The following is a 57,105-nucleotide window of genomic DNA, read 5'->3' on the forward strand; positions in this document are numbered from 1 at the left end:
CCGGAACGTTGGGAGAGCAGGCGGGCAAAAGGCCCATCCGCCTGACTCAATTGTTGGAAGCTGCCTTGCTCCACCAGCTGGCCGCGGGCCAGCACCATTATCTTGTCCATCTTGGTAAGCTGGTCGAGACGGTGGGTGATCATCAGCAGGGTCTGGCCAGCCATCGCCTGCTCGAGGGTGGTCATGATGGCGCGTTCGGAGTGGCGATCCAGACTGGCGGTCGGTTCGTCGAGCACCATCAGCTGGGTCGATTTGAGCAGGGTGCGCGCCAGTGCGAGGCGCTGGGCCTGACCGACCGAGAGGCCGCCCGCCTGATCGCCGACCGGATAGTCGAGCCCCTTCTCCATGGCAAATTCCCACGCTTGTGCCCGTTTCAGGGCATCTTCCAGCTCGGCATCGCTGGCCGTTGGCTTGGCCAGCAGCAGGTTGTCGCGCAAGGAGGCGTGGAACAGCTGCGGGTTTTGCGAGAGCCAGCCCAGTTGCAGGCGCCACTGGCTCATGTCGAGGGTGGCAAGCTCCTGACCATTTACCTTGAGCTCGCCACGATAGGGGGCAAAGCCGAGCAGGGCGTTGACCAGCGAGCTCTTGCCTGCGCCGCTGACGCCGATGAGGGCGGTGCGCGAACCGGCTTCCAGGGTGAAGTCGATGGGGCCGACCAGCACCTTGCCTTCGGCGCTCAGCACTTCAAGGGCTTTAGCTTCTACCTTGACCGGGCTGTCGGCATGGAACGGCGCTGTGCCTGCGGCCGGCTCGCTCACCTCGGCTTCTAGGAATTCCAGCAACTGCTCGGCAGCGCCGATAGCCTGCGCCTTGGCGTGGTAGTGGGCACCCAGTTCCCGCAGCGGGGCGTAGAACTCGGGGGCGAGAAACAGCACGAACAGGCCGGTAAAGAGGGTGACCTTGACCCCATAGCTACCAAAGTTCAGATGGTCGATATAAGAGAAGCCGAAGTAGACGGCGACTAGTGCCACTGAAATGGCGGCGAAGAACTCCAGCACGGCGGTGCTCAAAAACGCCAGGCGCAGCACTTCCATGGTGCGCTCGCGAAAATCTTCCGAGGCGTCGCGAATGGCGTCACCTTCTGCCTGGGTACGCATAAAGAGTTGCAGGGTGCGCAGCCCCTTCAGCCGATCGAGGAAGTGGCCGGAGAGACGGGCCAGCGCCTGAAAGTTGCGGCGGTTGGCATCGGCGGCGCCCACACCTACCAGGATCATAAAGATGGGGATGAGGGGCGCAGTGCCCAGCAGGATCAGGCCCGCCGCCCAGTTGACCGGGAACACGGCCACCAGAATGACCACCGGAATAAAGACGGCGATGGCCATCTGCGGCAGATAGCGGGAGAAGAAATCCTGCATATTTTCAATCTGTTCCAGCAGCAGGCTGGCCCAGCTACCGGCCGGACGGCGCTGGATATAGGCAGGGCCGAGACGACTCAAGCGAGTGAGCACCAGCTGGCGGATGGTCTGGCGCACCGCGCTGCCCGCCTTGAAACTGGCCACTTCCCGGCCATAGGCCAGCGCCGCTTTGCCAAGCGTCACCAGCAGCAGGGTAATAAAGAGCGTGATGGATTGCTCAGGCGTTGAGCCTTCGATGATAAAGCTGTGCAACAGGGTCGCCAGCAGCCAGGCTTGCGCCACCATCAGAATGCCCTGGCCAAGGCCAAAAGCGATGGATATCGTGATCCAGCGGCGACCGTGACTCGATTGCTTGCGCAACCAGCCATAGAGACGTTTTTGCGTTTTTTTATCCATTACCACCATCCTCGCGTCGAGTGGCGCAAGACTATCCTTGCCGTTTGGCCTTGGCAACCTTGTAAATTATCTGTGTTGAAAATGTTTGATTGAAAAAGCAACCGTCTGTTCAATCCTTGTCCGAACAGATTGATTTATTGAAAAAAGTGGCAGAGGCGCCATTGCGCTCGGCGGCAAAATGCATATAGTAGGAGCCCTGACGCGGGTGTAGTTCAATGGTAGAACGGTAGCTTCCCAAGCTGCATACGTGGGTTCGATTCCCATCACCCGCTCCAAATTTCAGATGCCAGGCGGGCATCGTATAATGGCTATTACCTCAGCCTTCCAAGCTGATGATGCGGGTTCGATTCCCGCTGCCCGCTCCAGCTTAAAAACAAAAAGCCCACTCGCAGGAGTGGGCTTTTTGTTTCTCATCTATCTTGTACGCCGTGTGATGTCAGGCTCATCGTTTCTCAGCTTTTAAGGCAAATCGCAGAGACAGAAAAGGCGCCCGAGGCGCCTTTTCAGATCAACAGCGTCGCGGGAGCTTATTCCTGCTCCAGCTCACCACAGAAACGATAGCCTTCGCCGTGGATGGTGGCGATGATCTCCGGAGTATCGTTGACGCTTTCGAAGTGCTTGCGAATGCGACGGATGGTCACATCGACGGTACGGTCGTGGGGCTTGAGCTCGCGGCCGGTCATCTTCTTCAGCAGCTCTGCACGGGTCTGGATCTGGCCCGGGTTTTCGCAGAAGTGCAGCATGGCGCGGAACTCGGAGCGCGGCAGCTTGAACATGTCGCCAGTGGGGCTGACCAGCGCGCGGCTGTTGATATCCAGCGCCCAGCCGTTGAACAGGTAGCGCTCAACCAGCTTCTTCTCTTCGCCACCGGCAGCCACGTTCATGGTGCGGCTCAGCAGGTTGCGTGCACGGATAGTCAGCTCGCGCGGGTTGAACGGCTTGGTGATGTAATCATCGGCGCCGATCTCCAGACCCAGGATCTTGTCCACTTCGTTGTCACGACCGGTCAGGAACATCAGGGCGATGTTGTCGTTCTCACGCAGCTCACGGGCCAGCAGCAGGCCGTTCTTGCCCGGCAGGTTGATGTCCATGATCACCAGATTGATGGTGTGGGAAGTGAGGGCCTGGTGCATTTCGTCGCCGTTATTGGCTTCGAGCACGATGTAGCCTTCGGCTTCAAAAATGCTTTTCAGGGTATTGCGTGTGACCAGCTCGTCTTCGACGATCAGAATGTGTGGTGTTTGCATGAGTATTCCCAGATTCTTATCAGTTAATTATCTTAAATTTAACACTCTTTGGCGTTTCAAACCGATTTCCTGACTGATCCTGAAAATTAATTACGTCATCCTGGGTATGAGAGTCAGGTCGGAGTATCGCGAATTAGGCATCAGTACCGGCAAATATCCCTGTGCCACTTATAGGTTCCCGACAAGTCTGGTCGAGCAGCGCTTGGAAAGGTCATCCATTACGAAAGTGGCCGCATTTTATCAGTTAACAGGAGCATAACAACACTCTTTGCCGTCAGATAGCAACTTTTTAACTCTGTTTTGATATAGGTCAAACCCAGATACAGCTGCATCATACTTGGCCTGCCCCCCTTTTTATTCACTGAAAAATGTAATGGAATGTAACATGTGATTGACATGAATTTGTGGGAAAACTACAAGAAAATCTGCTTTCTCGCGCCATTTGAGCCACCAATTTGGCCCGAGTTTGCCATTATTACGGCTTGGAACCCGACCAGTCAGCAGGTCTCGGCGCGGCGCAATTCGCGGCGGGAACGTGCGATGTGGCGCCACCTGACCGTTGATTTGCAGGTGCCCGTGGTGGGGCCGTTTTGGGGATCTGACCCGGACGAACGCTGGCAGGAGTCATCGCTGGCGGTGGCGCTATCTCTGCCACAAGCCCGTCAGCTGGCTGCCCGTTTTGGCCAGAACGCCATCTACTGGGTGGAGGATGGCCAGCTCTGGCTGACACCAGTATTGACGGATAAATCAGCCGTTTGCTTGGGCAATATTGAATCCTTCTGGATTGCCAGAAACCTTGCATGATGAAAGAATGAACACCTTCATGTATCTGAAAGGAATCAAATCATGCTGGATCTCCTGCCCGACCTCTGCGATCAACATGGCGACTTGCTGCAAGTGGCCGACCCGGTGTTTCAGGATTTTGGCGGCAAGGCCCTCTTTTATGGTCGCGCCGTAACGCTTTCCTGTTATGAAGACAACAGTCTGGTGCGGGATCTGGTGACCCGCCCCGGTCACGGCAAGGTGATGGTGATCGACGGCGGCGGCTCGCTGCGCCGTGCGCTGCTGGGCGATCAACTGGCGGTCAAGGCGGTGGAGCAGGGGTGGGAGGGTATCCTTATACACGGCGCGGCGCGGGATGTGGGCACTCTGGCGACACTGGCGCTCGGGGTCAAGGCGCTGGCGGCCTGTCCGGTCAAGACCGAGAAGCGAGGATTGGGAGAGCTGGGGGCCGTGGTCAGCTTTGCCGGGGTGACCATCCACGAAGGGGATTATGTCTATGCGGATCGCAACGGCGTGGTGGTGAGCGCCACGCCGCTGTTGTGATCATCAGAAATTGAAGCCGACCCCCAGACTCAGTGCCTGATCGGCAGTGATGGCGCTGACGCCGTAGTTGGCGGTGAGGGAGAGTCTGGGGGTCAGCAGCAGGCTGGAGTTGAGCTCCAGCAGGGTGCTGGCCTTGTTGAGATCGAGATGCTTGATCTGGCTGCCGATATTGAATGCTGGAGAGAGCTGGTAGCGCACCCCCGAACTCATATTGAAACCGGATGTGCGATTCTGATCCGCTACCGCCGGGCCCGCTTCCATAAAGAGGGTCACATCATCCACCACCGGATACTGATAGCCGCTATTGACCAGCCAGAGATCAAAACTGTCGCTGTGATGGCTATGGCCATTGAGCAGCACACCCGAGTAACTTTTGACATAGAGAGACGGGTTGGATTGCGGCTGAACCACTGCCCAGTCGGCGGCCTGTGCGGCCATGCTGGCGCAGGTTGCAAGCAGTGTGATGATGAGCGATTTGACCATTCGTTTCCCCTCCCTGGGTCCGGAACTGAGCCTAAGCATGGCACATGCCAGCTGGTAGTAAAGTGAAGCGAGATCACAATAAAATCCTTTGGCATGGGCGTCAGCCATGTTAAACAGGCTGCCGTATTGATGGCTCTAATCATTAAGAGGTGAATCCATGAACAAGAAACTGACTCTGCTGGCCGCGCTGGCACTGGGAGGCTGCGCAATGGCAACGGGTTCCAGCATGGCTCAACTGCAAGCATCCAGCTGGCAGCTGCAAGGCGCCACCGGCGATACCTTCACCCTGCAAGTGGTCGACGGCAAGGTGGCGGGCAAGGGCGGCTGCAACCGCTATTTTGGCGGTATCACCAAGCAGGGTGACGGTGTCTTGACGCTGGGCGCCATGGGCTCCACTCGCATGATGTGCATCGGCGACGCCATGAACAAAGAGACCGAGTTCCTGCAAAAGCTGGAGAAGGTGGCAACCTACTCCATCAATGGCAACCAGCTGACTCTGAGCGATGCCAACAAGGCAGCCCTGCTCACCTTTAACGCTGTGCCTGCTGCCAAATAAGGCACGCGTTTGTCTGATTGCCCCGACAGCTCTGACTGTCTGATACGCCCTCCGTCTGGAGGGCGTCTGTTTATCTGCGACGAGCCCTGTGTGCTCGTCCGCAACGGTTGTTCACTCGTCGATTCCCCTTTCTGCCCGGTTTGATGTCAGAACCTCGAATTTTTGCTTCGGTACGCATTTTGATCATTTCAATAATTCTTGTATAGTTGAAATGAAAGGTCGCACCAAGGGGAATGAAGATGAACAAAGAGATGGCCACCAAGGTCTTTGAATCGCTGGCATCCGGCATCCGGCTCGATGTATGGCGGCTGCTGGTGAAGGCCGGGCTGGAGGGGCGGGTCGCTGGTGAACTGGCCAGCGAGATCGATATTGCCCCCAATACCCTCTCGTTTCACCTCAAGGCGATGCTCAATGCCGGTCTGCTGTCGGTGGAGCAGGAGGGGCGCTTTCTGCGCTACCGCGCCAATATTCCCCTGATGCTGGATGTGATCGCCTACCTCACCGAGGAGTGCTGTGCCGGTCATCCCGAGGCGTGCGGCGTGATGCGTGCCGAGTCAGCCTGCTCCCCCCATGTTCTGCCTGCGCAGCCCTGCTGCAACAAGGAGTAATGCCATGTCCTCCATTCAGATTTTTGATCCCGCCCTCTGCTGCTCCAGCGGTGTCTGCGGTACCGAGGTTGATCAGGCACTGGTCACCTTCGCAGCCGACCTTGCCTGGGCCAAGGAGCAGGGAGTAGCCATCGAGCGTTTCAATCTGGCCCAGCAGCCGATGCAATTTGCCGAGACACCTGCCGTCAGCGCTTTTCTGACCCACGCCGGGGAGGAGGGGTTGCCGCTGGTGCTGGTGGAGGGGCAGGTGGTGTTGACCGGTCGTTATCCGAGCCGCAGTGAGCTGGCCCGTTATGCCGGGCTGCCTGCGCCGCAAGCGGCCATCAAGGGGATCGTCAAGGGCGGTTGCTGCTCCGGCAGCGGTTGCTGCTGAGTCGTGACGCACCATTCGGGAGAGGCTATGTACCATTTTCTGACCAATCCACCGCCGTTTCTCTTTTTCACCGGCAAGGGCGGGGTGGGCAAGACCTCGCTGGCCTGCGCCAGTGCGGTGGCTCTCTGTGATATTGGCAAGCGGGTGCTGCTGGTGAGCACCGACCCTGCCTCCAACGTGGGGCAGGTGTTTGCCACCGAGATCGGCAATCGCGTCACCACCATCGCCGCTGTGCCCGGTTTGTCGGCGCTGGAGATAGATCCCCCCGCGGCGGCCAAAGCTTATCGGGAGCGGATTGTCGGGCCGGTGCGCGGCAAGTTGCCCGAGAGCGTGGTGCGCAGCATCGAGGAGCAGCTCTCCGGCGCCTGTACCACCGAGATCGCCGCCTTTGACGAATTCACCACCCTGCTGACCGACCAAACGCTGCTGGCCGAGTATGACCACATCGTCTTTGATACGGCGCCAACCGGCCACACCATCCGGCTGCTGCAACTGCCGGGAGCCTGGAGCGAATTTCTGGAGCAGGGCAAGGGGGATGCCTCCTGCCTCGGCCCGCTGGCGGGGCTGGAGAAACAGCGCAGCCAGTATGGCGAGGCGGTCGCCGCCCTGGCAGATGCTGCCCGCACCCGCTTGGTGCTGGTGGCGCGCGCCCAGCAATCCACTCTGCGGGAAGTGGCTCGCACCCACGAGGAGCTGGCCGCCATCGGCTTGTTGAATCAGCAACTGGTGATCAATGGCCTCTTCCCCGAAGGCGCCATTGCCGGAGATCCGCTGGCAATGGCGCTCTGGCAGCGCGAGCAACAGGCTCTCGCCCAGAAGCCGCAGGGGATAAAGGGGCTGGCGCAGGATCATATCCCGCTGCTGGCCACCAATCTGGTGGGGCTCGACAGTTTGCGGCTGTTGCTGCAAGCAGAGGGAACAGCCGCCGAATCCCCGACAGTACAGTCCACTGTCAAGCAAGCCCAGCCCGAGTTGAGTTCGCTGGTAGACGAGCTGGCCGCCGACGGTCACGGCCTTATCATGCTGATGGGCAAGGGCGGGGTGGGCAAAACCACGCTGGCGGCCGCCGTGGCGGTGGAGCTGGCGAGCCGCGGCCTGCCGGTGCACCTCACCACCTCGGATCCCGCCGCGCATCTGAGCGAGACCCTGGCAGCTAGTCTGCCCCATCTGGAGGTGAGCCGCATCGATCCCCACGCCGAGACCGAGCGTTACCGCGCCCAGGTGCTGGCCACCAAGGGGGCAGCGCTGGACGAGCAGGGGCGGGCACTGCTGGAGGAGGACTTGCGCTCCCCCTGTACCGAGGAGATCGCCGTGTTTCAGGCCTTCTCGCGCATCATTCGCGAGGCGGGCAAGCGCTTCGTGGTGATGGACACTGCCCCCACCGGCCACACCCTGCTGCTGCTCGACGCTACCGGCGCCTACCACAGGGAGATCGCTCGCCAGATGGGAAACAAGGGGCTGCACTTCACCACCCCCATGATGCAGTTGCAGGATCCCAAGCAGACTAAGGTGCTGATTGTGACGCTGCCCGAGCCGACGCCAGTGCAGGAGGCGGCGAATCTGCAGGCCGATCTGCGCCGGGCCGGTATCGAGCCCTGGGGCTGGCTCATCAACCACAGCTTGCAGCAAGCCGCGGTCAGCTCACCGCTGCTGCAACTGCGGGCCGAGCGCCAGTTGCCCCATATCGAGGCGGTCGAGCAGCAACATGCCAGCCGCTACGCCGTGGTGCCGCTGCTCGCCGAGGAGCCGGTGGGGCCCGATGCCCTGCGCCGCCTCTGCCAGTACCATTGAGTCGCCGCCCCGGTCTGCTGCCGGGCGGCTTGAATATGCCGTTACTTGTTATAAACCCGTGTTTTGAACCAATAGAAGATGCGAAATTGCGCCGCATCGGGAGCTGTGATGTCTGCAACATGTGATGCCAAGGCCGTGCCTGCCATCGGCTTTTTTGAACGTTATCTGACCGCCTGGGTCGCCCTCTGCATTCTGGTGGGGATTGGGCTCGGGCAGGGTTTGCCGGATCTCTTCAAGGCCATCGGCGCCATGGAGGTGGCCAAGGTCAACCTGCCGGTGGGGCTGCTGATCTGGGTGATGATCATCCCCATGCTGCTCAAGATCGATTTTGGCGCCCTGCATCAGGTGAAGGGGCACATGAAGGGCATTGGGGTCACTCTCTTTATCAACTGGCTGGTCAAACCCTTCTCCATGGCCTTCCTTGGCTGGCTCTTTATCCGCGTGCTGTTTGCCGACTGGCTGCCGGCGGATCAGCTCGACAGCTATGTGGCGGGGCTGATCCTGCTGGCGGCGGCCCCCTGCACCGCCATGGTGTTTGTCTGGAGTCGCCTCACCAACGGTGATCCCTACTTCACCCTGTCGCAGGTAGCGGTGAACGACCTCATCATGGTGTTTGCCTTCGCTCCGCTGGTGGCGCTGCTGCTCGGGGTCTCCAGCATCATAGTGCCGTGGGATACCCTGCTCACCTCTGTGGTGCTCTACATTGTCATTCCGGTCATCATCGCCCAGCTGCTGCGCAAGGCCTTGCTGAAAAAGGGGGAGGCCCATTTTGACGGCGTTATGACCCGCATCCAGCCCTGGTCGGTGGCGGCCCTGCTGCTCACTCTGGTGCTACTGTTCGCCTTCCAGGGCAACGCCATTATCGAGCAGCCGCTGGTTATCGCCCTGTTGGCGGTGCCGATCCTGATCCAGGTGCTGTTCAACTCGGGATTGGCTTACTGGCTCAACCGCAAGGTGGGGGAGAAGCACTCGGTTGCCTGTCCTTCCGCCCTGATCGGTGCCTCCAACTTCTTCGAGCTGGCGGTGGCTGCCGCCATCAGCCTGTTCGGCTTTCACTCCGGCGCGGCGCTCGCCACCGTGGTCGGGGTGCTGATCGAGGTGCCGGTCATGCTGCTGGTGGTGCGGGTGGTTAACGCCAGCAAACCCTGGTACGAAGCGGGGCTGAGCCGTTAACTGATGGCCGCTAACAGCTGGCCGCGAACTGATGCTATCCATTTTCTATTCACTTGATTAATGAGAGACACGCAAATGAGTGCAATCACCATCTATCACAACCCGGAATGTGGTACTTCCCGCAACACCCTGGAGCTGATCCGCAACAGCGGCGTGGAGCCCACTGTCATCCACTATCTGGAGACGCCCCCCTCCCGTGACCAGCTGGTGGCGCTGATCGCCGCTATGGGTATGCCGGTGCGCGATCTGCTACGCAAGAACGTGCCGCCTTACGAGGCGCTCGGGCTGGCGGAAGATCGTTTCAGCGATGATGAACTGATCGATGCCATGCTGGCCCACCCCATCCTCATCAACCGGCCTATCGTGGTCACCCCCCTCGGCACCAAACTGTGCCGCCCATCCGAGGTGGTGCTCGATATACTGCCCGATCAGCAAAAAGGGGCCTTCGCCAAGGAGGATGGCGAGCAGGTGGTGGATGCGAGCGGCAAGCGCCTCAAGTAATCGTCTGAACGCTCAAGTACGGATTGAAACAGGGCCAGCTTCACGCTGGCCCTGTTTCGTTGTGTGAACAAGTTGAAAAAGTTATTCCGGCCAATCGTTTTACCGCTTTTTCTGTGACGATGATCACTGTACCATCGCCGCCCGACCTGCCACCCGGCCGCATCTCCCCCTGCGACGGCGCTGGCGTCACCCGATACATGCTGTCACCCGGAACGTGAATGACCCCAGGATGGGACCCGCCACTAACCTGTAGGTTTGTGGTCTGCGTGTCGCGTGGGTCGGCACTTCTCCCGCCGGATCGCCCGCGACGCCTGTCTGCAGACTTGCCATATGAAACTCCTCTCTTCATAGGTGCAAGATGACACTGTTATTGAGTCTGGTCGGTATGCTGGCCCTGATGTTTATCGCCTGGCTGGCGAGTGAAAACCGCCGAGCCATCCGCTGGCGAACCGTGCTGGGTGCGCTCGCCCTGCAAACCGGTTTTGCTGCCCTGGTGCTCTATTTCCCCCCCGGACAAATCATGCTCGGTGCCATGAGCAATGGCGTCTCCGCCCTGCTCGGCTTTGCCGACAGCGGCATCCGCTTCGTGTTTGGCGATCTGGCCAGCAACGGCTTTATCTTTGCCGTGCGGGTGCTGCCGCTGGTGATCTTTATCAGCGCGCTGATCGCCGTGCTCTACCACTTTGGCATCATGCAGTGGGTGATCCGGGTATTGGGCGGCGCCATTCACCGTCTGCTCGGCACCAGCCGCGCCGAGTCACTGGTGGCCACCGGCAATATCTTCCTGTCGCAAGGGGAGTCGCCGCTGCTTATTCGCCCCTTCCTCGCCGGTATGACCCGCTCCGAACTCTTTGCGGTGATGACCTGCGGCATGGCCTCGGTGGCGGGCTCGGTGCTGGGCGGTTACGCCGGTCTGGGTGTGGATTTGAAATACCTGATTGCCGCCTCCTTTATGGCGGCGCCGGGTGGCCTGCTGATGGCCAAACTCTTGGTACCGGAACAGCAACAGGTGAGCGATCAGACCGAGATCACCCTCGACAAGAGTGACTACAGCAACGCCATTGACGCGCTGGCGGGCGGTGCCATGGGCGGCATGAAGATCGCCGTGGCCATCGGCACCATCTTGCTCGCCTTTGTCAGCGTGATCACCATGATCAACGCCGGTCTCACCACTGTCGGCGAGTGGTTCGGCTGGGCCGATCTCTCCCTGCAACAGCTGCTGGGTTATCTGTTTGCCCCGGTGGCCTGGCTGATTGGCGTGCCCACCAGTGAGATGATGGCGGCAGGCTCCCTGATTGGTCAGAAGGTGATCATGAACGAGTTCGTCGCCTATCTGGACTTTGCCAATATCAAGGCAGATCTGAGCGCCCACACCCAGATCATCATCACTTTCGCCCTCTGTGGTTTCGCCAATCTGGGCTCTATTGCGGTGCAGCTCGGCTCCATCGGCACCATGGCACCGGAGCGCCGCCACGATGTGGCCAATATGGGCTTCAAGGCGGTACTGGCGGCGACCCTCGCCAACCTGATGAGTGCCACCCTGGCCGGGATCTTTGTCTCGCTGGCCTGATAGCGTGAGGCAATAGCCGGCTAGCCGGCGGCTCAAACAAAAGACCCCCTCTTACCGCTGGGCAATAGGGGGTCTTTTTATTGGTTTCGCCGGTTGGGCAACTGCGCTGCCTGCCTTTGAAAATGGTAGTAGCACTGCTTAACGCCATTTCGGCGCAGTGCCAGATAATCCGGTTCGGCGATGAGATCTGCTCCAGCATGGGACTACGCCAAACCGGGTTACTGCGTATGCCTTTATCACCTTTTTGGCGGGGGACGTGGGCCTCGTTGCGTTTCGCGTAACGGGGCGGCAGCCGCTGCTACAGCGTGTCACCGTGCAGAATGAATAGTTTTTTAGATTGAATGTTGCATATTCAATCGATTATTTAGTTGGGCGTTTGGGGGATGAGTGGTGTCTGAATAGGGGAGCAGGTTGGCCAATGCGCCGTCAGCCAGTCTTTAAGCGGTCATACAAAGGAGACACTCTGATGGAAACACTTGACCTTAACATCGACACCATGCGCGAAGAGTTCCAGCTTCAGGAGCGCAAAAAAGCCCAAGAGAAGTGGCAAGCCCGAGTCGATGAGCTGCAACAGTTGCGGGGTGGGGAGAGACAACCGGAGGAGCAGGAAGAGTAGTGCTCGTTCCCGGGCGAAAGTTGAGGTAGCGAACGCTTTGTATCGGCTACCCGTGATCTGCCACCGATAAAAAAACCACCGACCTTTTGCAGGTAGGTGGTTTTTTTATGGATTGCGGTCGATTGGATGGCCTGACTTCCGGGCCGATCAATGGGAGCAAATCCAGGGGCGTAGGGATGCGACTAATTCGAATGGGTGACGGGCTTTTCGGAGAGCAACTCGTTAACGAGTCCTGCAGCCAGATGAATATTCGACTCCATCTTGTCGCCGTCCACCGCGTTCTCTTTCCACGATTCAGGGGCTTCGGGATGTGGCCCGGAAACGGCCACCTTGCCTTTCCCGTATGAGCTGATCAGCGCGGCAATCTGATGGTTTTGAAAATGGGCGATGACCTTGACCTGCTCGGGGCTTGGCACCGGCGTAAATTGCGGGCCGGCCTGGTAATACATCTGGCGCGCTTCACCAAGCCAGCTGATCGGGAAGATCCTGGCGCTAAAGTCGCCGTCATAATCATCGGATGTCGCAGGGACAAGGCCCAGCGCCGGCACAAAGCCTTCATCCTCAGACCAGCCGATAGATGCCACAAAGGCACCCCCACAGATCCCGAGGTAGCGGCCACCGCTTAGCAAATAGGTTTTTAATGCCGAGCGCGCGTCTGCGGTGAAGGCATTGAGGAGCGGCTCCACATCGTCCTCAGTGCCGCCAACGATAAATACCCTGGCATTATTGAGCTCTGCAGGCAGCTCCCCGATATTGGAGAGATACCTGACCGGCAAGCCCACCTGCCTGACCACATCCGCAATCGCCTTCGTGCTATCCCCATCAGAAACCGGCCCGTTATAGATCAGCGCGTACGGCTCTTTTTCGGGCTGCTCAGAGGCGGCCTCTGCCATGCATCCAGTCACTAACCAAAGGCTGATAACGCTCGCAATCAGCCTGATGCTTTTTGATACATTCATCGCTGCCACTATCCCTGTGATGTGAACCGAAGAGACTACTTATCACGATCCCGTTCTGCATGTCAGCCGCAGTTAAATGAACATTTCAAGTTAGCGCGCCAAAGCTGATTGGCGCTGCGTTTAGCTAACAGCGAACCAATACAGTGGGCACACTTCACCTTCACTTCACCGAGCGGGGATAAGGTAAGCTCACGTTTTCAGTTGGAGCTTTATCCTATGCCCACCATAGTTACCCACGCCGCCGTACCTCTCTGCCTTGGACTGGGGCTTGGCAGCCGGATTATCCCTCCACGCCTGCTGCTGGCCGGTGTCGCCATCGCCATGCTGCCCGATGCCGATGTGCTCGCCTTTAAACTGGGGGTCGCCTACGGCCATGTCTTTGGCCACCGCGGCTTTACCCACTCCCTGTTGTTCGCCTTTGCCCTGCCCACGCTGGCTGTGTTGTTTCACCGCCAATTTCGGGCGAGCGCCGCTACCGTCTGGTCATTTCTGCTGGTCTCTCTGCTCTCCCATAGCCTGCTCGATTCCCTCACCACCGGCGGCAAGGGGGTTGGCTGGCTCTGGCCGTGGCGTGACGAGCGTTTCTTCGCTCCCTGGCAGGTGATCCGGGTTGCCCCCTTCAAGCTGGAAGCCTATCTGACCGCCCGGGGTGAAGCGGTGATCCTCTCCGAGCTCTACTGGGTCTGGCTGCCGGGGGTTGTATTGATGCTGGCGCTGATGGGATGGCGGGTATTGGACAGGGGGAGGTAGTGGTGGGGTTGGCAAGGGTTGTTAGAAATATCGTGGCTGAGTAAAAATCAAACCTCGGTTACCCTTTATTTATGCTCTGGCGATGTAACTTGTTTTATAGAATGATGGGTGTCCCAAATTTATTGTTGCAATAGGTGTTTAATCTTCTGAGGCATAACGCCCGCTTAAGGCGGTTACAAAACTAAACCTAAACACAACAACTGTAATAGCCATGGTCTAATCGAACTGCTGAAAAAGCTATGCATTGGAAGTCACTCTTAAAGCATTTTTTATGCGGCTTTAATTCACTTTCCAAGCACCCATGTCACTATTTTTTCTTGGTATTCATTGTGTGAAAATTGAAACAAAGGGGCATTGTTACCTAGTGATAAAACAGAAGAAATAAAATAATCACCAGCAGCTACATCTTGAATGAGTTGAGTTAAGTGAGATTTAAATTCGCTTTCATTTATTTTTGTATCCAAGCATCCAGTTAGACCACTGGCTAAACTGTGAGCTATTTCATTTCTAGCCTTTTTCGCAGCAATGAGTATGTTTTTTACGTCATCATTAATTGGTAATGACTCTATGCTTTGATGTAGGGGTTGGTATTTATGCATTAACTCTATCACGTAACCCTCGAATTTCTGAAGATCAACCGCAGCCTGTACATTCGAATGTTTTAGTTTAAAGAATTTCGATGTATGGTCACATAAGAGATCAAAATGAGTTGCAACTATCAAGCAACGTCCGAGTATTGCATGTAGTTCTTGAGTGTTTTCTGTAATTTCAAAATCATCTAAAAAGATATCTGGATTCATAAATTATCTCTGACGCATAACGTTTTAATTAAGGGGGCCGTTAAGCGTCCCGTTTGAATGATGAGTTAGCCATTATGTTTTACTTTTCATCACTATTTTTAGAATCACGCCTCCTGATTCGAAGTGCAGTAATTGTAACCTGAAGTGCAACCACAACTGCTAGAAGTGCCCCCATAAGCGGGAAAAGCTTACTGAACATTGAAGTTATTGGTGAAGTTGTGACTGAATCGAAAATTTTACTGCCGATTAATGATGTTGCTAGAGCTGTAGACACACCAAGAAGAGTTGTAGCCATTATCATGGTAAGCTCTTTGCTCTTTTCATTCTTCAATGAGATCTCGCTTTTTCTTTCAACAATGCTTGCTAGTGAATCAAGAATTTTTCTCGCATCTTCTCTCCGCTCAGGTATCAACATTGCTTCAAGAGCGGTAATGATTTCATCTGGTTCTGTGTTCAATTCATTGAGACGAGTAGGCTCTCGATGCTCGCGTGTCTCACGTATTAGCTCTTCAATTTTTTCGGAATATTCCGACTTTTGCGGTATATCCAAATGTCTGCTTCGTTGTAAACGCAGGGCTACATCTTGAAGAAGTGAAATTGCAGTGCATGTTGGTCGTAATGCAACTGAGTGATCACGTTCAGACGCATGTATCAAATTTTCAATCACATGTTCCGATAGTCGCTGCTTATTAATTATATAACTTTCAACAACATCCAATAGCTCATATGTAGCGTGCTTCTTACGTTCAGCAGATGCAGATGCAGTATCTTTTTTCTGTAGTCGGTAAAAGATATATGCTACGACGATACCTATAAGGATAGACAGAATTGACAGCCAGTTACTTTCTAAGAATTGTTGCATTTCGTTCTCTCTTGCTTGTGGCTAATGTTTGGTTAAAGGGCGGCCAAAAGCGAATCTTGTATGTTGGGCTATAAATCGTAGGTTGGTGCTGAACGAAGTGAAGCCCAACGTTTACCGCGAATATATCTGAAAAGCTTTTGTACGGTTTTGCCACATCCTTGTTTATCCCGATCTGGTTGGCGCAATAATGCTCGCCTGTTGGGCTTCGCTACGCTCTGCGCCAACCTACAAAAAAACCACGCTACCGCCCCTGAGTTCCAGCTCCCAGTCCGCTGCTGTTAACCTGCGAGATTGCAACAATCGCTGTCATGGCGTTCTTCCGAGAGGTTGATTGTCGTTTGGCTATCTTAAGGGCGATGCTGATAGCTGAGAAGGGGGCTTTGGCGGGAATCTGTGTTGGATCAATAAATTAGTTATTAAGGCGTGCGCTATGTGAGCAACTCATTTGGTTGGGAATGCACAATTCCCCTCACCCCAGCCCTCTCCCGGAGGGAGAGGGGGCAACAGGTCGGGAGCCGCAAGCGGGTGCAAGCGACAAAGAGAAAGGGAGCCGGTCAGGCTCCCTTTGATGCAACGATGCAGTGATTGCCGCTATGCGTGATATCGATACATAAGCGGGCCACTCACGACCACCGGCCTTTGACCAATGCTGCCCCTTAGCGATTGGTCGCGGCCTTCATCCCTTCCACAAACTCTTTCAGACGAGTGAGCATATGCTCCGGGTTTTGGTGGTGGGTCTCGATGATCTTCACCACGGCGGAGCCGGAGATGGCACCGGCGGCGCCAGCGGCGATGGCTTCACGCACCTGAGCCGGTTCGCTGATGCCAAAGCCGAGCAGGGCGGGCGGGGCGTTGAACTCGCGCAGGGTATTGATCAGCCCCTCCACCGGCATGCCGGCCTTGGTCTCGGCACCGGTGACGCCGGCACGGCTCACCAGATAGGTGTAGCCATTGCCGAGCTCCGCCACCTGTTTCAGGGTCTCGGCATCGCCATTGGGAGGGGCGATAAAGATGCTGTCGATGCCGAACTTGTCGGCGGCCGCCTTGTAGGGGGCGCACATCTGCACCGGCACGTCGGCGACCAGCACTGAATCCACGCCCGCCTGCTGGCACTTCTCGTAAAAACCGTCAATTTTGCGCACATAGACCAGGTTGGCGTAGACCAAGAGGCCAATGGGCAGCTGCGGGTACTTGGCGCGGATGCGGCCAAGCAGCTCGAAGCAGTCGTCCGGGGTGGTGTGGCTGGCAAAGGCGCGCAGGGCGGCGCCCTGAATGGTGGGGCCATCCGCCACCGGATCGGAGAAGGGAATGCCGAGCTCGAGGGCATCGGCGCCCCCTGCGACCAGCGCATCGACGATGGCCAGTGACAATTCGGGGGTGGGGTCACCCAGCATCACGAACGGCACAAATGCGCCCTGATTGGCTTCATCCAGACGGGAGAAGAGTTGTGCGTAACGGTTCATGACAAGGTTCCTTCTTTCTCGATGCTTTCTGTTTCCAAGATGTCAGCCACGGTGAAGATATCTTTGTCGCCACGGCCGGAGAGGTTGACGATGAGCACCTGCTCTTTTTCCGGTTCACTGCGGGCCATCTTGAGGGCGTGGGCCAGCGCGTGGGAGGACTCCAGCGCCGGTATGATGCCTTCGGATTTGGCCAGCTCCTGGAAGGCGTCCAGCGCCTCCTTGTCGGTCACCGAGGGGTACTCGGCGCGGCCGATGGCGGCCAGGTGGGCGTGCTGCGGGCCGACGGAGGGGAAATCCAGCCCCGCCGAGACAGAGTAGGACTCCTGGATCTGGCCCTGATTGTCCTGCATCAGGTAGGAGTGCATGCCAAAGAAGACCCCCTTGCTGCCGTGACCGAGCGGCGCACCGTGCTCGCCACTCTCGATACCGTGACCACCCGGCTCGACGCCGATGAGGCGCACCGACGGCTCATCGATAAAGTCGGCAAACATGCCGATGGCGTTCGACCCGCCGCCGACGCAGGCGATCACCGCATCGGGCAGCCGCTCTTCCTTCTCGAAGCACTGGGCCTTGGCCTCTTCGCCGATCATCTTCTGGAACTCCCGCACGATAGTGGGGAAGGGGTGTGGGCCGGCGGCGGTGCCGAGCAGGTAGTGGGCCGACTCGTAGTTGGCGGCCCAGTCGCGCAGCGCCTCGTTGCAGGCATCTTTGAGGGTGCTGGAGCCTGAGTGCACCGGAATGACGGTGGCGCCCATCAGCTTCATGCGAAAGACGTTGGGCTTTTGGCGCTCGCAATCCTTGGCACCCATATAGACCCGGCACTTGAGGCCGAGCAGGGCGCAAGCCAGCGCAGTGGCCACGCCATGCTGACCAGCGCCGGTCTCGGCGATGATCTCGTTCTTGCCCATCCGCTTGGCCAGCAGCGCCTGACCCAGCACCTGGTTGGTCTTGTGGGCGCCGCCGTGCAGCAGATCTTCACGCTTCAGATAGAGTCGGGTCTTGGTGCCCTTGGTCAGATTGCGGGTCAGGGTGAGCGGAGTCGGGCGACCGGCATACTCGGTCAGCAGGGACTGAAACTCGGCGATAAAGGCCGGATCATCCTTGGCGTCGACAAAGGCTTTCTCCAGCTGGAGCAGGGCCGGGATAAGGATTTGGGGTACATACATACCGCCAAATTCACCGAAAAACGGGTTGAGCAGGGTCATGGCTTCTTCCTTGTATTAGCTAAATCGAAATATCAAAAAGGGTTGCGTTACAGGTTGCGCAGTGCGCCGAAGGCGGCTGCAATCTTGTGCGCATCCTTCTGGCCCGGGGCACTCTCCACCCCGGAGTTGAAATCAAGTCCGAGGCAGCCCACTTGCGCCGCCTGCAGGGCGTTGTCGGGATTAAGGCCGCCCGCCAGCATCAGCTTGGCTTTATCGAGCGTGGCCAGCAGGGCCCAGTCGAACGCCTGACCGGTACCGCCGCTCTGGCTGCCGACTTTGGTATCCAGCAGCAGCCGATCCGCCGGGTAGTCGAGGGCGGGCAGCGGCTCGCCGCTTGTGACTCCGATTGCTTTCCAGATCTGGCAGCCAGCGGGCAGCAGCGGCCGCAGTTCCTCGATATAGGCAGCATCCTCATCCCCATGCAGTTGCACCGCGGCGAGCCCCAGCGCATCCACCGTCTTGGCAATGGTGGCGGGCTGGGCGTTGCGAAATACCCCGACATAGGAGAGCGGTGCGCCCGCCATCACGGCGCGGGCGGCGGGGATGTCCACATAACGCGGGCTTTTCGCCACAAAGATAAGACCGCCAAACACCGCGCCCGCCTGATGGGCAGCGGCGGCATCCTCGGCGCGGGTGAGGCCGCACACCTTGTTTTGGCCCAGTACCAGCTTGCGCACTGCGGCTTCCAGATCCGGCTCGGCCATCAATGACGAGCCCACCAGAAAGCCCTTGGCGTAGTGGCGCAGATCCGCTACCTGGGCGCGATGGTTGATGCCGGACTCGCTGATCACTACCCGATCGCTCGGAATATCTTTGGCCAGTTGTTTGGTGCGGTTGAGATCGACGCTCAAGTCGCGCAGATCCCGGTTGTTGATGCCAATCACCGGCGCCCCCAGCGCGATGGCGCGGGTCAGCTCCTCCTCGTTGCTCACCTCAGTGAGTACGCCCAGCCCCAGTTCTTTGGCAACCGCGAACAGGGCACGATACCCCTCGTCGGTGAGCACCGAGAGCATCAGCAGGATGGCGTCCGCCTGATAGTGGCGGGCCAGATAGACCTGATAGGGGTCAATCATGAAATCCTTGCAGAGCACCGGCTGGCTGACGCGGCTGCGCACCCGCGGCAGGAAGGCGAAATCCCCCTGAAAGAACTTCTCGTCGGTCAGCACCGAGATGGCGGTGGCGTATTTGCCATAGATGTCGGCGATCGCCTCCGGGCTGAAGTCATCGCGGATCAAGCCCTTGGAGGGGGAGGCCTTCTTGCACTCCAGAATAAAGCGGGTGGAGCCCGCCTTGAGCGCCCCGACGAAATCCCGATCGCTCGGGGTCAGCGCGCTCTGGAAGCTCTCCAGCGGTTGGGCCAGCTTGCGGGCGGCAACCCACTCCTGTTTGGCCGCCACGATCTTGCCGAGAATGGTCTGGCTGATGGAGGCCATGTTCAGAAATGCATGGGGGGCAATAAGGTCTGACATCTCGTTATCCTTGCGAAACTGGCTCTTGCCCTGTGGGCGTTCTGAATGACTGCTGTGCGACATGGTGGCTGACATCATGCCTCCTGATTGCCCGCTTCCTTATGGCTTAAAGTGGCGAGCCGAGCGGCCAGATCCGCAGCCTTGCCGCTCGCCAGCACCGCCAGCACCTCGGCCGCCGCGCTCTTGAGATCGGTCGCCTTGCCCGCCATCAGCAGCAGCGGCGCCACATTGGCGGCGATGGCGGCGTTGTGGGCCGGGGTGCCACGCCCTTCCAGAATGGCGGCGGTGATGGCACGGTTCTCTTCCGGTTCCCCCCCCTGAATGGCGCTGACCGGATAGGTCTCCAGGCCAAAGTCAGCCGGGGTGATCATAAATTCGCGGATCTCGCCGTCACGGATCTGGGCCACCTGGGTCGGGCCGTGGATGGCGATTTCATCCAGCCCGGCGCCGTGCACCACCATACCGGTTTTCAGCCCCAGTGCCAGCAGGGTTTCTGCAATGGGGCGCACCAGCTCGGGGGCATAGACCCCCATCAGCTGATAGGTGGGGCGAGCGGGGTTGATAAGCGGCCCCAGCACGTTGAACAGGGTGCGGGTCTTGAGGGCCTGGCGCACCGGCATGGCGTGGCGCACCCCGGCGTGGTACTGGGGGGCGAACAGGAAGCAGATGCCGAGCTCGTCCAGACAGCGGCGCGCCTGTGCCGGGCTCATGTCGAGCTTGATGCCCATTTTGTCGAGCAGATCGCTCGAACCCGACTTGCTCGAGACCGAGCGGTTGCCGTGCTTGGCCACTTTCAGGCCGCAGGCGGCGGCGACCAGCGCCGAGGTGGTGGAGACGTTGATGGTGTTGAGGCCATCGCCACCGGTGCCGACGATGTCGCAAAACTCGTAATCCGGACGCGGGAAGTCGCGCGCTTCCGCCAAGAGCGCCTCGGCGGCGCCGGCGATCTCCTCCGGGGTCTCCCCCTTGATCTTGAGAGCGGTCAGGAGACTGGCGAGCACGATGGGGTCCACTTCGCCACGAACCACCTGGCCGAAGGCGTCGCGGGTACTTTCACGGCTCAGAGACTGACCCTGATAGAGGGTGTTGAGATGTTGATGCATGTTGGTCTCCTTACCTTAACGCACGCTGCTTTCTGGACGGGTGATATGGGCGAGCGCCTGAGTCAGCAGACGGGCCCCTTCCGAGGTCATGATGGATTCGGGATGGAACTGGAAGCCCAGTACCCGCTCATCCTGCTGCTCGATGGCCATGGGCATCCCCTGATAGTGGGCAATCACCGTCAGCTCTTCCGGTACATAGGTGGCGACCAGCGAGTGGTAGCGGGCCACCGGCAGCGGGCTCGGCAGACCGGCGAAGGCGCCGTGGCCGTTGTGCTCAATCAGGGAGCGCTTGCCGTGGACGATCTCGCCCGCCGCGCCGACGGTGCCACCGTAGGCTTCGCACAGGGCCTGATGGCCGAGACAGATACCGAGGATGGGCACCTGACCGCGGGCCAGTTTGATGAGGTCTATCAGGCAACCCGCCTCGTGGGGGGCACCCGGGCCCGGCGAGAGCACCAGCACGGCGTCCCCTTCGCAGGCGGCGAGCTCGCTCATGATGCGGCTCGCCGGCAGGCTGTTGCGGTAGATCCGCACCGGATAACCGAGGGAGCGGAACTGATCGACGAGGTTGTAGGTAAATGAGTCGAAGTTGTCGAGCAGGAAGATATTAGTCATGGCTCACGTCCTTATGTTGCTCCTGCTGGGCGCTCAGGGCTTGCAGAGAGGTGCCATGGCTGGCGGCGATGGCGGCCAGCACGGCGGCCGCCTTGGCGCGGGTTTCGTCTGCTTCGGCCTGGGGCTTGGAGTCATAGACCACCCCGGCACCGGCTTGCACGTGGGCCACGCCCTCTTTGACAAAGGCGGAGCGGATCACGATGCAGGTATCCATCTCGCCAGCGCCGTTGATGTAGCCGACCGCACCGCCGTAGCTGCCGCGGCGCTTGCCTTCCACCATGCGAATAAGCTCGCTGGCGCGGATTTTGGGGGCGCCTGTGAGGGTGCCCATGTTCATGCAGGCCTGATAGGCGTGCAGGGCGTCAAGATCGGAGCGCAGTGTGCCGACCACCTTGGAGACCAGGTGCATCACGTGGCTGTAGCGATCCACTTTCAGCAGCTCCTTGACGTAGCGGGTGCCCGGCTCCGAGATGCGGGCGATGTCGTTGCGCCCCAGATCCACCAGCATCAGGTGCTCGGCCACCTCTTTCTCGTCCTGACGCAGCTCCAGCTCGATACGACCATCGAGATCCCGGTTGATGCTGCCATCGGGGTTGAAGCCGCGGCGGCGGGTACCGGCGATGGGGTACATCTCCACATCGCGGCTGGCGGCGCAGAATTTCACCGCGCTCTCCGGCGAGGCGCCAAACAGGGTGAAGCCCTCATCCTGCACGTAGAACATGTAGGGGCTGGGGTTGGTCTGCTTGAGGCGGCGATAGGCGGCCAGCGGGCTCGGGCAGGGCAGGGTGAAGCAGCGGGACGGCACCACCTGAAAGATGTCGCCACGGCGGATAAAGCCCTTGAGCTTCTCTACCTCGGCGCAGAACTGTTTGTCGCTCTTGTCCACGCTCATGCCGCCGGTCAGGGGCTGGGTGGTCAGCTCGGCGCAGAGGGGTTGCTGGCAAATCTGTTTGAAGTCGGTGAGCCGTTCGGTCAGGCGGGTGTATCTGTTTTCCACCAGGCTCTCGTCGCTGTCGCCGCCGAAGATGCAGGCCAGCAGTTGAGTGGTGCGTTCGATATGGTCGATGGTGATCAGGGTCTCGGCCACGTAGAAGCAGTAGTCGGGGCAGCTGTTGCTCCCCTCCGGCACTTCAGGCAGCTCTTCAAATGAGGCGATGAGGTCATAGGCAAAGCTGCCCGCCATAAAGAGCGCTTCTTTGCCGAGCTGGCAATCAAGCTCCCGCTGCAGGGTGCGCAGCACGTCCAGCACGCTGCTCCCCTTGAGGCGGGAATCTTCGTCCAGCTCCCGATCGGAGGCCGGGAAGTCGAGTTGCAATTCGCCATCTACCAGCGAACGAGCCACCACCGCAGGCAGCCGCTCGGCCAGCAGGCTCTGCAACTGGGCTCCGTTGTCGTTCAGGCTGCGAACCCGCACGGTGCGGCCACGGCACTCGATGCGCAGGCAGGCATCGACCAGCAGCAGGCTCTGTTTGCCCGCCTTGGAGTCGATCTCCACCGATTCCAGCAGCAGGTTGTTGGGGCGACCCTGACAGAGGCGGGTATAGAGCGCCAGCGGGTCGGCCACATAGGGGGCGTTGAGCTTGAGGGTATCGAATTCACCCAGAGGAAGGCGATGTGTGGCTGTCATAGTGCGTTCCCTTGCGTGTGATGCGTGTTACCGATGTTCATGACGTTGAATTCCTTAGAAATTTAATTGGTCCGGGGTGGCTGGTTCAGGGGCGCCATCGCCAGGTCAGCTTGCTTGTCTGAATTCTCGGTTTCATCACAGGTCCATTTGCCGGATAATAAAAAAGCCCGCTGGGGTCAGCGGGCTTTTTCTTTGGGTTCTTAATTTGCTGTCAGATTACAGGTACAGCAACGACCACACGCCCGCATGTCAGGGAGTGTGCCACCACCAGATGGTCAGGATGGAAGTCGTTTGCATGATAAAGTCCTGTAAAAAGATGTTTGCAATGAAGTGCCTACAGAAGACGATAAAGCCGCGGCCAAGTCAAGTCGCTTTTTAGCCTTCTTTCACCGATTTGCCATGAATGGTGACCTGACCACGAGAGCGGAATAACCTGATGAGATTCGATCTTCACTGCCATACCACTGCCTCCGACGGGGTGCTGAGCCCCGCCGAACTGGTGCGTCGCGCTGCCGAAAAACAGGTCGAGGTGTTAGCAGTTACTGACCACGATACCCTCGCTGGGCTTGATGAGGTGCGCCGCACCATCGAAGCCGAGCAACTGCCGCTGCGATTGGTGAGCGGGGTCGAGATCTCCACCGGCTGGGAGCATCACGAAATTCATATCGTGGCGCTGGGGGTGGATGAAAACAATCCGCAGCTGACCGACTTTCTGGCCGGTCAGTTGGCCCGCCGTGAGGCGCGCGCGCTGGAAATCGGGCGTCGTCTGGAGAAGTGCCTCATCCCCGGCACCTATGAAGAGGCCAAGGCGCTCGCCGGTGATGCTGCCGTGACCCGCGCCCACTTTGCCAGGGTGCTGGTGGCGCGTGGGGTGGCCGACAACATGCAGAAGGTATTCAAAAAGTACCTGAGCCGTGGCAATAAAGGGTATGCCCCGGCCGAGTGGCCCGAGATGAGCGAAGCCATCGCTGCCATTCACGCCGCTGGCGGGCTGGCGGTGCTGGCCCACCCCAGCCGTTACGATCTCACCGCCAAGTGGATCAAGCGGCTGCTGGTGGCCTTCAAGGCGGCCGGTGGCGATGCCATGGAGGTCTCATTGCCCCAGCAGAGTCCGCAGGAGCGGGCCAATCTGGGCCAGTGGGCCAAGGATCACGACCTCTATATCTCGGTGGGATCGGATTTTCACTTCCCCTCCAACTGGACCGAGCTGGGCCGCCACCTCTGGCTGCCCAAAGAGGGGATGCCCATCTGGTTGGCCTATCCAAATCACTTTGGGCTCACCACCGAGCAACAAGCCGAGCTGCTGGCAAGCCGGTAACGGCGCCAGCGAAGCGGCCACAAACAGGTTCAAACAGGTTAAGGTAGTGTCATGGGTCTTTGACCCGTGACCATACGAGCGGGCAGGTATTGCTGCCCCCATTGCGAGAACAAGCTATGAGTCAGCATTTTTACGTACATCCGGAAAACCCCCAGGCCCGTCTGATCGGTCAGGCGGTACAGATCATCCAGAACGGCGGTGTGATCGTCTATCCGACCGACTCCGGTTATGCGCTGGGTTGCCAGATGGGTGACAAGGGCGCGCTGGAGCGCATCTGCCGCATCCGTCGTCTCGACGCTAACCACGACTTCACTCTGGTGTGTCGCGATCTCTCCGAGATCTCCACCTACGCCAAGGTCGACAACAGCGCGTTTCGCCTGATCAAGAACAACACCCCGGGCGCCTACACCTTCATCTTCAAGGCGACCAAAGAGGTGCCGCGCCGCCTGATGAACGAGAAGAAGAAGAGCATTGGCATCCGGGTGCCGGACAACAAGATTGCTCAGGCGCTCTTGGAAGCACTCGGCGAGCCGCTGCTCTCCACCACATTGATCCTGCCGGACTCCGAGATGGCCGAGTTCGACCCGGAAGAGATCTTCGACAAGCTGGGCAAGCAGATCGATCTGGTGGTCAACGGCGGCTATCTGGGCGAGCAGCCCACCACTGTGGTCGATTTCTCTGACGACGAGCCGGTATTGCGTCGTCGCGGCGCCGGAGACCCGACTCCGTTTGAGTGATGTCGCTGAACCGGTGACAGTCCCTTCCGCCGAGATGGGGACTGGCGCCGCGCTACCCATCGCGAAAGTCCTGGGGCAGCCCTATCACGAGCTGCCTCAGGACCTGTTCATCCCGCCCGATGCGCTGGAGGTGTTCCTCGATACCTTCGAGGGGCCGCTCGATCTGCTGCTCTACCTTATCCGGCGCCAGCAGCTCGATATTCTCAACCTGCCGATCCTGCAGATCACCGCCCAGTACATGGAGTACGTGGAGCTGATGCAGGGGCTCAACCTTGAGCTGGCGGCTGAATATCTGCTGATGGCGGCCTGGCTGGCGGAGATCAAATCCCGCCTGCTGCTGCCCAAGGCGCCGGAGCTGGAGGATGAAGAGGAGGGAGAAGACCCGCGGGTGACGCTTATTCGCCGCCTGCAGGAGTACGAGCGCTACAAGGTAGGGGCGGAGAGGGTCAATGAGCTGCCACGGGTGGAGCGGGAGATTTATATCGCCGCTGCCTTGCCCCCCGATTTTGGCGCCCTCAAGCCACTGGCGCCCGATGTTTCGCTGGTTGAGCTCGCCCTTTACATGCAAAGTGTGGTAAAACGCGCGACTCATTTCGAACATCACCAGATCCGCCGCGAACAGATCCCGACCCGGGTGCGCATGGCGGAGATCCTTGCCATGCTCACGCTGGGGCAGACCCTGCGCCTTGAGCAGGTGCTGCGTGCCGAAGAGGGGCGCATGGGGGTACTGGTGACGTTTCTGGCCCTGCTGGAGCTGTGCAAGGAGCAACTGATCTGGATCCTGCAGGCAGAACCACTCGGCCCAATCCATTTCGCATTGGCCGAGCAGAGCGAGGAGGGCAACCGTGGCGCTGCCCACTGAACGACTCAAGACCCTGATCGAAGCGGCGCTGTTTGTGGCCGGTCGCCCGCTCAATGTCAGCGAACTGAAAAGCAGCGTGCTGGCCGATTATCCGGTGACCAGTCGCTATGTTCAGCTGCTGTTGGCCGAGATCAGGCAAGATTACAGCTCGCGAGGCGTCGAGCTCAAAGAGGTCGCCTCCGGCTGGCGCTTTCAGGCGCGTCAGGAGTATGCCGAGGAGCTCTCGCGGCTCTGGAGCGAGCGGGCTCCGCGTTATTCGCGCGCCGTGATGGAGACGCTGACCCTGATCGCCTATCGTCAGCCCATCACCCGGGCCGAGATCGAAGCGATCCGCGGGGTGGCGGTGTCGAGCCAGATAGTGAATACCCTGAAAGAGCGTGGCTGGGTGCGCAGCATAGGCCACAAAGAGGTGGCCGGTCGCCCCGAACTGCTCGCCACCACCAGAGAGTTTCTGGATTACTTTAATCTGCAGAGTCTGGAGCAGCTCCCCGAGCTGGATCCGGAGCTGCAACCCCTGTTGCCCTCTGCGGTGGACGGGGAGAGCGATGCCCGGTGAATGGTGCCCAAGTGTGCCGATTTCACCGAGATATACATTTTTCAACTGTGGCGAGAGCTCCAACCGGCGTTTGTTACAGTTAACCCCGTTGCCCCTTTTACTAGTGGGCAGCGATCAACAATCAGGTAACCCCGATGAGTGAAAAACTGCAAAAAGTGTTGGCCCGCGCGGGTCACGGCTCCCGTCGTGAGATGGAGGCCCTGATCACCGCAGGTCGGGTCAGTGTGGATGGCAAGGTCGCCACACTGGGGGATCGCGTCGAAGTGAACGCCGTGATCCGGGTGGATGGTCACCAGGTCAAGACCCGTGCCGCAGAGGAAGTGATCTGCCGCGTACTGGCTTACCACAAGCCGGAAGGGGAGATGTGTACCCGTCACGATCCGGAAGGTCGTCCCACCGTGTTTGATCGTCTGCCCAAGATGGAAGGTGCCCGCTGGATCGCGGTCGGCCGCCTCGACGTCAACACCTCCGGTCTGCTGCTGTTCACCACCGATGGTGAGCTGGCCAACCGCCTGATGCACCCGAGCCACGAAGTGGAGCGGGAATACGCGGTACGTGTCTTTGGCGAGATCACCGAAGCCATGCTGCAGCGTCTGCGCAAGGGCGTGCAGCTGGAAGATGGCACCGCCAAGTTCAACAAGATCAAACCTGCTGGCGGTGAGGGGCTGAACCAGTGGTTCAACGTCACCCTGACCGAAGGTCGCAACCGTGAAGTGCGCCGCCTGTGGGAATCCCAGGATGTGCAGGTGAGCCGCCTGATGCGGATCCGCTACGGCGACGTCAAGCTGGATCGCGGCATCCCGCGCGGCGGCTGGCAAGAGCTGAAATTGCCGGAAGTGAACTACCTGCGCGGTCTTGTCAACCTGCCACCGGAGACCGAATCCAAAGTCGATCTGCAGCAGGATGGCAAAACCAGCCGTCACAAGCAGGCCGCCCAGATCCGTCGCGCCGTGCAGCGTCACAAAGAGATGCAGGGCAAAGAGCCGCGCGCTCGCGCCACCACCGCCCGTCGCAAGCCGCAAGCCTCTACCCGCAACTCCGGTACCGGCAGCAAGTAAGCCGACAACCCGTTGCGAACTGTGTGCCGTCAAATAGCGCACAGTCGGCCAAGCAAAGGCCCGCACCAACTGTTGCGGGCCTTTTTTGTCAGCGCGTTGCCTGGCGGCAATATTATTGGACCTGTGCCACTGCTTCACGAGTGAGTCGGCCGATCTCTTCCCACTGTTTCTCTGCGATCAGTTTCTTGTCGACCATCCAGGAACCACCACACGCAATGACCCGCGGGATCGCCAGATATTCATTGATATTGTGAGTCGAGATCCCGCCGGTGGGCATCAGCGTGATCTGGGTATAAGGTGCCAGCAGCGCCTTGATCATCGCGCTACCACCTGATGCTTCGGCCGGGAAGAACTTCAGCGTCGTCAGCCCCATCTCCAGCGCCGCTTCAATGGTGCTGGGATTATTGACTCCAGGGATGATCGGGATGTTCAGCTCCTGACAGGCCTTGACGGTGTTCGGGTTAAAGCCGGGGGAGACGATAAAGGTGGCCCCTGCCTCTTTGGCTGCGATCACCTGCTCGCGGTTGAGCACAGTGCCCGCGCCAATCAGCATCTCAGGTTGGCTCTGGCGCAGCAGCCGGATCGCCTCGACCGCGGCAGCGGAGCGGAAGGTGATCTCGGCAACCGGCAGGCCGTTATTGGCCAGTGCCGCCCCCAGTGGAATGATATCTTCAGCCTGCTCGATGGCGATCACCGGGATCACTTTCAGGGCTTGCAGTTGTTCAGTAATGGATGACATTTGGTTGACCTCGTTTAGTGTGATGCCGGTTTGATGAAGCTGTCGGTGACACTGCGGGTTGCACTTTCCGGAATAATTGCCCCCTTGTGCTGAATGACTATCCCCGCCAGTCGGTGGCCCATGCGGGCGCACTCGTCGATCGCCCGTCCTTGCAGGTAGCCAGCCAGAAAACCGGCATTGAAGGAGTCACCGGCCGAGGTGGTATCCACCACCTTGCTGACCGCTTGGGTAGGGATAGTGATGGCAGGTTCCCCGGTTTGCAGGGCCTGGTAACAGCAGCCAGCCGCCCCCTGTTTGACTACCGCCTGCTGCACCCCGGCCGCCTTGAGGCGCTGCAGGGTCCGGGTCACATCCTCGTCCCCCCACAGGGCCTGCTCATCGTCGTCGGTGACCAGAGCCAGCGTAGTGATGGCCAGCAGTTGCTGGTAACAGGCCCGGGCGTCGGCCGGACTCTGCCACAGGGCGGGACGATAGTTGCTGTCAAAGATGATCGCCACGTCCGCCCGGTGCAGTTCAGCCAGCCACAGCAGCAGCGCCTGCCGATCTGCCGCGGGCAGGATCGCCAGCGAAATACCGCTGAGATAGAGCGCATCCACGTCGCTGACGGCCTGCTTGAGCTGTGGCAACTGCGGATGCTGCATCAGGTAACGGGCAGCCGAATCGTTGCGCCAGTAGAGGAAGGTGCGCTCGCCGTGCTCATCAAGCTGGATAAGATAGAGGCCGGGATGGCGCTGTTGGTCGATGAACACCGCGCTGGTGTCGATCCCGGCCTGTTGCCAGCGCGCGATGATTTGCTGGCTGAGAGGATCCTGGCCCATGGCGGTCAGATAACTCACCTGGATATCGGTGGGTTGGGAGGCACGCGCGAGATAGATGGCGGTATTGAGGGTATCGCCCCCGAATGATTGCTGCATGTCGCCAAAAGGCGTGCCATTGAGCTCAATCATGCACTCCCCGAGCAGGGCAATCCGTTTCATCCCCGGGCTCCTGGCAGCTGAAAGTAGCGGGTTGCATTGTGATAGCAAATATCCTGGATCATTTTCCCGGACAGCTGCAGATCACTGGGGATTTCGCCCTGCTCGATCCAGCGCCCCACCATGTCGCACAAAATACGGCGGAAATACTCGTGGCGAGTGTAGGAGAGGAAGCTGCGGGAGTCGGTCAACATGCCGACAAACTGGCTGAGCAGGCCGAGTTGAGAGAGCTGCTCCAGCTGGCGCTGCATACCATCTTTCTGATCGTTGAACCACCAGCCAGAGCCGAACTGGATCTTGCCTGCAATACCTCCCCCCTGGAAGTTGCCCGCCATGGTTGCCAGCACCTCGTTATCACGAGGGTTAAGGCAATAGAGGATGGTCTTGGGCAGCTCATCGGTTTGATCCATCTCATCCAGCAGATGAGCAAGCTCCCAGGCAAACGGCTTGTCTCCGATAGAATCAAAGCCACAGTCTGCGCCAAGCAGAGTGAACATGCGGCTGTTGTTATTACGTTGAGCGCCCAGATGCAACTGCATCACCCAGCCTCGCTTGGCGTATTGACGGCCGAGCCATACCTGAACGGCAGTGGAGAAGGCTGCAATCTGCGATCCGTCCAGCACCTCTCCGGCCAGTCGGCGCTGGAGCAGTTGAGTCAGGGTCGCATCGGAGGGAACTGGTGCATAACGCACTACTTCGATACCGTGATCCGCTGCGCGGCAGCCATGTTGGGCGAAGTGTTCAAGGCGTCGTTCCAGCGCGGTCAGTAAGTCGGCAAAGGTAGCAATGTCGACATCGGCGGCGGCTCCCAATGCCTCAATGTAGTCAGCAAAACCGGCTTGCTCGATCTTGAATACCTTGTCGGGGCGCCAGCTGGGGAGCACCTCGATAGCAAAACCGGGGTCCTCGGCAATCTGGCGATGATAGATAAGTGAATCCACCGGATCATCTGTGGTACCGACCATTCGGACATTCATCTGCTGCATCAACCCGCGGGCGGAAAAGGCCTGGGTGGCGAGCAGTTCGTTGCAGTGATCCCATACCTTGTCGGCGGTGTTTGGCGCCAGGGTGATACCCTCCAGACCGAAGGGGCGGCGCAGTTCGAGATGGGTCCAGTGATAGAGAGGGTTACCCAGCGTTTGCGGGACTGTCTGTGCCCACGCATTGAACTTGTCACGACTGCTGCTGTTTTTTCCGGTGATCAGTGCCTCCGGGATACCGGCGCTGCGCATGGCTCGCCATTTGTAATGGTCCCCCTCCAGCCAGATCTGGCCCAGATCATCGAATCGGCGATCTTCGGCGATCTCCCGTGGATTGAGATGGCAGTGGTAGTCATAGATAGGCATATCAGCGGCATAGTCATGGTAGAGATGACGTGCCGCATCGCTGTTCAAAAGAAAATCCTTACACAGGAAAGACTTCATATTCATTTCTCCCTTGGCTCTGTCATTGCCAGATATGGTGATTAGAGCGCAGCGACGCAGTGACGGGCACCGTGGTCAAGCAGTCCTTGATAGGCCCGAGTGACCGCATCGACAAAAGCACCCTGTTGCGGCAGTTCCGGGCCAAAGATGGCCTCAATGGCCAGCAACGGTTTGACCACGTTGCAACTGAGGCCGTGCTCTGCATAGATCGCCTGGAAGCGGGGTAGCAGGGGATCCCTGACATCGATCACCTCACCGTTTTCTCCCTCACCGCTGACATAACGCATCCATCCGGCGATGCCCAATGCCAGATGCCGGTAATCACTGCCGTTCTTCAGATGGAAGAGGACGGAGTCGACCATGCGTTGTGGCAGCTTTTGACTGCCATCCATGGCGATTTGCCAGGTCTGGTGTTTGAGCGAGGGGTTGGTGAAACGGGCGATCAGTTGTTGGGCATAGCCCTCGAGATCAGTTCCAACAGGCATGTTCAGGGTTGGCGCCTGTTCATTGAGCATCAGATCAAGTGCTGCCTGGCGGTAGGCCGGATTGGTCATGGTGTCTGCGATATGGGCATAGCTGCCGAGGTAGCCGAGATAGGCGAGAAATGAGTGGCTGCCGTTCAGCATGCGCAATTTCATCTCTTCAAAGGGCACGACATTGCTGACAAATTCGGCACCGGCCAGATCCCAGTCCGGTCGGCCATTGACGAAATTATCTTCAATCACCCATTGCCGGAATGGCTCGCAGGCAATACCACAGGGGTCAGCCACACCAATGGCCTGCTCAATCTCGGCCAGCGTCTCCGGGGTGGCTGCAGGTACGATGCGGTCGACCATGGTGCAAGGAAAGGTGACCTGCTCACGGATCCAGGATGCCAGCTCTCCATCGAGCAGTTCGGCAAATCCCAGAATGGACTGACGTGCAACATGACCATTTTCCTGCACGTTGTCGCAAGACATGACAGTAAAGGGAGGGAGGCAACGCTCTTTGCGCAGGCGCAGGGCGGCAACGATGCAGCCGATGGCGGAAGTGGGGGCATCAGGGTGCAGCAAGTCGTGCTGGATCAACGGATTCTGCGGGTTGAACTGCCCGGTGGCTGGGTCTGCACAATAGCCTTTTTCAGTGATCGTCATGGATACAATGGCGACTTGCGGTTCTGCCATCTTCTCTAGGATGGCGGACATGCCATCAAAGGTGGGATGCAGTGACTCCACCACAGAACCAATCACTTTGGGGTGTACGCTCTCGGCCCCCTTCTCCAGCACGGTGTAGAGGTGGTCTTGTGCTCTGAGCGAACGGATCAGCTCCTCTCCACCGAACAGGTTGACCTCGCAGATCCCCCAGTCACCTCCGCCAGCTGCGAGCGTCTCATGGGTAATCAAGGCTTGGTGGGCTCGATGAAACGCGCCGAAGCCGATATGAACTATCCGGTTTCGCAGTGCTGCTCGCGGATAGGGGCTCAACATCAATTCACTCAGCTTGTTCTTCATCTTTTCTTGCCTCGATTTATAAATTTTTGCACATCACCAGAGTCGCAGGTTGGCGCCACAGGCGTCAGCCAACCGTTGTGTGTCGTGACATGACTTGTGTGGGTAACTGGGATATCAGCCTCTGCATGCTATCTCCAGGTCAGCCATAAGTCTATTTTGGTTGACCAAATTGATCTTTTTTTGAGATCGAGATCAACCAAATGAGTTAAGTTGGTTGATCTATGGCTGTCACCTCAAGATGATGGCCGCACATCGCAGTAGTCAATATGCCTTGATGTGGCCTGACTCATTTAAATTGGTGGTTGAAGGATTCATTATGAGCATCAAAGTTAAAAACTTGAGGTGGTATATCATCGCCTTGGTTTGTCTTGGCACAATAGTCAACTATTTATCCCGCAGCTCATTGAGTGTTGCCGCACCTCAAGTAATGAGTGAGCTGAATTTTACAGAAAAAGAATATTCATGGATCGTAAGTGCATTTCAGATATGTTACACAATTGCACAGCCGATTGCTGGTTATATAATCGATATGATTGGTTTGAAAGTAGGCTTTTTTATTTTTGCAGTCGCTTGGTCTCTATTTAATATGGCGCATGCATTTGCTGGCGGCTGGATTAGTTTGGCGGTATTGCGTGGCGGCATGGGGTTGACGGAGGCTGCGGCTATTCCAGCAGGGATGAAAGCCAGTGCCGAATGGTTTCCAGCCAAGGAGCGTGGCATTGCCGGTGGATTGTTTAACGCTGGTACCTCAGTCGGAGCCATGCTTGCTCCTCCGTTGGTAGTCTGGGCAATGCTAACCTTTGAAAGCAGTGGGTTAGGCACTGAAATGGCATTCATAATCACCGGAGGTGTGGGGATCCTCTTTGCGATCACTTGGTTTCTTGTATATCGCTCCCCCAGAAAACATAAATGGATTTCCCAGAACGAGCTGACATATATAGAAGAGGGGCAAGAGAAACATCTCACAGCCAATGAGGGTAAGCCTGAAATAAAAGAAATTATCAAACAGCGTAATTTTTGGGGCTTGGCAATAGCAAGGTTTCTAGCAGATCCAGCTTGGGGAACGCTCAGTTTTTGGATGCCTCTATACTTGACTTCGGTAATGCATCTTCCTCTTAAAGAAATTGCCATGTTTGCCTGGTTACCATTTCTTGCTGCTGATTTCGGATGTATTGCGGGTGGATTTATTGCAAAGTTTTTCATGGAAAAACTTAATATGACAACACTGAATGCGCGGCGAGCTACTTTCACCATTGGGGCGATACTTATGTTGGCAATTGGCTTTGTCAGTATTATTAAGGATCCCTACGTGGCGATTGCCTTGATGAGTATCGGTGGATTTGCTCACCAGACGTTGTCAACCGTGGTTATTACCATGTCGGCAGACCTTTTCAAAAAGAATGAAGTGGCGACAGTCGTTGGCCTTGCGGGTTCGGCAGCCTGGATTGGCCAGCTATCGTTCACTCTGGTGATGGGGGCCTTGGTGGCAATTATTGGCTATGGGCCTTTCTTCATTAGCCTCAGTGTCTTTGACTTGGTGGGTGCCGTTGTGCTGTGGGTATTGCTAAAAGAGCCGGCAGCCCAGAGGTTGACTCATCTTCACATGGAGAAGGCTGCAACAACGCTCTCATAAGCATGTCAGAGGGTCACCAAGGTGTTGATACTGGATATCATGATTACTTTGGTTGACCAATTGTTGTTGGTTGCTTACCATTTTGGAAAACTACGCTACCAATTTGAGAGCAAGCCATGAGTGTTGAAGTAAAGCGTCAATATCGTGAAGTTGGTGAGTTTATCAAGGAAGAGTTGGCTTCAGGCAAGTACGCCTTGGGCTCCCGTCTTCCTCCTGAGCGCGACATTGCTGAACAGGTGGGAGTGGGACGCTCTGTGGTGAGAGAGGCTCTCATCATGCTCGAGATTGAAGGTTTTGTAGAAGTGAAGAAGGGGTCCGGTATTTATGTCATTGCGATCCCCTCCGAGCCAAATTTCAGCCCGAATGATACCGTGATGGGACCTTTTGAACTGCTGCAAGCCCGGCAATTGCTGGAGAGCAATATCGCAGAGTTTGCCGCCATTCAGGTGACTCCGTCAGATATACAAAAAATGCGCGCAGCCCTGGAGGCTGAGCGTCGTGATGTCGAGAGTGGTGAGGGTGAAGAGGGTGATATGAATTTTCACCTGGCAATAGCCGAAGCGACTCATAACAACATGCTGGTGGCATTGTGGCGCCAGTCTTGGGTTAGTCGAGAAAATAACCCGATGTGGCAGCATTTGCATGACCGGATTGCCACTACTGAATATCGCAAAGAGTGGTTGAATGACCATGTTGCAATCTTGTCTGCAATGCAAAAAAAAGATCCTGCGGCAGCCAAACTGGCGATGTGGACCCATTTAGAGAATGTCAAACAGCGATTGATGGAGTTGTCAGATGTTGATGCTCCCGAGTTTGACGGATTTTTGTTTGGCTCTTATCCAGTCAGATTTTCAAGTTAGCGAACGAATTTAAACCAAGAGGTAGTAATGGAACAAACATGGCGCTGGTATGGGCCTAATGACCCGGTAACCTTGAATGATATCAAACAGGCGGGGGCAACTGGTATTGTGACTGCCCTGCATCATATACCAAATGGTCAGATCTGGAATAAAGACGAGATACTCGCTCGCAAAGCATTAATTGAAGAAAAAGGTTTAACCTGGTCGGTAGTTGAAAGTGTACCTGTACATGAAGAGATCAAGACACATTCTGGCCAGTATCAGCAATGGATAGACAACTATAAAGAGTCGATCCGTAATCTGGCTGCATGTGGCATCGACACGATTTGCTATAACTTCATGCCCGTACTGGACTGGACCCGAACCGATCTGGAATACGAGATGCCGGACGGTTCCCGAGCCCTGCGTTTTGACCATATTGCGTTTGCCGCCTTTGAGCTCTACATCCTCAAGCGCCCGGGTGCCTTGCACGAATACTCACCGGAAGAGCAGCAACAGGCATTCAGCTACTTTAATGAAATGAGCCCGGAGCAAATAGAGACACTGACCCGGAATATCATTGCCGGCTTACCTGGTGCTGAAGAGGGTTATACTCTGGAAGCATTCCAGGCTCAGCTGGATAAATACAAGGATATCGACAAAGAGCGTTTGCGAGAGCACCTGGCCTATTTTCTCGATGAAATAATCCCTGTTTGTGAAGAGTCTGGCGTCCGTTTGGCTGTCCATCCGGATGATCCTCCCCGCCCGATCCTGGGGTTACCGCGAATTGTCTCTACCATTGATGATATCGCTTGGTTGGTTAACCGGATTCCCAGTCAGGCCAATGGTATTACCATGTGTACCGGCTCTTATGGTGTGCGTGGGGATAATGACCTGGTTGATATGATAAAACGTTACGGGAATCGTATTTACTTCACCCATTTGCGTTCAACCAAGCGGGAAGATAATCCGAAGACATTCCATGAAGCGGCTCACCTTGATGGTGATGTCGACATGTATAATGTAGTGTTGGAAATTGTACGTGAAGAGCAACGGCGACTGAAAGATGGTGATAATAGACTTATCCCCATGCGACCTGATCATGGTCATCAGATGATTGATGATCTGAATAAGAAAACAAATCCCGGATACTCATGTATTGGTCGTCTTAAAGGGCTGGCTGAAGTGAGGGGATTGGAAATGGGTATAACCAAGGCATTTTTCTCAAATAACTGACCATTATCGTGTCTGGTTGAATAGAAGACAGGAGGCTATCGAGCCTCCTTTCTTCTATCCGGAAATCCTTGATTGCCAGCCAAAAGATTGCGCCCCGGATCAGCTCTTGTTAGCCTGTGCGGCTCTGATATAGGAGTGAACAATGAGCAAGGTACTTGATGAGCTGCTGGCGTTGCTGGCGCTGGAAAAAATCGAGGAGGGCCTGTTTCGGGGCCAGAGCCAGGATCTCGGTCTTCGGGCCGTGTTTGGCGGACAGGTAATGGGGCAGGCCTTGTCAGCCGCCAAGCAGACGGTCGAGACCGGCCGTCAGGTTCACAGTTTTCACTCCTACTTCCTGCGTCCGGGGGATGTGACCCGTCCCATCGTCTATGACGTGGAGAATATCCGTGATGGTCAGACCGTCTCCACCCGCCGGGTCAAGGCGATTCAGGGCGGCAAGCCCATCTTCTATCTCAACGCCTCGTTTCAGGTGTCGGCCGATGGTTTCGAGCATCAGGCGCAGATGCCCACCGGCATCACCCCGCCGGAGGAGCTCAAGAGTGAGCTGGAGCTGGTGCGCCCCTACGAGAACCTGATCCCGGCCTCCCTGCGCGACAAGATCCTCTGCGAGCAGCCCATCGAGATGCGTCCGGTGACCCTGGTCGACCCTATTCGCCCGACGGTGCAGGATCCGGTGCGTCACGTCTGGTTCAAGGCCAACGGCCAGATGCCGGACGATCTGCGGGTGCACAAATACCTGCTGGCCTACGCCTCCGACTTCAACTTCCTGCTCACCTCGCTGCAGCCGCACGGGGTGTCGTACTGGGAGCCGGATATGCAGGTGGCCACCATCGATCACTCCATGTGGTTCCACCGGGATTTCCGCTTCGACGACTGGCTGCTCTACGTGGTAGACAGCCCGAGCGCCAGCGGCGGTCGCGGTCTGGTGCGCGGCCAGTTCTTTACCCGTGATGGCATGCTGGTGGCGAGCACCATGCAGGAGGGGGTGATCCGCCGTCGCGGCAGTTAAGGCGCAAAGCGGTCAGCAAAACGGGGTGGCTTGGGCCACCCCGTTTTCGTTGCTGCGATGTGCGCGGATTCTGTGGACTCAGCCACCGCGCTGGTATTTGAAGCGCTTCTTGCGCCGGTAGGGATAGACATCCTCGAACACCCCTACCTTGATGTTGCTTTGCAGCATCTTCCAGTAGTTGGCGTCGAACATCTCCTTGTGCAGCTGCAGCATGATCTCCCGCACCTGCGGCTTTTGCAGCAGGAAGGTGGCGAACTCCTCGGGGAAGATGTCGTTGGGGGCCACCGAGTACCAGGGGTCGGCGCTCCACTCATCCTCGGGGTAGCGCGGCGGCGGGATCTGGCGGAAGTTGCACTCCGTCATGTAGCAGATCTCGTCGTAGTCGTAGAAGACCACCCGGCCGTGGCGGGTAACGCCAAAATTCTTGAACAGCATGTCCCCCGGGAAGATGTTGGCCGCCGCCAGCTGCTTGATGGCGTTGCCGTACTCCTCAAGCGCGAGGCGGGTCTGCTGCTCGTCCGCCTTGTCCAGATAGAGGTTGAGGGGGATCATCTTGCGCTCGGTATAGAGGTGCTTGATCACCAGCTTGTCGTCGCTGATGGTGAGCGCCGACGGTGCCACCGTCTTGAGCTCGGCAAGGAGTTCGGGCGAGATGCGGTCCAGCGGAAACTCGAAGTTGGTGAACTCCTGGGTATCGGCCATGCGGCCAACCCGGTCGTGCTGTTTAACCAGCCGGTATTTTGCCTTTACCTGCTCGTGGCTCACATCCTTCGGGGGAGTGAACTCGTCTTTTATCACCTTGAACACCACATCGTAGGAGGGGAGGGTAAACACGCTCATCACCATCCCCTTGATGCCCGGCGCAATGATGAACTGATCCCGGCTCTGGGCCAGATGGTGGCGGTAGTGGCGATAGAGCTCGGTCTTGCCGTGCTTCTGGCAGCCGATGGCGTTGTAGATCTCGTAATCGGGCTTGTGGGGCATGATCTGGCGCAGGAAGGCGACAAACAGTGCCGGTTCGCGGGCATAGACCATAAAGTAGGCGCGGGCGAAGCCAAACACGATGGAGGCGAGATCCGGCTCGAAGATGACGGTATCCACATAGATGCTGTGGCCTGTGCTGAGCAGGGGCAGGATAAAGGGGAACACCTGATCCCGGGCCCGGATAAGTCCCACCAGATAGGCCCCCTTGTTGCGGTAGAACACCTCTTTCAATAGCTCGATGGCAAACGGCTCGTCATGGATAATTTGCGGGCCGTTCTCCGCAAGATGGCGGTGGATGTCGACAATATCCCGCTGCTTGTCCTCGTAGGGGAGGGTGAAGCTGTAATCCCCCAAAAGCTGGCTCAGGGTCTGCGGCAAGTGGGCGAGATCGGTGCGATAGATCCGCAGCAGGGCGCTCAGGTCCGGTTTTTCGCCACGGCTGACAAAGGGGTGGATATAGAGGTTCTCGTCACGGATATTGCGATGGCGAAAGATCCGGCGATAGACGGAGTTGAAGAAGGACTCCGCCACCTCGAAGTTGTCACAACGGGGCAGCAGATCGCTGAAGGCGCTTTTGACCCGCTTGAGCAGCTCCTGAGTGGCGTGGTGCTCCCCCATCATCTGGCGGATGGAGCTGGCGGTGGCCCCCACATGGTGGTCATAGAGGCGAATTCGCTCGCGCCCGGCGAGCTGCACCCCCAGCCAGTCACTGTTCTCGAAGCGGCTCTTGCTGCCCTGGGTTATCTCGAGAAACCGGCTGTAAAACGACTCGAAGCGTTGCAAGATAGTCTCGGCGACGGCCTGTTCCAATGGCTGCTGCATCTCTCTCTTCCTTGTGATCTGTCGGGCCGATAGCGCGAAGGATTGGGTGTAATTTGTTCACACGTCAGGCCACTATCGCAACATTCAAACGTCTGTTCAAGTGGCAATTTTTGGGGATAAACGGTAGATTGCGCCCCTGTTTTGGTGATGGTTTAGCGACTGTTTGCTGTCTGTTTGAGAGGCCGTTTGGCCTGCGAGGAAACCCGATGAAGCTCTATTTTGTCCTGGTGGCACCTGCCCGACCTGCAAATGTGGGGGCGGCTGCCCGCGCCATGAAAACCATGGGATTCGATGCCATGCGACTGGTGGCGAGCCGGGTACACGAAGAGGAGGAGGCGAGCTGGGTGGCCCACGGCGCCCAGGATATCCTGACTCAGGCCGAGGCGTTCGATACCCTGCCCGAGGCGCTGGCGGACATGGATCTGGTGATCGCCACCACTGCCCGTGAACGCGGTCGCTACCAGCACTACCTCACCCCGGGGGAGATCCGCGAGCAGATCCGCAGCAAGCCTTCACTCAACAAGGTCGCCATCGTCTTTGGCTGCGAGGAGTCGGGACTCTCCAACGAGCAGCTGGCCGAGGTCGACCTCATCAGCTATCTGCCCCTCAAGGTGAGCTACCCGTCCCTCAATCTGGGGCAGGCGATCATGCTCTACGCCTACGAGATGAGTCAGCTGATGGATGAGCTGAACGCCGACGGTGCCGCTGCGGTAGCAGAAAATTTTGATAACGCCGGGCAGGTTCGGGTGCTGAAAAGCAAAACAGCAGAATTGCTGGGTGAACTAGGAGTTTCGCAGGATGAAAAACTGCATCAATGGGTGATGGACCGGGTACCCATGCTGCCGCAGCGGGATTTGAACATGCTCCACCTGCTCTGCAAAGACCTTGCTCGCCGCTTTGGGCGTGAGTAGCGAAGAGGTTTAAGTTGACAGCCCAGCGCCAGCCGCGGTATTGCTAAAAGCCAGCTTCGTCAACGAGTGTTCGTCATGCAGTTATTCACCAACGTCATCACCACCACCATTATTACCGGTACCACCACAGGTGGCACTGGGGCCGGTTGATGCGCTGACGAACAAGCACAGAAATCAAAAAAGGCCCGTACCCACCCAGTACGGGCCTTTTTGTTGGATTGGTTTTTAGATTGAATTTCATAGACTTACAGGGAGAGAAAGCGATGAGAGTGTTGAAATTTGGCGGGTCTTCACTGGCCGATGCAGAGCGTTTTTTACGGGTGGCCGATATCGCGGTCAACACCCACGGCCAATCTCAGGTAGCCCTGGTGCTCTCGGCACCTGCCAAGGTGACCAATCATCTGGTGGCGCTGGTGGAACAGACCAGCCGTGGCATGGATGCCAGTTCCACCCTGTTTGAAGTCAACGGCATCTTCTCCCGCCTGCTGGCCGGGTTGAAGGCGGCCTATCCGGCGCTCGATGACAAGGCGCTGCTGGCACGTCTCACCGCCGAGCTGGATCAGGTGGAGCGCCTGATGCAGGGCATCCGTCTGCTGGGCCTCTGCCCGGACAACGTGCAGGCGCGCATTCTGAGCCGTGGCGAGAACCTCTCCATCGCCTTTATGCACGAGCTGCTGCGGGTACGCGGTCTGGATCTGGAGCTGATCGTACCGGAAGAGCTGCTGGTCACCGACGGTGGCTATCTGGAAGCCCACGTCGATATCGAAGCCTCCCGCCTGCGCTTTGCCGCCAAGGGGCTGCGTAGCGACTGTCTTTACCTGATGCCGGGCTTTACCGGTGGCAGCGACAAGGGCGAGACCGTGCTGCTGGGTCGCAACGGCTCCGACTACTCCGCCGCCGTGCTGGCTGCCTGCGTCGATGCCGAGTGCTGCGAGATCTGGACTGACGTCGAGGGTTGCTACAGCTGCGACCCCCGTCTGGTGCCGGATGCCTACCTGCTGAAAACCCTCTCCTACAAGGAGGCGATGGAGCTCTCCTACTTCGGCGCCAAGGTGCTGCACCCGAAAACCATCGCGCCGGTGGCCCAGTTCCATATTCCCTGCCTCATCAAGAACAGTTTCAACCCGCAAGGGCCGGGCACCCTGATCGGCCCCGAGAGCGGCGACGATGACCTGAAAGTGAAGGCCATCTCGGATCTCTCCGGCATGTGCATGTTCAACGTCTCCGGCCCCGGCATGAAGGGGATGGTCGGCATGGCCGGTCGCATCTTCTCCGCCGTCTCCCGCGCCGGGGTCAGCATCGTGCTGATCACCCAGTCATCTTCCGAGTACAGCGTCAGCTTCTGTATCCACAGCTACGACCAGGATAAGACTCGCAAGGTGCTGGAGCGCGAGTTCGAGCTCGAATTCAAAAACCAGCTGCTGGAGCCGCTGGATATCATCAGCGATCTGGCGATCATCTCCCTCATCGGTGACGGCATGCGCACTAGCAAGGGGATGGCGGCCCGCTTCTTCACCTCGCTGGCGCAAGCCTCCATCAATATCGTCGCCATTGCGCAGGGGTCGAGCGAGCGCTCCATCTCGGCGGTGGTGCGGGATCGCAAGGTGGCGGAAGCCATCAAGGCGTGCCACCAGAACTTCTTTGGCAGCCAGCAGTTTATCGATCTCTTTGTGGTCGGGGTCGGCGGCGTCGGTGCCGCGCTGGTGGATCAGATTGCCCGCCAGCAACCGGTACTGGCCGAGCAGGGCACCGGCCTGCGGGTAGTGGGCATCGCCAACAGCCGTCAGATGGCGGTCAACAAGGATGGCCTGAACCTCGCCAACTGGCGCGAACAGCTGGCGGAAGCCCGCGACAGCTTCTCGCTGGAAGGGGTGAAAAAGCTGGTGGAAGATAGCCATATCATCAACCCGGTGATCGTCGACTGCACCTCCTCCGAGGCGGTAGCCGTCCAGTATGCCGACTTCCTCGCCGCCGGTTTCCATGTGGTCACCCCGAACAAGAAGGCCAACACCGGCTCGCTCGATTACTACAAGGCGCTGCGTCGCACTGCCCGCCAGACTCGCCGCAAGTTCCTCTACGAGACCAACGTGGGCGCCGGTCTGCCGGTTATCGAGAACCTGCAGAACCTCATCAAGGCCGGTGACAAGCTGCGCGCCTTCGACGGCATCCTCTCCGGCTCGCTCTCCTTTATCTTCGGCAAGCTGGACGAGGGGATGGCCTTCTCCGTGGCAACCCAAATCGCCCGCAGCAACGGCTTTACCGAGCCGGATCCCCGCGACGATCTCAACGGCATGGATGTGGCGCGCAAGCTGCTCATTCTGGCTCGCGAAGCCGGCATGGCGCTGGAGCTCTCCGATGTGGAAGTCGAGCAGGCACTGCCGCCCGGATTTGATGTGAGCGGCGATGTAGAAGCCTTTATGGCCCGCCTGCCGGAGGCCGATGGCTGGTTCCGTGACCAGTTCGCTGCGGCCCAGCGTGAAGGCAAGGTGCTGCGCTATGTGGGTTCCATCGAGGGTGGCAAGTGCAAGGTCGCCATCAAGGCGGTCGGTGGCGACGAGCCGCTGTTCAAGGTCAAAGACGGGGAGAACGCGCTCGCCTTCTTCTCTACCTACTACCAGCCAATCCCGCTGGTGCTGCGCGGCTATGGCGCCGGTACCGAAGTGACTGCGGCGGGCGTCTTTGCCGACGTGCTGCGCACCCAGAACTGGAAGCAGGAGCTATAAGCATGAGTTCAGACATGTACCCCTCTTATATGACGGAAGGCGCCATGGGTAATGACAGAAGCGTGGTTGCCTATGCCCCAGCCTCCAGCGCCAACCTGAGCGTGGGATTCGATGTTCTGGGGGCGGCGCTCGCCCCCGTGGATGGCTCTCTGCTCGGCGATCGGGTGCAGGTAAAAGCGGCTGACGTGCCGTTCGCCCTCTCATCCGTGGGCCGCTACGCCCACAAGCTGCCGGACGATCCGAAAAAGAATATTCTCCATGACTGCTGGGTAGCCTATGGCGAGGCGCTGGAGAAGCGGGGCCTGAAACTCAAGCCGCTGGCGATGGTGCTGGAGAAGAACCTGCCGGTGGGCTCGGGTCTGGGTTCCAGCGCCTGCAGCGTGGTGGCGGCGCTGGAAGGGCTCAACGCCTTCCACGGCGAGCCCCTTAATGAGCACGACATGTTGCTGCTGATGGGGGAGATGGAGGGGCGTATCTCCGGCTCCGTTCACTATGACAACGTGGCCCCCTGTTATCTCGGCGGTATGCAGCTGGTGCTGGAAGAGCACGGCGTCATCAGCCAGGGCATTCCGGTGTTCGATCAGTGGTACTGGGTGGTCTGCTACCCGGGCACCGTCGTCTCTACCGCCGCGGCCCGCGCCATTCTGCCGGCCCAATATCGCCGTCAGGATTGCCTCACCTATGGCCGCCGCCTGGCTGCCTTTGTCCACGCCAGCTACACCGGGCAGGAGGGATTGGCGGCGAGCGTACTGAAAGACGTGATTGCCGAGCCCTACCGCGCGGCGCTGATCGAAGGCTTTGCCGAGGTGCGGGCGCAGGCGGCCCAGAACGGGGCGCTGGCCACCGGCATCTCCGGCTCCGGCCCCACCGTGTTTGTGGTGATGAAGGATCTGGCGCAGGCCGAGCGGATGAAGGATTGGATGGAAGCACATTTCGTGCAGAACGAAGATGGATTTGCCCGGGTCTGCAAACTGGACATGGCCGGGGCACGGGTAACAGGAAGCGAGCTATGAATCTCTACAACATCAAGGACAACAGCGAACAAGTGAGCTTCGCGCAGGCGGTGCGTCAGGGTTTGGGTCGCGAACAGGGGCTCTTCTTCCCCGAACAACTCGAACCGCTGGCCGATGTGGATGCCCTGCTGGATCTGCCGCTGGCCGAACGCTCTGCCCGCATCCTGAGCCACCTGCTGGGGGACGAAGTGCCTGCAGCGAAAGTGAGCGAGCTGATCAACGCCGCCTTCACCTTCCCGGCGCCGCTGGTGAAACTCAAGGATGGCACTTATGCCCTTGAGCTGTTCCACGGCCCGACCCTGGCGTTCAAGGATTTCGGCGGCCGCTTTATGGCCCAGTGCCTCGCGGCCTTTAGAACCAACGACAAGATCACTATCCTCACCGCCACCTCCGGCGACACCGGCGCTGCCGTGGCCCATGCCTTCTACGGGCTGGAGGGGATCGAGGTGGTGATCCTCTATCCCAAGGGCAAGATCAGCCCGCTGCAGGAGAAGCTTTTCTGCACCCTCGGCGGCAATATCCGCACCATCGCCATCGATGGCGACTTCGATGCCTGTCAGGCGCTGGTAAAACAGGCCTTTGACGACGAGGCGCTGAAAAAGGCCATTGGCCTCAACTCCGCCAACTCCATCAATATCAGCCGTCTGTTGGCGCAGGTTTGCTACTACTTCGAAGCGGTGGCCCAGCTACCGAAAGCTGACCGCGCGAAGGCGGTGATCAGCGTGCCGTCCGGTAACTTTGGCAACCTCACCGCAGGCTTGATTGCCAAGGCGCTGGGGCTGCCGGTGAAGCGCTTTATCGCCGCCACCAACGCCAACGACACCGTGCCGCGCTACCTGAAAACCGGTCAGTGGGAGCCGCACCAGACAGTGGCAACCCTGTCGAATGCCATGGATGTCAGCCGTCCCAACAACTGGCCGCGGGTAGAAGAGCTCTGCCGTCGCAAGGGTTGGGCGCTGGAGACTTTGGGGTCTGGCATGCGTGACGACGCCCAGACTCGCGCTGCCCTGAAACGGCTGCACCAGCTGGATTACCTCTGCGAGCCCCACGGCGCCATTGCCTGGGATCTGCTGGGGGAACAGCTGGCCGAGGATGAAGTGGGGGTGTTCCTCTGCACCGCCCATCCCGCCAAGTTCAAGGAGTCGGTGGACGAGATCCTCAATCTCGATGTACCGCTGCCCGGCCCGCTTGCCAAGCATGCCGAACTGCCGCTGCTCTCCGTTAATTTGCCAGCGGAGTTTGCCCGGTTAAGGGCGTTTTTGGTGGGTTAACTGTTGTGTCGAGATAATCGATAGAAATAAAAATCCCCCGGTGATGGGGGATTTTTATTATTCTGTTAAAAGTATTGTGTTGAATGGTTGTATACAGGGTTGGCTATAAATACTTCTTAATCGTCAAAAAAAGATGAGAGCTTATCCTCATAATCAAGGCCTGTACTAGATTTTAGATCGTCGCAAATTTTCCTGATTTTTCCTTTTACTCTCCCGTCTGGTCTGTTTTTATGCTCGGTGATCATATCACATACCCTCTTCCCTATATCCGGTGATACATGATTGGATATTTGCACACCTAACAAGTTAGGGAATGTATTTTCATACAAAGCGGCAACCTTCTCCTTGGGAGGGGTGAAACTAATGTAGTTGTAGAGAAAGTCTGGCCTCATGTAACAGCTAACCGGATATTTTTCTTTAAATAGTCGACTGACTGTTCTATGCGTAGCAGTATCAGAAGAAAGCCACCATGTTTTATATCCCTCAATAGATGATCTCATTTCACCATGGGCTGAGCGAAGTGCGTATATAGTTAAAATTAAGTTTGCATCAGCTTTAGCTTTTCCTACAGAGCCTTTGACACCTTTTAACTCTTCAAATAATAGCGAGAAATCTGACTGATCTAAATCCACCTTCATTTCAGGAGTGTTTGAAGATACATATTCAATTCCAAATTCCTCACTTAGAAAATCTATTAATTCTTGCTTTGAAGATGATGAGTCAATAGATAGGAAATTGTCTAAAAAGGATGTGTACGACTTTACCTTTCCCTCGTTTTTTGAATAGAAATAGGATCTTATTAATATTTGCCCAATGAATTCCTCTGTGCCTTTTTTAAATCTATCTGCATTCTCCAAGTATTGCTCATTATAAATTCGATAGGAGTTCTTAATATGAGCAAGTAGTTCATCTAGAATAGTGTCATTAACCAGCAATCTAACACCCCTGGATTTCGCTGACTTCAGTAAGTTCCAATATCTTTTGTTTTGTTCTTCTAAATATACCTCAGAGAAGGCAGGCACAAGGATTGATGTGCAAACAAAAATTCGCATATGCCCCGCCATGGCATGAAAGAAAGTGATTATTTTAGGGTCGCATTTCATTAGAAATAGCATAAGATAAGTTCTGGATAGCGACTTTAAATATATTTTAGAAAGTTCAGAGCCAGAATAAACAATCTCTCGTATAGCTAATATCAATGCTGTTTTCACTTTAGTCCGGTTTTTATCAATAACACCTGAACTATCCAAGACTAAATCAACCGTATCAGAAAGGTTTACTTCAAATATATCCGCTGAGCCACCATTTAATAGAAAATTGGAAAACTCCAACCCTTGATTATAATATATAAGCTCTATTGTTTTCTTTAAAATGCGACTTAATTCTTTTACTTTGACATCTTCACCATTGAGTTTATTTGTAATAACTTGCTCAGACTCTTTCATGAATCCTTCATATAAAGTCTGATCTCGGCTATTGCTAGCAATAATTTCAAGTCGTGTCTCAAATGGTAGGCAATAGCGATCATCCTTATCTCTTGTATGATGATTTACTTTTCTATTGGGCTTTTGAGTGAGGTGCTTAAGTCTCTTGTTTATTTTTGATCTTAATCTTTCAACCTCAAAGTCAAACATTTCTTTTACTGATTTTTCAATTTCATCAGCAGTCATTAATATTGATTTGTCAGGATCTGTTTCTCGTAGTGAGTATATTATTAGACTGTCGATTAATTTGTTGTTTAAATCTTGACTTTCCTCTCCACCTTTTATTTGCTGCATAAGAAAAACATACAGTTTGGGATCTTTTATAAAATCATCCACAACAAATGATCTTCCCGGAGTTTGCATCTCACGTAGATGGCGAGAAATAAAATTCTGAATGGTTGCCTTAGTTGCTTCTGATTGATTACTATTGTCTGCAATCCACTGGCCATCATAGATTCGTAAGTTTTTATTATATTTTTCTTCCGCCAGATCCATCAATGCATCTTTATTTTTCACTGATACATTTGTAATGTATGTTAATCTAGAATAATCAATGTTATTTAAACTTAACTTCTCCAGTGTGTCTTCTATTTTGATGTGAGTCTTTTTGTCTATAGACATCTGGAAAATAGATTTTGGTTTTCCCTCAATTTCTGTAGTATGTTCGAAACCATCGATCCCCTTGTCTTTTATACCACCGCTGCTTGAAAACTTATATCCTAAATATGAGCTCATAAATTCTTGGGCGAATGACTCAAATAAAAACCCATCTTCTATTGCTAGCAACATATCTTTGACATCTTCAGCATGCATTGTTATTCCCCTATTTATCGTATCGATTAAATATCGATAACAATTATCTTGGTTGAAAATTATGTAATAATTCAGGTGGTTAAATTACACCTGCTTACCATTAAATAAAGACTGAAGTAAGATTGATATGTATAGTCATGCTTGGTTGTAAATATTATATATAGAATGGCTACATTTCTTAGTGATATTTTTTCCAAAAAAAAAGCTACCGCCCGTGGATTACAGCCTCCAATATGCTCCATTAACCAGCGAGGGCAGTAGCCCACCACAGATGAATAGGCACCGGATGGCTATGTTAAGCCAATCGAATCTGGCCGCACCAGCCAAAAAGTGGCGTAACTGTCAGTAATAATTGGTTTTTTGCGCTGGTTCAAAAAACAGCAAAGGTCGGACGCCGGATTCCCATGGCCCTTGATTTTATTGGGGTTGGCGGGTGTGGGTTGGAATTGGGGGGCTGGCTTGCCGCTGAGGGATGGCTGGCGGGGACAATCCCGCTCTGCCAATCGGCGCTATAGTGCGGGCGATGGTTGCCCTCTGCTCCGCTCCCAAGCTGGCGAGGTGGGGGATCTGCGGCAACAATCAGCTGTTGCCATCACAGCCATTTGCAACACATTGTCATACAAATATGACCATGCAAACACATCACCAGATAGAGAGGAGATCTCCCATGAAGCGTACCATCCTGTTCGGCCTGCTCTGCGGCAGCGTGCTGCTGGCCAATCCGGTCTTTGCCAACGACGCAGCCCAGTTGCAGTGCGAGGCGCAGGCCGCGGCCAAAAAGCTTAACGGCGCCGCCAAGACCAGCTTTATCGGCAAGTGCGTGAAAGATGCCGCTGGCGCCGCAACTGGCGAGTGCGAGAAGGCGGCCGCCGACAAGAAGCTGGCCGGTGCGGCCAAGAACAGTTTTATCCAGAAGTGCGTGAAGACGGGCGCGGCGGTGGATCCGGCGGCCAAGTGCGAGAAGGCGGCGGCCGACAAGAAGCTGGCCGGCGCGGCCAAGAACAGCTTTGTTCAGAAGTGCGTGAAGGATAGCGCCGCCAAGTAAGGCATTTTCTCATCCGGTGTGTTTGCGGGGGCCATCAGGCCCCCGTGCTTTTTGGCGCACTGAACGACGCCTCTTGTGGAGTAAGGTGCACTTCTCTATGTAGCAAAGAGCGGGATCTGGTTGTGCCTCTTATTACGCCCCATCTTCCCAGCGAGGGATCCCTGCTCCGGTGGCTCGAGCGAACGGTTCTGCTCTCTGATCAAGGCTCATATTTATTCCCGGAGCCATACCATGCGCTTGGTGAATGATGGTGACATCCCTCTGCCTCTGCTGACTGGGCGCAGCGTCAAAACAGACGCAGGTGCTTGGGGGCTGATTTCCACTGCCCATTCCGTTCCTGATTGACTCCAGTGTTAGCAGGGAGTGCTCCCATTGACGGTGTTATGGCTTGCTCTCAAATAAATTTAATCAGGGATATAAACGCATCACTGTTTTTTAATGGCGTAATTTTTACTTATCTGTTTCTGCCATTTTTGGCCTCCTGTTTTATGTCAGATTATTCCGATTGTCAGGTTGTCATTTCCGGTTACAATTTTGTTCAAGATCATGCCATCCAGCACGTATCACATTCCCTTGATTCATATATGTCAGAATTTGTCGTATATGGATGTGCCGAGAACGATAATGTGCCGAACAAGATGTCACTAAAGCTTCTGGCGCTGAAAACCTTTGTGAAATGAACGCATGTTTATGATTTTATTGTGTTTTGTTTTTATTTTTATGATGCAAAGCAACGAGGTAGCGTTGACGGTATCAAAAGAAATAAATATGAGGACAAGAGGTTGGGTGCCGTGCGGGTCGCGCCGTGACGGCTTATTGATATGTCACAAAATATTAAAGTTATTACTCGGAATTTTCCCTGTTTAATATGGTCATTGCTTCAACTGTAATTTATTACAGTTGAGGCTGGCTATATTGAATATAAGCTCAGCCCCTCTTGATAAAACCTCAAAATCGGGTACTAGAGCATGGGAAAAGGAATTGATGGCGCCACAGTCGCGCCCAAAGAACGTATAAATATCAAGTATGTACCGTCGACTGGTGGTCAACAGGGAGAAGTAGAACTTCCCCTGACCATGATGGTGGTCGGCAACATGAAAGGACGCACCGAAGATACCCCCATCGAGGAGCGTCAGACTGTCTCCATCGACAAGAATAATTTCTCATCTGTCATGAAAGAATCGGCATTGGAACTGAACTTCACCGTTCCAAATCGTCTGGAAGAGAACAGCCAGGACGAGCTGCCGGTTTCGATCAAAATCCAGTCCCTGGAAGACTTCACTCCTGACAATGTGGCCCAGCAAGTGCCCGAACTGCGCAAACTGCTGGAACTGCGTGAGGCGCTGGTTGCCCTGAAGGGGCCGCTCGGCAATATCCCTGCCTTCCGCAATCGTTTGCAGGATCTGCTGTCCAGTGATGAGGCTCGTGAGCAGTTGCTCAAAGAGCTGGATTTGATCAAGCCAGCCGAGTGATCGGCGGGTTGTATTGACTGAACGAGAAGGAACAAACATGTCTTTGGTCGAAGAACAGGTTCAAGCGGGGGCGAATGCCGCCTCCTCGTCCTCTTTGCTGGACGAAATCATGGCACAAGCGCGCATCACCCCGGTTGATGAGGGTTACAGCGTCGCCAAGCAGGGGGTCGCAGCCCTGATCGCCAACATTCTGGATAGCGGTACTGCCAGCAGTCCGGTGAACAAGGCACTGGTGGACAGCATGATTGTCGAGCTCGACAAGAAGCTCGGCAAGCAGATGGACGTCATCCTCCATGCCAAGCCGCTGCAGGAGATGGAGTCCTCCTGGCGCTCCCTGAAGTTGCTGGTGGATCGCACCGATTTTCGCGAGAACATCAAGGTCCAGGTGCTGCACGCCACCAAGGAAGAGCTGCTGGAAGATTTCGAGTTTTCCCCCGAAATCACCCAGTCCGGTCTCTACAAGCATGTCTACTCCAGCGGTTATGGACAGTTTGGTGGTCAGCCGGTGGGTGCCGTGATCGGTGATTACGCCTTTACCCACAGCGGACCCGATATCAAGCTGATGCAGTATGTCAGCGCGGTCGGCGCCATGGCTCATGCCCCCTTCATCTCTTCCGTTGCACCGACCTTTTTTGGTGTAGACAGCTTTACCGATCTGCCCTCCATCAAGGATCTGAAATCGGTATTCGAAGGGCCGGCCTACACCAAGTGGCGCGCCTTGCGCGAGTCGGAAGATGCCCGTTATCTGGGACTGACCGCACCGCGCTTCCTGGCCCGTCTGCCGTATGATCCGACTGAAAATCCCATCAAGGGCTTCAACTATCAGGAAGATATCAGCTCGGATCACAATCACTATCTGTGGGGCAACACCGCCTATCTGATGGGAACCTCCCTGACTGACAGTTTCGCCAAGTACCGCTGGTGCCCGAACATCATAGGTCCGCAGAGCGGTGGTGCCATCCACGATCTGCCGGTGCATGTCTATGAAGCCATGGGTCAGCTGCAGGCGAAGATCCCGACCGAAGTGCTGATCACTGACCGTCGTGAATACGAGCTGTCGGAAGAGGGTTTCATCACCCTGACCATGCGCAAGGACAGCGACAACGCCGCCTTCTTCTCTGCCAACTCGGTGCAAAAGCCCAAGGTGTTCCCGAACACCAAGGAAGGACGCGAGGCCGAAACCAACTACAAGCTGGGCACCCAACTGCCCTATATGTTCATCATCAACCGCCTGGCGCACTACATCAAAGTGCTGCAGCGCGAGCAGATCGGCTCCTGGAAGGAGCGTCAGGATCTGGAACGGGAGTTGAACAGCTGGATCCGGCAGTTTGTGGCCGATCAGGAAAATCCGCCGGCAGAGGTCCGCAGCCGTCGTCCGCTGCGCGCCGCCCAGATCAAGGTGCTGGATGTGGAAGGGGAGCCGGGCTGGTATCAGGTTGCCATGTCAGTGCGCCCGCACTTTAAGTACATGGGGGCGAGCTTCGAGCTCTCTCTGGTAGGTCGACTGGACAAGGAATAAGGCCCGATGCCGTATCTCTCTTCCTGGGATAGAGGAAATGCGGCCAGCCTGTTCGATCGCATACGGGGGGAGGGGCTGAGCCCTTCTCCCCGTTCGGAGGTTGAGGAGTTGGTTGATTCTGTCAAGCGGCAGCTCGAACAGATCCTCAACACCCGTCCCGGCAATTGCCGCAGTGCTCCCGAGCTTGGCGTCATCGATCTCAATGACGCCACTCAGGGCAGTGCGGATATCAAGGGGCGGATCCGCGAAGCGATCCGGCAATGCATCCGTCGTTATGAACCGCGGATTGTGCATGTGGATGTCCGTTCACCCGACTATCAGGCGAGTCCGCTCGAGATGTCGTTTCAGGTGACGGCCCACGTGCGGCTGGAGCATATCGAGCAAGTTACCTCGTTCAACGTCCATATGGACAGTCACCGCCACTACCGCATGGTCTGATCAATGTCGCTGGAACATTACTTCAGGGATGAGTTGGCATTTTTGCGCCTGCAAGGGCGCGAATTTGCCGATAGCTATCCCGAACTCACCCGTTTTTTGTCGGAGCAGAATACCGACCCGGATGTGGAACGCCTGCTGGAAGGCTTTGCGTTTCTCACGGGCAACCTGCGCGCAAAAATTGAAGACGAGTTTCCCGAGCTGACCCACGGTCTGCTCAATATGCTCTGGCCAAACTACCTGCGTCCCGTCCCCAGCATGACCATCATGCAGTTTTCGGTTATTCCGGGGGCCATCGCCCAGCCCGCGCTGGTGAAACAGGGCTGCCAACTCGACAGTCTGCCTATTGACGATGTGACCTGTCATTTTCAAACCTGTCACGATGCCTGGGTCTATCCGGCCGAGATGCGCGAGGTGACGGCGCAAAGTGGCAACGATCTTTCGACCATCTCGCTCGATATCGCCCTGCATGCCCCCTTGCTGCTCAGCGAGTTGCAGCTGGACAAGCTGCGCTTCTTCCTGGGTGGCGACAGCTACACCGCGTATGAGCTCTACTTCTGGCTCGCCAACCAGCTCTCCCATATCGAGCTGGAGATCGACGGCAAGCGCTTTCGTCAGGAGGCCAGGGCCCTTAAATCGGTCGGCTTCGAGCGCGACGATGCGCTGTTGCCCTATCCGAACAACGTCTATTCCGGCTACCGGATCCTGCAGGAGTATTTCTGCTTTCCGGAGAGCTTCCTCTTCTTCGAACTCTCCGGTGGCGAGTGGCCCAAACAGCCGCTGCCGGTGAGTGAATTCAAAATTCATTTCTGTTTCGACCGGCCCTTGCCGGCGGAACTCAAGATCCGTCCCGACTCTTTCATGCTCAACTGTGTGCCGGCCATCAACCTGTTCCAGCACGATAGCGAGCCGGTCAATCTCAACGGCCGTCAGGCGGAATATCCGCTCAAGGCGAGCTATCGCTATGCCGACAGTTTCGAAATTTTCTCGGTGGATCAGGTTGAAGGCTGGGTCGAGGGCAATCTGGGGCGCTCTCGCGGCACGCCGCGCATCTATCAGCCGTTCGAAAGTTTTCAGCACCAGATCGAGCGGGCCAAGCAGCGGCTGGCGCTCTATTACCGGGTGCGCGTCAGGGAGTCGGTGAGTGGTGATGGTTTCGAGCACAGCCTCTCGTTTGTGCGGGGCGATGAAACCACCACGGTCGATCTCGATGAATCCATCTCGGTGACGCTTACCTGTACCAACCGCTCCCGCGCCGCCCGCCTCAAGGTCGGCAGCATCTGCGTGCCGACCGGCAGCTCGCCGTCGTTTGCCACCTTCCGCAACCTGATCCGGCCGACCCGGCCGCTGCGCCCGGCACTGGATGGCAGCCTGCACTGGACCCTGATTTCCAACCTGTCGCTCAACTATGTCTCTCTGCTGCGCCGCGATGCCCTGGTACAGGTGCTGCGTACCTATGACTTTCCCGCTTTGCACGACAAGCAGGCGGAGCAGGCGTCGCGCAAGCGGCTGGCGGGCATAGAGGAGATCGAGACCAAGCCGGTGGACAGGCTGGTGCGCGGCATGCCGGTGCGGGGGCTCAAGTCGGTGCTCTCCATCCGTCAGTCCGCCTTTGGCAGCGAAGGGGAGCTCTATCTGTTCAGTACCGTGCTGGCCCATTTCTTCTCGCTCTATGCCAGCGTCAACGCCTTCCACCTGCTTGAGGTGGTCAATCTCGATAACAAGGAGCGCTATCAGTGGCCAGTCCAGATCGGTCAGCACTCCCTGATGTGAGCGCCGCCAACGAGGCGCCCCGTTTTAATTTCTTCCAGCTGGTCGAGCTGCTCAACCGGCTCGATGGCGCCGATCAGGAGCGTGGTCTCGACCACCTGCCAAGTGACGAGAATATTCGTTTCAAGGCGACCGCATCGCTGGGCTTTCCCACCAGTGACGTGCTGCAGATTGGCCGCGACGAGAAGGGGCGTCACGAGCTGGAAGTGGCCTTTCTGGGTCTGCACGGCAGCCAGTCGCCGATGCCGGGGTACTACCTCGACTCATTGGCGTGGGAGTACGCCCAGGGGGAGCAGAAGCTCGGCCTGTTTCTGGATTTCTTCCACCACCGTCTGCTGACCCTGCTGCACCGGATCTGGCGCAAGTATCGCTACCACGTCCGTTTTCAGGACGACGGTGAGGATGGGTTCTCCCGCCTGATGTTTGCGCTGGTGGGGCTTGGCAACGACGCCGTCTGCCAGAGCCTGCCGGTCAACCGCGCCAAGATGCTCTCCTATGCGGGCATGCTGGCCAGCCCCAGCCGCTCGCCCGAGGTGGTCGCCGGTCTGGTGGCCCACTGCTTCGATCTGGCGGATGTAGAGGTGAGCGCCTGGCAGTGGCGCAAGGTGCCTATCCATGAGGAGCAGCAAAACCGTCTGGGCGGCGCTGGCGTTACCTTGGGGCAGGACTTCGTCATCGGTGACAAGGTCAATGATTGTGCCGGCAAGTTTTTATTGAAAATCAATGATCTGAGTTTTGGCCAGTTTCTCGGATTTCTCCCGAACGGGGAGCATTTCCACGCCCTGGTGACCTTTGTCTCCTTCATCTTGCGCGATCAGCTGGCCTGGGATCTGCGGCTTGGCTTCGGCCAGGAGCAGGCCAAGGGGCTGCGACTTGGTGAAGAGCAGAGTGCCCGTCTGGGGTGGAGTACCTTTCTCGGCCAACCGCCGAGTGATCCGTTCGTGACGATCTGTGTACAGGAATAAGCACAGAAATTCAGTGTAGGAATACGTGCAGGAGTGAATGTGGACGACTTTAACCAGCAACTATCTCTGGTGGTGCTTAACAGCGAGCAGCTCGACGGCAGCCAGCAGGTGCAATATCGCTTCGACGAGATGGGAGGCACCCTGGGCTCCTCCAAACAGGATGACTGGCAACTGCGAGACAGGTTGGGGGCGGTGATGCCGGCCCATGCCCGGGTCGAGCTTAATGACGGTCGTTTCTGCCTGTGCGATCTGAGCGGCCAGACCTACATCAATGGTGCTACCTCGCCCATCGGGCGGGCTCGCAAGGTGCATCTGGAGCAGGGGGACGAGCTGGTGGTCGGCCCGTTCCGGCTGCGCGCTTATCTCGGTGCCATTTCCCCCGAGCAGAGCCTGCAGCAGGTGCTGGGCAACCGTCCAACCGAACAGCTTGATGAGTGGCTGGCCAGCGATCACCACCACACCCAGACCCTGGATGATCCTCGGACCCTGGCGGTCGACCCCCTGCTGGCATTGCAGCAGGAGCGTGCGGCTCCTGGCCCGCTGATGGATACCCAGCCGCAGGCTCAACCGCATTTTCAACCGGAGATGGACACCCTCTCCCTTGCCCCTTTTTCTGCTGTCGAGAACACCATGAACCAAGAATTTCTGGATATGCCCAACATCGAGAACCATCCCGATTTCCAGCCACTGGAGGACGTTGATCACGTCGCCCTGACGCCGCTGATGCGCGGGCTGGGTCAGCCGTTGCAGTTGCAGGACACCCGACAGGCTCACGACATGCTCGAAGAGATGGGCAAGACAGTGCGGGCCATGGTGGAGGGGTTGCTGCAACTGCAAAGCGATCAGGCTGCGCTGGCAGACAAGCACCTGCGCCCCATCGAGGACAACCCGCTGCGCCTTGGCCTCGATTATGACGAGACCCTGGCGGTGCTGTTTGCCGAGCAAAAGAGCCCGGTGCACCTGAGCGCGCCGGCCGCGGTGGCCGAGAGCCTGCACAACGTGCGCATCCACCACGTAGCGAACCAGCAGGCCATCAGTGCGGCGCTCGACAGCATCCTGCAGGCCTTCTCACCGGAAGCCTTGCTCGGCCGTTTCGAGCAATACCGCCGCAGCGGCGCGCCGGGTATGGCTGATGAGGGGTGGGCCTGGAACATGTACCAGCACTACTACCGCGAGCTCACCTCTGCCCGTCAGCAGGGGTTCGACAAGCTGTTCCATCAGGTCTACGCCCAGGCCTATGACCAGGCCGTGCGTCAGCAACAGGGACTGATTTGATGATACGTGCACTGTGGTTTGGGGCCTGTCTGCTGGCCCTGGCCGGTTGTACCACCATGGGCAAGATGGCCGATGTGGTCATGAACCCGGATGTCCAGGTCGGGAGCAACGATGACCAGCCCTCCACCCTGGGGCTGAGCCTGCTGGCGGAGCCTGACGTCAACCCCAACGAGAGCGGGGAGGCTGCACCCATCGAGTTTCAGGTGGTGCTGCTGGCGGAAGATTCCAGGCTGCTCGCCACCGACTACGACCAGGTGACGGCAGATGTAGAGAAGGCCCTTGGCAAGAACTACCTCGACCATCAGGAGTACACCCTGCTGCCGGGCCAGTTCAAATACCTGCCCCCCGTCAAGCTCGACGAGAAGACCCGTTACATCGGCGTGATTGCACGGTACGCCGATCCGGACAGTGCCGAGTGGCGCAAGGTCATCAAGGTCAAGAGCAAGGGCGCGGCTTATCACATCCTGGTGCACCTGCGCCTGGATGAAGTGGAACTACAAAAAGAAGAAGAATAATTATGTCGAGTCGAAATCGGGTTATCTGGCGTGAAGGGCTCTTTATCAAGCCCCAGCACTTCCAGCAACAACAGAGACATTCGGATTATGCGCTGCACGCGCGTTTGAGCGCGCTGTCCGACTATTTCTACGGGCTGCAGTCGCTTGCTATCAACGAGGATTACCTCGGCTTTGGCCGCATCGCGCTGGTGGGGGCCACGGGTATCCTGCCGGACGGTACCGTCTTCAACATACCCAACGACGACGTGCTGCCGACCCCGCTGGAAGTCACCGACGCCTCGGTGGCCAACCAGAAGGTCTATCTGGCCCTGCCGCTCTCGGTGAGCGGCGTCAATGAGGTGGGGCAGGGCGGTCAGGTGGCTACCCGGTTACAGGCCCATCGTCATGATGTGCGCGACCTGCACAGCGAAGGGGGGGATGTGGTCTCCCTCGAGGTGGGGCGGGTCAGCCTGCGGCTGATGCTGGAGCGGGAAGATCGCAGCGCCTACGCCTCGCTCGCCATCGCCCGCATTCTGGACAAACGTCCGGACGGCGGTCTGGTGCTGGATCCCAACTTCATGCCCTGCAGCATCAGCGTCTCCGCCATCCCGACCCTCAAGCGCTTCCTCGGCGAATCGGCTGGTCTCGTGGCCGAGCGGGCTCGCAGCCTCTCCCAGCGCATTGCCGCGCCGGGTCAGCAGGGGGTGGCCGATGTGGCCGAGTTCATGATGCTGCAGCTGCTCAACCGGGCTCAGCCCCAGCTCTCCCATCTGGCGCGTCTTGGCACCCTGCACCCCGAGCGGCTGCACGAGGCGCTGGTGCAGCTCTGTGGCGAGTTGATGACCTTTACCGACGAGTCCCGCCTGCCGCCCGAGTTCCCGGCCTATCGTCACGACGATCAGCAGGTGAGCTTCGAGCCGGTGATGCTGGCCCTGCGTCAGGCGCTCAGTACCGTGCTGTCTCCGCGCGCCGTCTCCATCCAGCTGCGCAAGCACCAGTACGGCGTCATGGTAGCCATGGTCAACGAGAGTGAGCTGATTGCCAGCGCCGACTTCGTGCTGGCGGTGCGTGCCCGCATGCCCCAGGAGCAGCTGCGCAAGCAGTTGCTGCAGCAGACCAAGGTGGCCTCCAGCGACAAGATCCGCGAGCTCATCAGCCTGCAGTTGCCCGGTATTCCACTGCTGCCGCTGCCGGTGGCGCCGCGCCAGCTCCCCTACCACGCGGGTTACAGCTACTTCCAGCTCGACCGGCAGAGCCCGGCCTGGCAGATGCTGGCGGTCAGCAACACCCTCGCCTTCCACATTGCCGGCGATTTCCCCGAGCTCGACATGCAGCTCTGGGCCATCCGTAGCCAGTGATCGCATCAAGGAAACAAGCAGAGATGAC

General features: G+C 57.3%; 52 protein-coding genes and 2 tRNA genes (2 of these 54 cut by a window edge). 36 read left to right on the plus strand and 18 right to left on the minus strand.

The genetic code is table 11. The features are described from left to right. Positions 1–1,751, minus strand: partial view of a cysteine/glutathione ABC transporter permease/ATP-binding protein CydD gene (gene cydD, locus I6L35_RS12645; RefSeq protein ID WP_216978346.1) — the 5' portion only. 19 nt of this gene lie to the left of the window's left edge; the window shows 1,751 of its 1,770 coding nt (coding positions 1–1,751); it begins with the start codon at positions 1,749–1,751; its stop codon lies beyond the left edge, outside the window. A gap of 201 nt (positions 1,752–1,952) precedes the next feature. Between cydD and I6L35_RS12650 the strand changes: the two genes are divergently transcribed. Together I6L35_RS12650 and I6L35_RS12655 are read left to right on the plus strand one after the other, a co-directional pair. After that, positions 1,953–2,026: transfer RNA gene (locus tag I6L35_RS12650), tRNA-Gly, on the plus strand. A 15-nt stretch (positions 2,027–2,041) separates the two neighbouring features. After that, positions 2,042–2,116 (plus strand) — tRNA-Gly (locus I6L35_RS12655). Between the two features lie 162 nt (positions 2,117–2,278). Here the strand turns inward: I6L35_RS12655 and arcA are convergent. After that, the gene (gene arcA / locus I6L35_RS12660) at positions 2,279–2,998 is read right to left on the minus strand and encodes a two-component system response regulator ArcA (RefSeq protein ID WP_005338193.1); all 720 of its coding nucleotides are present in this window, start codon (positions 2,996–2,998) and stop codon (positions 2,279–2,281) included. A 396-nt stretch (positions 2,999–3,394) separates the two neighbouring features. On the opposite strand from arcA, the gene I6L35_RS12665 reads away from it, so the two are divergent. Both I6L35_RS12665 and I6L35_RS12670 read left to right on the plus strand, forming a co-directional pair. Next, positions 3,395–3,802, plus strand: coding sequence for a DUF3293 domain-containing protein (locus tag I6L35_RS12665; protein WP_216980281.1), 408 nt, complete (start codon positions 3,395–3,397; stop codon positions 3,800–3,802). Positions 3,803–3,844: 42 nt separating this feature from the next. Then, on the plus strand, positions 3,845–4,324 hold the full coding sequence (locus I6L35_RS12670) for a putative 4-hydroxy-4-methyl-2-oxoglutarate aldolase (RefSeq protein WP_118854119.1): 480 nt from the start codon (positions 3,845–3,847) through the stop codon (positions 4,322–4,324). A gap of 3 nt (positions 4,325–4,327) precedes the next feature. Here the strand turns inward: I6L35_RS12670 and I6L35_RS12675 are convergent, their stop codons facing one another. Then, complete coding sequence (locus I6L35_RS12675; RefSeq protein ID WP_064338427.1) at positions 4,328–4,807, minus strand: hypothetical protein; 480 nt, start codon at positions 4,805–4,807, stop codon at positions 4,328–4,330. Between the two features lie 157 nt (positions 4,808–4,964). Here I6L35_RS12675 and I6L35_RS12680 point away from each other — a divergent pair, with 157 nt between their 5' ends. The 8 genes from I6L35_RS12680 (at position 4,965) to I6L35_RS12715 (ending at position 11,995) form a co-directional block, all read left to right on the plus strand. After that, complete coding sequence (locus I6L35_RS12680; protein ID WP_005359119.1) at positions 4,965–5,363, plus strand: META domain-containing protein; 399 nt, start codon at positions 4,965–4,967, stop codon at positions 5,361–5,363. 239 nt (positions 5,364–5,602) lie between these two features. Beyond that, a complete protein-coding gene (locus I6L35_RS12685) occupies positions 5,603–5,971 on the plus strand; it encodes a helix-turn-helix transcriptional regulator (RefSeq protein WP_216978347.1) in 369 nt (122 codons plus the stop codon). A gap of 4 nt (positions 5,972–5,975) precedes the next feature. After that, positions 5,976–6,344, plus strand: coding sequence for an arsenite efflux transporter metallochaperone ArsD (arsD, locus tag I6L35_RS12690; RefSeq protein ID WP_005347398.1), 369 nt, complete (start codon positions 5,976–5,978; stop codon positions 6,342–6,344). Between the two features lie 27 nt (positions 6,345–6,371). After that, positions 6,372–8,135 carry an arsenical pump-driving ATPase gene (arsA, locus tag I6L35_RS12695; protein ID WP_216978348.1) on the plus strand — a complete coding sequence of 588 codons (1,764 nt, stop codon included), beginning with the start codon at positions 6,372–6,374 and terminating at the stop codon, positions 8,133–8,135. 108 nt (positions 8,136–8,243) lie between these two features. Continuing rightward, positions 8,244–9,308: an ACR3 family arsenite efflux transporter gene (gene arsB, locus I6L35_RS12700; RefSeq protein WP_005338173.1), complete on the plus strand. Its 1,065-nt coding sequence runs from the start codon at positions 8,244–8,246 to the stop codon at positions 9,306–9,308. A gap of 75 nt (positions 9,309–9,383) precedes the next feature. Beyond that, the gene (arsC, locus tag I6L35_RS12705; protein WP_042054966.1) at positions 9,384–9,809 is read left to right on the plus strand and encodes a glutaredoxin-dependent arsenate reductase; all 426 of its coding nucleotides are present in this window, start codon (positions 9,384–9,386) and stop codon (positions 9,807–9,809) included. Between the two features lie 358 nt (positions 9,810–10,167). Further along, entirely contained in the window at positions 10,168–11,379 is a 1,212-nt protein-coding gene (locus tag I6L35_RS12710) for a NupC/NupG family nucleoside CNT transporter (RefSeq protein WP_216978349.1), read from the plus strand. Positions 11,380–11,845: 466 nt separating this feature from the next. Then, entirely contained in the window at positions 11,846–11,995 is a 150-nt protein-coding gene (locus I6L35_RS12715; protein WP_005347375.1) for a hypothetical protein, read from the plus strand. 182 nt (positions 11,996–12,177) lie between these two features. Here I6L35_RS12715 and I6L35_RS12720 read toward each other — a convergent pair whose 3' ends face one another. Next, complete coding sequence (locus I6L35_RS12720; protein ID WP_216978350.1) at positions 12,178–12,954, minus strand: BPL-N domain-containing protein; 777 nt, start codon at positions 12,952–12,954, stop codon at positions 12,178–12,180. Between the two features lie 216 nt (positions 12,955–13,170). Between I6L35_RS12720 and I6L35_RS12725 the strand changes: the two genes are divergently transcribed. Further along, entirely contained in the window at positions 13,171–13,704 is a 534-nt protein-coding gene (locus I6L35_RS12725) for a metal-dependent hydrolase (protein WP_216978351.1), read from the plus strand. Positions 13,705–13,988: 284 nt separating this feature from the next. On the opposite strand, the gene I6L35_RS12730 is transcribed toward I6L35_RS12725, so the two are convergent. The 8 genes from I6L35_RS12730 to I6L35_RS12765 all read right to left on the minus strand — a co-directional run bounded on the left by I6L35_RS12730 (position 13,989) and on the right by I6L35_RS12765 (position 22,848). Further along, positions 13,989–14,504 carry a hypothetical protein gene (locus I6L35_RS12730; RefSeq protein WP_216978352.1) on the minus strand — a complete coding sequence of 172 codons (516 nt, stop codon included), beginning with the start codon at positions 14,502–14,504 and terminating at the stop codon, positions 13,989–13,991. A 79-nt stretch (positions 14,505–14,583) separates the two neighbouring features. Beyond that, complete coding sequence (locus I6L35_RS12735; protein ID WP_216978353.1) at positions 14,584–15,366, minus strand: hypothetical protein; 783 nt, start codon at positions 15,364–15,366, stop codon at positions 14,584–14,586. Positions 15,367–16,022: 656 nt separating this feature from the next. Next, complete coding sequence (gene trpA, locus I6L35_RS12740; RefSeq protein ID WP_005350211.1) at positions 16,023–16,829, minus strand: tryptophan synthase subunit alpha; 807 nt, start codon at positions 16,827–16,829, stop codon at positions 16,023–16,025. After that, positions 16,826–18,034 carry a tryptophan synthase subunit beta gene (gene trpB, locus I6L35_RS12745; protein ID WP_216978354.1) on the minus strand — a complete coding sequence of 403 codons (1,209 nt, stop codon included), beginning with the start codon at positions 18,032–18,034 and terminating at the stop codon, positions 16,826–16,828. Before trpB ends, trpA begins: the two co-directional genes overlap by 4 nt. Positions 18,035–18,081: 47 nt before the next feature. After that, positions 18,082–19,578 carry a bifunctional indole-3-glycerol-phosphate synthase TrpC/phosphoribosylanthranilate isomerase TrpF gene (gene trpCF / locus I6L35_RS12750; protein WP_216980282.1) on the minus strand — a complete coding sequence of 499 codons (1,497 nt, stop codon included), beginning with the start codon at positions 19,576–19,578 and terminating at the stop codon, positions 18,082–18,084. Next, positions 19,578–20,606 carry an anthranilate phosphoribosyltransferase gene (gene trpD / locus I6L35_RS12755; protein WP_216978355.1) on the minus strand — a complete coding sequence of 343 codons (1,029 nt, stop codon included), beginning with the start codon at positions 20,604–20,606 and terminating at the stop codon, positions 19,578–19,580. The genes trpCF and trpD overlap by 1 nt, the downstream gene beginning before the upstream one ends. A 15-nt stretch (positions 20,607–20,621) precedes the next feature. After that, positions 20,622–21,221 carry an aminodeoxychorismate/anthranilate synthase component II gene (locus tag I6L35_RS12760; protein WP_216978356.1) on the minus strand — a complete coding sequence of 200 codons (600 nt, stop codon included), beginning with the start codon at positions 21,219–21,221 and terminating at the stop codon, positions 20,622–20,624. After that, a complete protein-coding gene (locus tag I6L35_RS12765) occupies positions 21,214–22,848 on the minus strand; it encodes an anthranilate synthase component 1 (RefSeq protein WP_216978357.1) in 1,635 nt (544 codons plus the stop codon). Before I6L35_RS12765 ends, I6L35_RS12760 begins: the two co-directional genes overlap by 8 nt. Before the next feature lie 436 nt (positions 22,849–23,284). Here I6L35_RS12765 and I6L35_RS12770 point away from each other — a divergent pair, with 436 nt between their 5' ends. From I6L35_RS12770 to rluB, 5 genes are all read left to right on the plus strand, one after another. After that, positions 23,285–24,166, plus strand: a complete 882-nt coding sequence (locus I6L35_RS12770; RefSeq protein WP_100646425.1) for a PHP domain-containing protein — start codon at positions 23,285–23,287, stop codon at positions 24,164–24,166. Positions 24,167–24,282: 116 nt separating this feature from the next. After that, positions 24,283–24,903: an L-threonylcarbamoyladenylate synthase gene (locus I6L35_RS12775; protein WP_005338129.1), complete on the plus strand. Its 621-nt coding sequence runs from the start codon at positions 24,283–24,285 to the stop codon at positions 24,901–24,903. Beyond that, the gene (locus I6L35_RS12780; RefSeq protein WP_199765725.1) at positions 24,896–25,765 is read left to right on the plus strand and encodes a ScpA family protein; all 870 of its coding nucleotides are present in this window, start codon (positions 24,896–24,898) and stop codon (positions 25,763–25,765) included. The genes I6L35_RS12775 and I6L35_RS12780 overlap by 8 nt, the downstream gene beginning before the upstream one ends. Then, positions 25,749–26,321 carry an SMC-Scp complex subunit ScpB gene (gene scpB, locus I6L35_RS12785; protein ID WP_005350230.1) on the plus strand — a complete coding sequence of 191 codons (573 nt, stop codon included), beginning with the start codon at positions 25,749–25,751 and terminating at the stop codon, positions 26,319–26,321. The genes I6L35_RS12780 and scpB overlap by 17 nt, the downstream gene beginning before the upstream one ends. 134 nt (positions 26,322–26,455) lie before the next feature. After that, positions 26,456–27,379, plus strand: a complete 924-nt coding sequence (gene rluB / locus I6L35_RS12790; RefSeq protein ID WP_216978358.1) for a 23S rRNA pseudouridine(2605) synthase RluB — start codon at positions 26,456–26,458, stop codon at positions 27,377–27,379. Positions 27,380–27,491: 112 nt separating this feature from the next. Here the strand turns inward: rluB and I6L35_RS12795 are convergent, their stop codons facing one another. The 4 genes from I6L35_RS12795 to I6L35_RS12810 form a co-directional block, all read right to left on the minus strand. Then, on the minus strand, positions 27,492–28,118 hold the full coding sequence (locus tag I6L35_RS12795; protein WP_216978359.1) for a bifunctional 4-hydroxy-2-oxoglutarate aldolase/2-dehydro-3-deoxy-phosphogluconate aldolase: 627 nt from the start codon (positions 28,116–28,118) through the stop codon (positions 27,492–27,494). 14 nt (positions 28,119–28,132) lie between these two features. After that, positions 28,133–29,095, minus strand: coding sequence for a sugar kinase (locus I6L35_RS12800; RefSeq protein ID WP_216978360.1), 963 nt, complete (start codon positions 29,093–29,095; stop codon positions 28,133–28,135). Next, the gene (gene uxaC, locus I6L35_RS12805; RefSeq protein WP_254204440.1) at positions 29,092–30,486 is read right to left on the minus strand and encodes a glucuronate isomerase; all 1,395 of its coding nucleotides are present in this window, start codon (positions 30,484–30,486) and stop codon (positions 29,092–29,094) included. The genes I6L35_RS12800 and uxaC overlap by 4 nt, the downstream gene beginning before the upstream one ends. A gap of 71 nt (positions 30,487–30,557) precedes the next feature. After that, positions 30,558–32,006, minus strand: coding sequence for a fructuronate reductase (locus tag I6L35_RS12810; protein ID WP_216978362.1), 1,449 nt, complete (start codon positions 32,004–32,006; stop codon positions 30,558–30,560). Positions 32,007–32,322: 316 nt separating this feature from the next. Here I6L35_RS12810 and I6L35_RS12815 point away from each other — a divergent pair, with 316 nt between their 5' ends. The 4 genes from I6L35_RS12815 to tesB all read left to right on the plus strand — a co-directional run bounded on the left by I6L35_RS12815 (position 32,323) and on the right by tesB (position 36,723). Then, positions 32,323–33,639, plus strand: coding sequence for an MFS transporter (locus tag I6L35_RS12815; RefSeq protein WP_005347334.1), 1,317 nt, complete (start codon positions 32,323–32,325; stop codon positions 33,637–33,639). Between the two features lie 116 nt (positions 33,640–33,755). Next, positions 33,756–34,499 carry an FCD domain-containing protein gene (locus I6L35_RS12820; RefSeq protein ID WP_005347333.1) on the plus strand — a complete coding sequence of 248 codons (744 nt, stop codon included), beginning with the start codon at positions 33,756–33,758 and terminating at the stop codon, positions 34,497–34,499. A 27-nt stretch (positions 34,500–34,526) separates the two neighbouring features. Beyond that, positions 34,527–35,714, plus strand: coding sequence for a mannonate dehydratase (gene uxuA, locus I6L35_RS12825; protein ID WP_216978363.1), 1,188 nt, complete (start codon positions 34,527–34,529; stop codon positions 35,712–35,714). Between the two features lie 142 nt (positions 35,715–35,856). Continuing rightward, positions 35,857–36,723: an acyl-CoA thioesterase II gene (gene tesB, locus I6L35_RS12830; protein ID WP_216978364.1), complete on the plus strand. Its 867-nt coding sequence runs from the start codon at positions 35,857–35,859 to the stop codon at positions 36,721–36,723. A 78-nt stretch (positions 36,724–36,801) separates the two neighbouring features. Here tesB and aceK read toward each other — a convergent pair whose 3' ends face one another. Then, complete coding sequence (gene aceK / locus I6L35_RS12835; RefSeq protein ID WP_216978365.1) at positions 36,802–38,529, minus strand: bifunctional isocitrate dehydrogenase kinase/phosphatase; 1,728 nt, start codon at positions 38,527–38,529, stop codon at positions 36,802–36,804. 206 nt (positions 38,530–38,735) lie between these two features. On the opposite strand from aceK, the gene I6L35_RS12840 reads away from it, so the two are divergent. From I6L35_RS12840 to thrC, 4 genes are all read left to right on the plus strand, one after another. Beyond that, positions 38,736–39,440: a tRNA/rRNA methyltransferase gene (locus I6L35_RS12840; protein WP_118854109.1), complete on the plus strand. Its 705-nt coding sequence runs from the start codon at positions 38,736–38,738 to the stop codon at positions 39,438–39,440. A gap of 263 nt (positions 39,441–39,703) precedes the next feature. Then, positions 39,704–42,163: a bifunctional aspartate kinase/homoserine dehydrogenase I gene (gene thrA, locus I6L35_RS12845; RefSeq protein ID WP_216978366.1), complete on the plus strand. Its 2,460-nt coding sequence runs from the start codon at positions 39,704–39,706 to the stop codon at positions 42,161–42,163. A 2-nt stretch (positions 42,164–42,165) separates the two neighbouring features. Next, positions 42,166–43,176: a homoserine kinase gene (gene thrB / locus I6L35_RS12850; RefSeq protein WP_216978367.1), complete on the plus strand. Its 1,011-nt coding sequence runs from the start codon at positions 42,166–42,168 to the stop codon at positions 43,174–43,176. Beyond that, a complete protein-coding gene (thrC, locus tag I6L35_RS12855) occupies positions 43,173–44,447 on the plus strand; it encodes a threonine synthase (RefSeq protein WP_042052978.1) in 1,275 nt (424 codons plus the stop codon). The genes thrB and thrC overlap by 4 nt, the downstream gene beginning before the upstream one ends. A 116-nt stretch (positions 44,448–44,563) precedes the next feature. On the opposite strand, the gene I6L35_RS12860 is transcribed toward thrC, so the two are convergent. Continuing rightward, the gene (locus I6L35_RS12860; protein WP_216978368.1) at positions 44,564–46,744 is read right to left on the minus strand and encodes a hypothetical protein; all 2,181 of its coding nucleotides are present in this window, start codon (positions 46,742–46,744) and stop codon (positions 44,564–44,566) included. Positions 46,745–47,411: 667 nt separating this feature from the next. Here I6L35_RS12860 and I6L35_RS12865 point away from each other — a divergent pair. From I6L35_RS12865 to icmH, 10 genes are all read left to right on the plus strand, one after another. Then, on the plus strand, positions 47,412–47,789 hold the full coding sequence (locus I6L35_RS12865; RefSeq protein WP_216978369.1) for a hypothetical protein: 378 nt from the start codon (positions 47,412–47,414) through the stop codon (positions 47,787–47,789). A gap of 968 nt (positions 47,790–48,757) precedes the next feature. Further along, a complete protein-coding gene (gene tssB, locus I6L35_RS12870; protein WP_005347310.1) occupies positions 48,758–49,261 on the plus strand; it encodes a type VI secretion system contractile sheath small subunit in 504 nt (167 codons plus the stop codon). A gap of 37 nt (positions 49,262–49,298) precedes the next feature. After that, a complete protein-coding gene (gene tssC, locus I6L35_RS12875) occupies positions 49,299–50,780 on the plus strand; it encodes a type VI secretion system contractile sheath large subunit (RefSeq protein WP_216978370.1) in 1,482 nt (493 codons plus the stop codon). A gap of 6 nt (positions 50,781–50,786) precedes the next feature. Further along, positions 50,787–51,218 carry a type VI secretion system baseplate subunit TssE gene (gene tssE / locus I6L35_RS12880; RefSeq protein ID WP_005347308.1) on the plus strand — a complete coding sequence of 144 codons (432 nt, stop codon included), beginning with the start codon at positions 50,787–50,789 and terminating at the stop codon, positions 51,216–51,218. Positions 51,219–51,221: 3 nt separating this feature from the next. Continuing rightward, the gene (tssF, locus tag I6L35_RS12885) at positions 51,222–52,988 is read left to right on the plus strand and encodes a type VI secretion system baseplate subunit TssF (protein ID WP_216978371.1); all 1,767 of its coding nucleotides are present in this window, start codon (positions 51,222–51,224) and stop codon (positions 52,986–52,988) included. Beyond that, positions 52,952–53,950 (plus strand): type VI secretion system baseplate subunit TssG, encoded by a 999-nt coding sequence (tssG, locus tag I6L35_RS12890; RefSeq protein WP_005347306.1) that lies wholly within the window; start codon positions 52,952–52,954, stop codon positions 53,948–53,950. The genes tssF and tssG overlap by 37 nt, the downstream gene beginning before the upstream one ends. Positions 53,951–53,989: 39 nt before the next feature. Next, a complete protein-coding gene (tagH, locus tag I6L35_RS12895; protein WP_216978372.1) occupies positions 53,990–55,225 on the plus strand; it encodes a type VI secretion system-associated FHA domain protein TagH in 1,236 nt (411 codons plus the stop codon). Further along, entirely contained in the window at positions 55,225–55,740 is a 516-nt protein-coding gene (gene tssJ / locus I6L35_RS12900) for a type VI secretion system lipoprotein TssJ (protein WP_216978373.1), read from the plus strand. Before tagH ends, tssJ begins: the two co-directional genes overlap by 1 nt. 2 nt (positions 55,741–55,742) lie before the next feature. Beyond that, on the plus strand, positions 55,743–57,077 hold the full coding sequence (gene tssK / locus I6L35_RS12905) for a type VI secretion system baseplate subunit TssK (protein ID WP_005347303.1): 1,335 nt from the start codon (positions 55,743–55,745) through the stop codon (positions 57,075–57,077). Positions 57,078–57,100: 23 nt separating this feature from the next. Beyond that, positions 57,101–57,105 carry the start of a type IVB secretion system protein IcmH/DotU gene (icmH, locus tag I6L35_RS12910; RefSeq protein ID WP_005347302.1) on the plus strand. 775 nt of this gene lie beyond the right edge of the window, so the window shows 5 of its 780 coding nt (coding positions 1–5); the start codon lies at positions 57,101–57,103; the stop codon falls past the right edge of the window.

This window comes from Aeromonas sp. FDAARGOS 1405 (assembly GCF_019048265.1).
GTDB lineage: Bacteria > Pseudomonadota > Gammaproteobacteria > Enterobacterales > Aeromonadaceae > Aeromonas > Aeromonas veronii_A.

Excerpts from the sequence above, each read along its gene's own strand:
- I6L35_RS12820 (WP_005347333.1), top strand. The coding sequence starts at position 33,756 with ATGAGTGTTGAAGTAAAGCGTCAATATCGTGAAGTTGGTGAGTTTATC.
- trpB (WP_216978354.1), bottom strand. The coding sequence starts at position 18,034 with ATGACCCTGCTCAACCCGTTTTTCGGTGAATTTGGCGGTATGTATGTA.
- uxuA (WP_216978363.1), top strand. The coding sequence starts at position 34,527 with ATGGAACAAACATGGCGCTGGTATGGGCCTAATGACCCGGTAACCTTG.
- tesB (WP_216978364.1), top strand. The coding sequence starts at position 35,857 with ATGAGCAAGGTACTTGATGAGCTGCTGGCGTTGCTGGCGCTGGAAAAA.
- I6L35_RS12675 (WP_064338427.1), bottom strand. The coding sequence starts at position 4,807 with ATGGTCAAATCGCTCATCATCACACTGCTTGCAACCTGCGCCAGCATG.
- tssF (WP_216978371.1), top strand. The coding sequence starts at position 51,222 with ATGTCGCTGGAACATTACTTCAGGGATGAGTTGGCATTTTTGCGCCTG.
- I6L35_RS12795 (WP_216978359.1), bottom strand. The coding sequence starts at position 28,118 with ATGTCATCCATTACTGAACAACTGCAAGCCCTGAAAGTGATCCCGGTG.
- I6L35_RS12840 (WP_118854109.1), top strand. The coding sequence starts at position 38,736 with ATGAAGCTCTATTTTGTCCTGGTGGCACCTGCCCGACCTGCAAATGTG.
- tssE (WP_005347308.1), top strand. The coding sequence starts at position 50,787 with ATGCCGTATCTCTCTTCCTGGGATAGAGGAAATGCGGCCAGCCTGTTC.
- I6L35_RS12715 (WP_005347375.1), top strand. The coding sequence starts at position 11,846 with ATGGAAACACTTGACCTTAACATCGACACCATGCGCGAAGAGTTCCAG.
- thrC (WP_042052978.1), top strand. The coding sequence starts at position 43,173 with ATGAATCTCTACAACATCAAGGACAACAGCGAACAAGTGAGCTTCGCG.
- arsA (WP_216978348.1), top strand. The coding sequence starts at position 6,372 with ATGTACCATTTTCTGACCAATCCACCGCCGTTTCTCTTTTTCACCGGC.
- trpD (WP_216978355.1), bottom strand. The coding sequence starts at position 20,606 with ATGCATCAACATCTCAACACCCTCTATCAGGGTCAGTCTCTGAGCCGT.
- tssJ (WP_216978373.1), top strand. The coding sequence starts at position 55,225 with ATGATACGTGCACTGTGGTTTGGGGCCTGTCTGCTGGCCCTGGCCGGT.
- arsB (WP_005338173.1), top strand. The coding sequence starts at position 8,244 with ATGTCTGCAACATGTGATGCCAAGGCCGTGCCTGCCATCGGCTTTTTT.
- tssC (WP_216978370.1), top strand. The coding sequence starts at position 49,299 with ATGTCTTTGGTCGAAGAACAGGTTCAAGCGGGGGCGAATGCCGCCTCC.
- arsC (WP_042054966.1), top strand. The coding sequence starts at position 9,384 with ATGAGTGCAATCACCATCTATCACAACCCGGAATGTGGTACTTCCCGC.
- tssK (WP_005347303.1), top strand. The coding sequence starts at position 55,743 with ATGTCGAGTCGAAATCGGGTTATCTGGCGTGAAGGGCTCTTTATCAAG.
- I6L35_RS12680 (WP_005359119.1), top strand. The coding sequence starts at position 4,965 with ATGAACAAGAAACTGACTCTGCTGGCCGCGCTGGCACTGGGAGGCTGC.
- tssB (WP_005347310.1), top strand. The coding sequence starts at position 48,758 with ATGGGAAAAGGAATTGATGGCGCCACAGTCGCGCCCAAAGAACGTATA.
- I6L35_RS12775 (WP_005338129.1), top strand. The coding sequence starts at position 24,283 with ATGAGTCAGCATTTTTACGTACATCCGGAAAACCCCCAGGCCCGTCTG.
- I6L35_RS12810 (WP_216978362.1), bottom strand. The coding sequence starts at position 32,006 with ATGAAGAACAAGCTGAGTGAATTGATGTTGAGCCCCTATCCGCGAGCA.
- I6L35_RS12865 (WP_216978369.1), top strand. The coding sequence starts at position 47,412 with ATGAAGCGTACCATCCTGTTCGGCCTGCTCTGCGGCAGCGTGCTGCTG.
- aceK (WP_216978365.1), bottom strand. The coding sequence starts at position 38,529 with ATGCAGCAGCCATTGGAACAGGCCGTCGCCGAGACTATCTTGCAACGC.
- I6L35_RS12725 (WP_216978351.1), top strand. The coding sequence starts at position 13,171 with ATGCCCACCATAGTTACCCACGCCGCCGTACCTCTCTGCCTTGGACTG.
- I6L35_RS12765 (WP_216978357.1), bottom strand. The coding sequence starts at position 22,848 with ATGACAGCCACACATCGCCTTCCTCTGGGTGAATTCGATACCCTCAAG.
- thrA (WP_216978366.1), top strand. The coding sequence starts at position 39,704 with ATGAGAGTGTTGAAATTTGGCGGGTCTTCACTGGCCGATGCAGAGCGT.
- I6L35_RS12730 (WP_216978352.1), bottom strand. The coding sequence starts at position 14,504 with ATGAATCCAGATATCTTTTTAGATGATTTTGAAATTACAGAAAACACT.
- I6L35_RS12665 (WP_216980281.1), top strand. The coding sequence starts at position 3,395 with ATGAATTTGTGGGAAAACTACAAGAAAATCTGCTTTCTCGCGCCATTT.
- I6L35_RS12815 (WP_005347334.1), top strand. The coding sequence starts at position 32,323 with ATGAGCATCAAAGTTAAAAACTTGAGGTGGTATATCATCGCCTTGGTT.
- I6L35_RS12760 (WP_216978356.1), bottom strand. The coding sequence starts at position 21,221 with ATGACTAATATCTTCCTGCTCGACAACTTCGACTCATTTACCTACAAC.
- thrB (WP_216978367.1), top strand. The coding sequence starts at position 42,166 with ATGAGTTCAGACATGTACCCCTCTTATATGACGGAAGGCGCCATGGGT.
- I6L35_RS12770 (WP_100646425.1), top strand. The coding sequence starts at position 23,285 with ATGAGATTCGATCTTCACTGCCATACCACTGCCTCCGACGGGGTGCTG.
- I6L35_RS12710 (WP_216978349.1), top strand. The coding sequence starts at position 10,168 with ATGACACTGTTATTGAGTCTGGTCGGTATGCTGGCCCTGATGTTTATC.
- I6L35_RS12670 (WP_118854119.1), top strand. The coding sequence starts at position 3,845 with ATGCTGGATCTCCTGCCCGACCTCTGCGATCAACATGGCGACTTGCTG.
- trpCF (WP_216980282.1), bottom strand. The coding sequence starts at position 19,578 with ATGTCAGCCACCATGTCGCACAGCAGTCATTCAGAACGCCCACAGGGC.
- I6L35_RS12685 (WP_216978347.1), top strand. The coding sequence starts at position 5,603 with ATGAACAAAGAGATGGCCACCAAGGTCTTTGAATCGCTGGCATCCGGC.
- I6L35_RS12860 (WP_216978368.1), bottom strand. The coding sequence starts at position 46,744 with ATGCATGCTGAAGATGTCAAAGATATGTTGCTAGCAATAGAAGATGGG.
- I6L35_RS12735 (WP_216978353.1), bottom strand. The coding sequence starts at position 15,366 with ATGCAACAATTCTTAGAAAGTAACTGGCTGTCAATTCTGTCTATCCTT.
- trpA (WP_005350211.1), bottom strand. The coding sequence starts at position 16,829 with ATGAACCGTTACGCACAACTCTTCTCCCGTCTGGATGAAGCCAATCAG.
- rluB (WP_216978358.1), top strand. The coding sequence starts at position 26,456 with ATGAGTGAAAAACTGCAAAAAGTGTTGGCCCGCGCGGGTCACGGCTCC.
- arcA (WP_005338193.1), bottom strand. The coding sequence starts at position 2,998 with ATGCAAACACCACACATTCTGATCGTCGAAGACGAGCTGGTCACACGC.
- arsD (WP_005347398.1), top strand. The coding sequence starts at position 5,976 with ATGTCCTCCATTCAGATTTTTGATCCCGCCCTCTGCTGCTCCAGCGGT.
- I6L35_RS12800 (WP_216978360.1), bottom strand. The coding sequence starts at position 29,095 with ATGAAACGGATTGCCCTGCTCGGGGAGTGCATGATTGAGCTCAATGGC.
- I6L35_RS12720 (WP_216978350.1), bottom strand. The coding sequence starts at position 12,954 with ATGAATGTATCAAAAAGCATCAGGCTGATTGCGAGCGTTATCAGCCTT.